Raw genomic sequence first — 57,671 nt, 5'->3', positions numbered from 1 at the left:
GGCCCAGTAGCTGAACTCCTCGGCGCGCTGCTCGCGGGGGTCGTCGAAGTCGGTCCGCTCGCACAACATGCTTTCGGCCCACGACGAAGGTGTGTGTGTAGCTGTGCTCTGCAGGAGCCGCATCACTTCCCGCAGTTCGACCGGATCGGGCTGGTCTCCGTTGACCATGTGGCCCCACTCGTGCGCGACTATGCGCCGCTTGAGGACGCCGGTCGCGAGAGGGTGGACCCAGACGACGTCCACTCCGACAGGGTCGCCCTTGACCCCTTTGGCCGTGACCCACATGCCGCTCGGTCCATTGGGAGAGGCCACCAGTGGATCCCGCTTCAGGATGAGGCGATTTCCGCGCTTCTGCGTGACGTACGCCTCCAGCACCAGCTCCAGCGTCAGGGGCCTGTTGGGGAGGACGAGGTCTTGGAGCGCCTTGCTCCACTTTCTCTCGGTACTCCACCCCAGGTCGAGTTTCACCGCGCCCCCTCATGTCCGAATCTGACCTTGTGCATGCAGCAGCCAGACTAGGTCACAGTACTGACAGGACGGTCAGGAGGGGAGAGATTCTCCGTCCCCTTCTCTGGCTCTCTCGATGGCTGCCAGATGCATATGCAGCATGCCGGTGGCCGTACGGGCGTCCAGTTGGCCCATGCCGCGCATCAGGGCGACGACAAGCTGCCCCGCGTCCCTCTGCCCTCCGGCCCTCATCTTCGAGGTCAGCTCGCGGGCCGCGACCCACATGTCGACCTCGTTCTCGACGGCGATGGTCTCCGGGGTGCGCTCGTCGCCCTCGAAGAAGTAGGCCGGGGAGACCTCGAAGAAGATCGCCAGGTACTGGAGGACATCCTTGGTTGGGTTGCGACGCTTGCCCTTGAGCAGCTCCCCCATGTACTGGCGGGTCAGCAGACCTGGCCTCCTGCCAGCGGTGGGCAATTCCTGTCGTGTGGCCGAAATGTTGTCCTTGGCGTACAACCTTGAGACGGCCTCGGCGATCTCACCAATGTCGTAGGGCTGTTTGTCCGGTCGCCGCTTGAGGTATCGCAGGTTGCGGAGCTTGTTGGCGAGCGGTCCTAGCTCCGGATCGGTCTTGGGCGTCTCCACGAGTCGCCTTCCCCTCAAAAGTTAAAAATGCGTGCCCGGTGGTTCGCAGAGTCTACTCACGAGGAAGCTCAAGTCGACACGGAGTCCACTACTTGAACTTTCTCGCGGCTGAAGTTGACACCAGTGGAGGTACGGGACGTACCATTCCGTTCACTGAAGGCAACATCTGAGCGGGGGTGGGGGCGGAGTGACCGTTGCGACGGGCGTGACCTCGCTTCCCGGGCTCCTGTCCGGCACCGCCTCCACAGAGGCAAGGGACGAGAAGACCTCTCGCCCGGCCCTAGGAGCCCCCGTGCCCTCTCCCGCTATCGTCCGCACGATCTCCCCGATGATCGCGGGCGTCGTGCTCGCGTTCCTCGCCAAGCACAACATCCACGTGAGCGCCGAGTACCAGGGCTACCTGGACGGCGCTCTTCCTGTGGTCCTCGGCGGTGCCTACTACCTCGTGGCCGCCGCCCTACAGTCTCGCTGGCCCCTTGCGGGCGCGCTTCTCGGTTCAACCGCCAGGCCGACATACGAAGGACGCCATCGCAAGGGTCAGCCCGGTCCGGCGACCGCCACGTCGGACATCACTCCGGAAGACCAGTCGTAGACCGCCAACTGCGGCGACGTGCACCGGAGGCAGGACCCCGGCCGACCACACTCCCTACCCAGGAAGGTCGACCGGGGTCCTCTCATTTTTCGGCGCACGGAGCATCCCTGTCAGAGAACGGCTCCGGTGGCAAAAGGTAGCGGCTCCGTCACAGTCAGTCTATTCGTCGACAAATGAATAGACGACTTCCGGATGAGCTTACGGATTACGGTAACACCAACCTTTAAAAAGGTTTGGCCAAGGGTTACCACCCTCCATCAGCCCTTCACAATCGTCTCCTGCCCGTAGTACGCAGCGGCACGCCTTCCTGTTCAACGACCCCCGGGACTCCTTCAAGGAGCGAGGGCGCTCACGCGCCACCGCCCGCCCAGGAGGACCCCGGTGCTGAAGTTCGCCACGGCCCAGATCATCGCCGCCAGCCTCGGCGACCAGCAGCACTTCACGAAGGCCGCCCACCGCGCCGTCTTCACCTACGACGCCCGGCCCGGATTCCTCTACGTCCGCTCGCGGGCCATCTCCTCGCGCTGCAACGACAACTGGGACGAGTTCCCCGCCGACGAGATCGCCAAGGGCTACCAGACCTTCATCGGCAAGCCGGTCTTCGTCAACCACAAGAATGACAACCATCGGCGGGCACGCGGAGTCATCATCGACGCCGCCCTTCACGAAGACAAGAACCCGGACGGCAGCCGGGACACATGGGCCGAAGTCCTCATGGAGATCGACGCCAAGCAGTTCCCGAAGCTGGCCAGGGCGATCCTCGCCGGACACATCGACCGGACGTCCATGGGCTGCGACGTCGAGCGCTCCGTGTGCTCCGCCTGCGGCAACGAGGCGACCACTCCGGCCGAATACTGCGCCCACATCCCCGGCCTCAAGGGCAAGAGGATCTTCCGGCACACCGCGTCCGGCCAGCGCGTCGGCGAGCTGGTCCGCGAGACCTGCTACGGCCTCTCCTTCTTCGAGAACAGCGTGCTCGTCGAGCCCCCGGCCGACCCGACCGCGCACTTCCTCGGCGTGGACGCCTCCGGCCTCGGCAAGGCCGCCTCGAAGAACGCGGCGATCGACTTCTCCGAGTTCGACCACGACGGCCTGGAGGACGAGGACGACGAGGAGGACAAGCCGTACACCCCGTCGGTGAACGCCCCTCACCCGCCGCCCGCAGCACCCCAGTCGCACGTCCCCGGCGAGGGCACCGCCCGCGACCCCCAGCGACGTCGTGACGTCATCACGCAGACGAGGCCGTACATCCCGCTGAAGCCGAGCCTCAACGGCCTCCAGGCGGCGGCCCGGCCCGCGAAGCCCCCGGCCCAGGAGCTGGACGAGTACGGCACGCCGAAGCCCAAGCGCGGCCAGCCGTACGAGCCCGCCGGTGAGCACCCCTGGTACAAGCAGGTCCCGCTGCACCACGACAACGTCGTGGCCCACTGGGACAAGGCGACGCCGGAGGAGAAGGACTCGGGCATGCGCTGGTACGGCGACGCGCACCACGTCGCCAAGGCCATCGCGAAGCTGCACCCGGGCATCACGTCCGACGAGGAGGCCGCGCACAAGGGCGCCGGTGTCCTGTCCGCGTACTCCCCCAGGACGAACTGGCCGCAGAACATGTTCAACGCGGCGCACAGCTTCGCCCGGGGGGCGGCCGTCCGGCCGCTCAAGGACGACCCGGACAAGCCCGAGCACGTCATCACCATGGGCATGCACGCCGACAAGGCGCAGCGGATCATGGACGGCGAGCACCACCAGCCGGTCCTCAACTCGCCCAAAACGCAGGACTTCGCGCACCTCATCGAGCACGGCGGCTACGAGCCGCAGACCGACGAGGAGAAGGCCTCCGGGGCCCCGCGCCGGATGAGCGGCCGGGTCGTCGTCGACCGGCACGCCCTGTCGGTGGCGGCCGGGCGCCGGATCACGGACGTCGAGAACGACGCCCACCAGGGCTTCCCGGGCGCACAGAGCGGCAAGCACGCGCGGCACTACTACGAGCACGCCGCCAACACCTACCGCAATGCCGCCGCCGCCATCTCCGAGAAGGAGGGCAAGCCGGTCGGCGCGCACCAGGTGCAGGCCGTGACGTGGCTGGTGCGCCAGCGGCTCAACGGCGAGGAGGACCGCGCGAACGCCAACGCCAAAGCGCGCAACCTCGGCAAGGGCCGCAGCAGCGGCGAGGAGAAGATCAAGGGCTACTGGAAGGACTTCGCGGGCGAGCACACGCCGCAGCTCAAGGACGACGGCAACTCGCACCTCGCCCGGCTGGTGGGCGCCGACGAGATCCTGGAGGACGGGACCATCCGCACCCTGGCGTACGGAGAGATCAAGGCGCCGCAGGACGTGGACACGCTCCGCGAGGAGAACTGCCCGGTCTGCGGCGACAAGGACACCTACGACGGCCAGGCCTGCCAGATCTGCGGGTTCATCAGCCCGCCGAACCAGTTCCGAGACCCGGACCTCGACATGGCCAAGCGCCTGGACCTGCGCAAGCAGGTCGTCGACCCGACGCTCGTGGACGACAACGGCGAGCTGCAGCGGGTCGACCAGGACGGCAACGCCATACCGAAGGACCCGAACGCCGACCCCGACGACCCTGACGCGCAGGGCGACCCGGACGACCCGAACGCGCAGATGATCGACCCCGACCAGGTCGACGAGAACGGTCTTCCCCAGTCCCCCTACGGCGACCAGGCCCTCGACGGCACCCAGCAGGGGCCCGCCGTCTCGGACCGTGACGGCGACGGCATGATCCAGCCCGACGAGATCGACATGGACGGCAACGCCAACCTCCAGCAGGACCAGGTCGAGCCCGGGATGGGCGGCCAGGCCGCACCGCGTGAACTCCCCTACTGGGGCCAGGACCACACCGGCGACTTCTTCACCCCGGGCCCCGACATGCCGATGCGCCCCAACGAGCCCGACAAGCCCCTGGGCCCCGAAGGACTCTCCGACGAGGACAAGAGCGGCATGCCCGTCCCCGGCAGCCCGGGAGTCCCCGGAACCCCCGGAGACGGCGTCCCGGACCTGATGTGCGGCAACTGCGGCTTCGCGGCCGACGCCACCCCGCCCCAGACCCAGAACATGGCCAACCCCATGGAGGCCACCGACGGCGTCGTCGACGGCGACGTCTGCCCGAGCTGCCAGCGAGGCCAGCTCCTCACCCCGGGCGAGATCAACTCGAACTACTCCAAGGCCCCGGCCGTGGAGCGCCCCGCCTACAGCTAGGAGAGCACGTGAGCGGCACCGACATCTCCGAAGACGTCATCGAAGTCATGATCGAAGACCCCAGCGTCGAGACGACGGACCTGACCTTCGGCGGGTGCCCGGTCATCCGCGTCGCGGGCTTCTTCTTCATCGGCGACATCGACATCCGGACCTCCGACCCGGAGCTGACCGGCTGGTCGTCGGAGCAGAAGATCATGTTCATCCACAAGGGCCGCTTCTACACCCGCATGGACCGGACCCGCGCCTTCATCGACTACTTCGAGCTGACACGACATGTCTGCGACGAGGTGCTGTCCAAGACCTGCTCCGCAACAGACAAGGGCTGAGAAGCCACTTCAGCCCACGGCGCCCGCCGTGAGCACCGTCTCAGAAGGAGTCCCAGTATGAGCCGACCGCTCATGGCCGCGCTGCAGGCGCAGCAGGCCGTCGTGGACGACCAGCGCCGCCAGCTCGCCATCCAGGGCCAGCAGATCGCGTTCATCGCCCGCATGGCCGGAGTCAGCGCCGAGGTCAACGCGATCGGCAGCAAGACCGCCGACATCGCCAACCCGGCCCAGCCGGTCCCGGACCCGGGCGAGCAGTCTGCGTCCGAGACCACGGAGCAGGCCGCGACCCCGGAGACGAACGACGACGTCCGCAGCCCGGGCCAGACCGGGAACTCCACCCAGGGCGTCCCGGCCGCGTCCACGGACACCGCCCTCACCCCCGGCGGCACACTCCCGGCCGAGCCCTACGGCAACCTCGTCGACGTCACCGCACCGGTCTCCGGCACGATGACCGGTGAGGTCGGCGGCGACCAGACCCGCATCGAGTCCGACGTGCGCGGCATGGACCCGATGCAGCCCGAGGTCGCGTTCCCGTGGACCATCAGCGACAACCAGTCCAACAGCGCGCCGCCGTCCTCGGGCGAGATGGCCGGAGGCTCCCCGAGCCGCACCCACGCCTGCCTGCGCCTGGCACGCCTGCAGATCCAGGCCGGTCTCGCCAAGGGTGACGACATCACCCTGGCTGCGGCCCTGGAGGCCGACGGCCGCCGCACCGACGAGCTGATCAACCACGAGATCGGCATCCTGTCCGGCATCGCCCGGGCGGCCACGGCCAAGGCACCGGCCGAGGGCACCGCGCCGCGCACCGTGCGCTCCGCCGCCCGCGTCGCACCGTCGCTGGCGTCCCAGTCGACCGCGACCAGCACCGCCCGGGAAGACCTGGTCGACAGCGACCTCTTCCTCTGATCGACCGGCAGTACGCAAGGGCCCGGCCTCACCGCCGGGCCCTTTGCCATACCCAGCGCAGAAATTCCTTGCCAACTCTCCCTGTCTCGTGGTGGTTGGCCGCCGCTAGGGGGTGAAGACGGCCTGCCGGTCCCCCTCGGCGGCCAGCCGAGAAACCTGGGAGGGCGGCACATGATCCGCGTTCGGGCAGCCAACGCCCACATCAAGAGGACCTTCCGACCGACGTACGCCTGGACTCAGGCCACTCCGAAGTCGGTCTTCCTCGACCCGGCCTGGGACCGCAGCTACCTGATCTACCCGGGCATGGTCCTCATGCGCACCACCGGCGAGCTGGTCACCCTCATCGGCGGCTCCGGTGTCCCCTACGGCTTCGCGGCCGACTACGTCGGCGGCGACGGCTTCGACCCGCTGCTCGACGTCGGCATGAACGCGACCGCCGTCTGGGTCCTGGGCGCCGACGGCGAGGCCGAGATCCTCGCGCCCGCCTTCGACAACACCCAGACCTGGACCGACCCCGGCGACGGCACCGAGAAGCTCGTCTACGCGATCACCGCTGGTACGGGCCGGGGCAAGCTCGCGCTCGCCACGAACGGAGCCGTGGCCACCGCCATCTCCACTCAGCCGGTCGGCCGCCTGCTCAAGGTCAACAGCACCAGCAAGATCACCATCGGCGGCCTGCGCTAAGCGCCCTTAGCCGAGCGAGAGGAACAGGACAAACACCATGACCGCAGCGCTCCACGCTGGGCACAAGGGCGGCGTCACCGCCAAGAAGTCCGACGACTACGTCAACGACATCCTCGCCCGCCGAGAGAGCCAGGGCCACGCCCCGCTCTCCACGCAGGCGAAGATGCAGCGCCTCCAGTCCGTCGTCTCGGACCAGACCAACGGCATCAAGCGCCTCGGCGTGGGCATGATCGGTCCGATCCAGCTCAAGCTCCGCTACCAGGGCATCACGCGCAACGTCCTCGTCGAAGACCCGTGCACCCCCGGCACGCCGGTCGAGTACGACGTCTGGGACGACCTCGGACAGGCGTACATGATGTCCGGCACCGAAGGCGAAGTCCGGATCACACCCTTCGAGGGCAAGCGCATCCAGGTCCGGTTCTTCCGCATCGCGAGCCGCCCGGCGATCCGCAAGGAAGACCTCCTCTACCTGCGCATCAACGCCGTCGAACAGGCCCAGGACGAGACGAAGCAGGCCATCCTCAAGCAGGAGGACAGCCGCCTCATCACCATCCTCCAGGCCGCCATCACGGACTACACCGGCCGCTCCGACCACACGGTCACCCCCAACCACGTCGTCACCGAGGCCTCGGGCTACCTGACCCCGGGCTCGCTGTACAGCGCGGTCTCCCTGACCGACATGCACGAACTGCAGTCCAGCCGGATCCTGATCAACCCCATGGACTACCGGGACATGTACCGGTGGGACATCAACCAGACCGGCTGGGCCTTCAAGGACCGCGTCGTCGCAGGTGAGACCATCACCAGCTTCGGCGAGTTCCAGCTCCAGCGCTCGATCGTCGTTCCGCAGGGCGAGACCTACCTGACCCCGGAGCCCCAGTTCCTGGGCGTCTTCCCGGTCCTGTACTCGCTCGACGTCGAGGAAAACCACCGCGTCGAGTCCTTCTGGAAGGGCTGGGTCTTCGACGAGATGATCAGCATGCTGATTTTGAACCCTCGTGGGCTCGCCAAGATCGTCAAGTCCTAGGTGGCTGGGTCGCTGTATAGCGACTAAAGCACCAGGCCAGAGGCCCGTCACTGAAAAGTGGCGGGCCTCTCCTGTGTTGAAGTCAAGTTCATCAAGACCATCTCGTCAAATACCCAACTCTTCCGGAACGGTTTGACTGCGCAGGTATCCTCATGCTTGACTCTCGCTACCCGCCAAGAAAGCAGGAGACGAGAGTGTCCGAGGACATCAAGAAGAGGGCCATCGAGCTGTACGTGAGCGGCGAGTCTGTCGCCCAAGTGGCTCGCGAGCTGGAGCTGAAGGATCACCTGGTCTGGAACTGGGTCGATCGCGCCGGAGTGCGCCGCCCCTCCAAGCGCTCCCAGCACATGGAGAAGGCCGTCCAGGCCTACCTCGACGGCACGCCCATCACGAAGGTCGCCGACGACGCCAAGGTCTCTGTCAGCACGGTCCAGGCGTGGATCTCCGCCCGAGGACTGACCGGCAAGGGTGGACGCGCCGCCAAGACGTCCTCCAATAAGCAGAGCGCGCTCCTCCTCTACAAGGAGGGCAAGCTGTACTCCGAGATCGCGAAGACGCTCAAGGTCGCTCCGAAGACCGTGTCGAAGTGGGTGGAGGACGCGGGGATCGTTGAGGAGGGCGGAGCGCACCTTCAGGCCCGCCGTGATGCCGAGACCGCCGTCCGTCTCTACACGGAGAAGGGCGCGACGGTCGAGGACATCGCTGCGCACCTGGGTCGTGGCGTGAACACCGTCTCCGGCTGGCTGCGCGAGGCTGAGGTCGAGGTGAAGTCGTCGATCGAGCGGCGCACGTCGGCCGAGCAGGCGATGTACTCCAAGCTGGGGGTCGCGGCCAACATCGCGAAGGCCCAGGCGAAGCCCGTACCGACCAGGCTCTGCGCGTACTGCGAAGAGACGTTCGAGCTGCCGCAGGGCCGCAGGCAGTCGCGTCAGCAGTACTGCTCGCTGAAGTGCTCGCAGCTCGGCCGCCGTAACCCGGACAAGCGCACCCAGCACGTCTGCGAGGTCTGCGAGAAGCCCTTCGAGCGGTTCGCCAGCACGCAGGGTCCAAACCGTTTCTGCTCCAACGCCTGCCGGATCAAGTCGTCGGGGAAGATCCAGTGGAAGTACGAGGACAACGTCCTCGACTCGGGCTACGAGGCGATGTTCGCTGGACTGTGCTCCGTCTATGGCGTGCCGTGCGAGCGCTTCGACCGCACCCAGGGGGTGAACTGGGAGGGTGAGCGCTGGTACGCACCTGACTTCCTGGTGAAGGTCGGCCCCCGGTCGGTCGCCGTGGAGATCAAGGGGCTGGTGCGGGAGGTCGACGAGCCGAAGTGGGCGGCGTTCCGTGAGAAGGCGGGTGTGCCGCTGGTCGTCTTGACTCAGGGGGAGCTGGTGCCGCCTCCCGCCACGCGTGATGACCTGCTGGGTCTTCTGGGTCTCGCGAAGATCGTCAAGTCGTAGTACTGGCAGTACTCTTCAAAGCGAAAGCCCCCTCGGGGTTCGGGCCCGAGGGGGCTTTCGCGTGCCTACCGCTATCAGGAGTGGGCGCCATTCCCCGGTTCCGGGTCTCTGACCGCCGCAGGCAGACGGTCAGACCTCGTGAACCCCTCACTCCCGAGAGAGTCAGGGGTCACTCGATGGCGCGTGATGTGCTGGTCATCTCGGCGGGTGACATGTTCTCACTCTGACACATTCGCAGCACGATGTGTAGTCGATCAGTCCGATCTCGTGCTGGGCGAAGGTTTTTGGCCACGTCTCCTGTCTCTCTGCCGGTCGCCCGCTATAGGGGGTGAGGGTTTGTGGTGGGCCCTCCCTGCGGCTCCGTTCTCCGGCCGCCATTCAGCCCCTGGACTCCCTTCCGGGGGCTGAGTGCTGTCTGGGGCGCTGTGGCCCCACCAAGGGGTGACGGATAGCTCTTCGCCCGTCCCCTATGCCAGGAGGCAGCCATGCAGGTGCAGCGAGTCCAGGTCAGCAACCCCTCTGCGGAGGTGGTCGTCCTCACGCCGGATGCGGACAAGCCCAAGACGTACCTGCGCTTCGAGGGTGCGGGCGACATCGAGGGCGGCGACGTCCAGTTCCTCCCGCGTGACACCGTGCTGCAGACCCCGTTCATCAAGGCGGTCAAGCGCGGCGTGCTGGTGGTCGACACCGACATCAGCGAGGACGACGAGCTGTCAACTCTGCTGCGCGTGCTGCCCGGTACGAAGACCGTGAGGGAGCCGGAGCCGCTCACGGCCACGCGGGTCGTCTACGTCTACGACGACGAGGCCGAGGTCTACAACCGCGTGGAGAAGGCCATCCCCGTCATCGTCGAACCTCTCGTGAAGGTGTGACCCATGTCCATGTCTGATGCTGAGCGGCGCCTGCTGCTCTCGGGAACCCTCGACACCTCGGGCATCCACCCCGGTGACCATGCGTTCCTGCCGGAGGTCGCTTCGGCCTGGCAGGACGTGACGGTCGCCGAGGAGGCGGAGGACCTGGTCTCGGCGCCGGAATCCGCCTCCGGTGATGTCGAGCTTCCCAACGGCCGTGTCGTTCCTGCCTCCGAGGTGCAGGAGGTGACGTTCACGAACCCGGACGGCAGCACTGTGCAGGGGCTGAGCATCACTCCCACGGAGGAGGAGCTGGCCGCAGCCAAGGCTGTCGAGACCGCCCCTGAGGTGCCGGTGGCCGCTCCGCCGAAGGCCCCTGTGAGGCGGACCGCCGTGAAGAAGACCCCCGCGCCCAAGAAGTAGGCGTCGGCCTGCTGAGATTCAAGAAGGAGGGCTGCCATGGCTGCGAGTGACCAGAGCAGCACGTACGAGACTGACGGTGCCATCGGCACCAAGGGTGCTCCGGTCCCGGCTCCGGTCCCGGTATCGCAGCCTGACACGTCCAATGTCGGCCTGGTGAACTCCAACGGCTGGGCCCCGGTGAACACGGGTATCTCGGCGACGCGGGAGACCACGGTCGGCACGGTGGTTCTGGTGGACCCGGGCTACAAGGCGGCGCCCGCTCCGGTGCCGGGGGCCATCAAGGACACGACCTGGACGGACAGCCCGGTCGGCAACGGTACGGCTCCGACCACGCTGAACGCGGCCCTGGCGATCTCGGGGACCTTGGAGACGGGATCGATCGGTGCTGTGGCGGCTGGCTCTTCGGCGATGCCGGTGGCTCCTGTTGCGCCGACGGCGGCTGCGGGCGACCGGTACGTGCTGGTCACCTTCACGCCGGTGGCCGACCCGCACGCGACGGCGCCGGTGACGCAGTACGTCATCGAGTCGGACACCGGGGGCCACGTCTACGCGCCCCGGGGGGCGACGACCGTCCGGTTCGAGAACCTGAAGGGCGGCCAGGCGTACAAGTTCCGTGTGGCGGCCGTGAACAAGAACGGTGACGGTCCGTTCGGTCCGTTCTCCTCGGTCGCCGTGGCGCCCGGGAACGAGGACGAGGTCCGGCCGGGCGGGCTCTCTGTGCGCAACACCGTGAACCCGATCTACCGGGCCGACGGCACGATCAAGCAGGGCTCGTACGGTGCGCCGACGCCGCCCGGCAAGCCGACCGTGGCGGCCGGTGCGACGACCACGGCCAACGTGACCTGGGCGGCGCCGTCGACCGGGCAGCCGTCCGGCGGCTACGACGTCAAGTCGTCGACGGGCCAGACGGTGCACGCCGCGCCGTCGGCGACCACGATCAACGTCCCCGGCCTGACGCTGACGAACGTCGTGACCTTCACGGTGACGGCGATCGGCCAGCTGCAGAACGCGGTGTCCCCGGCGTCGAACAACTACACCGTCGTCTGATCATCGGCCGGGCCCGGATGGCCCTGCCCGGCCCGGCGCGCCTGCGTGAAGCCGGATACAAGAGCGCTGGCAGCGAGAGCGGTCCCGTCCCGAGTCAGGGGCGGGGCCGCTTGCTGTTCACAGCCCTTCCGCTGGCTCAAGAGGTGGAAGGCGACCGCGAGGAGAGGGCATGTCGAATACGACACCCAGGCTCGGCCTGAAGACCTATGACACGTCCGACCCGTTCCTGCGGCAGGACTTCAACGACCAGTCGGCGAAGCTCGACGCCTACCCGGGGGCGTTCATCTGCACGTCCGCGTCTCGTCCGGCCTGGGGGCCGAGCCAGGCGGGCATGCGGATCTACGAGACCGACACCCGGCGCGAGCTGGTGTGGACGGGTACGGCGTGGCGCGCAAAGCTCGATGCGCCGCCGGTGTGGACGGGGTATGTGCAGCCCGTTGCCGCGATGGGCAAGGACACGCACGTCTACTACAAGCTGGGTACGTTCCAGGTGAACCGGCCGGGTGCGCTTCTGGTGCATCTGGAGGTCGAGTTCTCCTGCCAGTCGATCTACACGGCGAACGTCGCGGCCCGTGCGCAGGTGGACGGCAGTGACTCCCACATCGGCAGCACCGCGTCGTACATGCGCGTGGGGCAGACGAACACCTCGGGTGCGGGGTGGTCGCGGCACTTCATGATGGGCGCGGTGGGCCTGCGTGCGGTGGGGGTGGGCAGCCACAACTTCGGCATCCACTTCTACACGAGCCCGACGGCGACGACGTCGGCGGTGTCGGTGAGCCTGGAGTCGGTGCGCGGGTACGCGATGCTCGTGAACTCGCAGGACACCTGACATGGCCGTCGAGGAGTACACCGACCGCGCGTACGTGTCCCGGTACGGCGCTGCGGAGTTCGGGCTGCAGGTGATGCGCGGCGGCGTGCCCGGCGACGCCGACGGCGCGGTGACGGTGTCGCTGGAGTACGACACTCCTGCGGCCACGGTGGTCTTCTCGCGGGCTGCGGAGCACCCGGGGGTCGGCCAGTACACGGTGCGGCTGGGGTCCACGGAGACGGCCACTCCGGGCCCGTACGTGCTGGTGTGGCAGTACGAGGTCGACGCGGTGGCGCAGGAGTGGCGGGTCTGGCTGGAGGTCGGCAAGGCCGCGCCCGCGTACGACGTCCTGGCCGACCCGATGAAGATGCTCATCGAGACGACGTGGAACCGGTTCAGCGACCTGTTCGACTTCGCCAGCGAGGGCCCTCACCTGCAGACGTACGTCCAGTCGAACTTCGGCCGGAACCGGCTCGCGCAGATCCTCAAGATTGCTGTCGGCCGCCTGAACACGGTGGCCCAGCCGTTCCAGTCGTACACGATCGACGGGGACGGCGGGGCGTCGTTCCCCGTCGACCAGTGGGGCTCGCTGCTGGAGTCGGCGCTGTATGTGGAGTGCCTGCGGCATCTGATGCGCTCGTACGTCGAGCAGCCTGAGGTGCAGTCCGGGTCGGGGGTCTCGCGGCTGGACCGGCGGGACTACATGGACCGCTGGGGCACCGTGCTGCAGGGCGAGGAGGAGGTCCTCACCAAGCAGCTGGAGCACTTCAAGATCTCGAACATGGGGCTCGGCCGCGCCCGGGTCCTCGTGTCCGGCGGCGCCTGGGGGCGCTGGGGTCCGAACCGTCTGCCGCTGTCGCAGGCCGCGAGGCCCAACTGGATCACCCGGATGTACTGAGCGGCTGGAGTGGCCATGCCTGGTGGCGCAGCGAATGAGGGACCGGCGACCTCGGACGAGTTCGACCTCGGTCACATCGAGGTCCACCAGGTGGTCTGCACCCACCGGGTGTGCGGCTGCAGGGCGACGGTCGAGTCGCTCTACGACGCCGAGAAGTTCCGCATTCTGCACATCTGTCCTGGCAAGGACACTTGATCTGAAGGGAGTTCGCCATGTCCTACACCGTGGCGCTCAAGGCCGGGCTGGTGGACGTCGTTCTGCCCAACGGCAACCGGTACCAGGGCGGCGACGTGGTGGTCCTGACCGACGAGCAGTACGGACTGATCCCGGCGGCCACGCGCACGGCCGTCTTCTCGGTCGTGCCGCAGCCCACCTTCGCGGCCACGCAGGAGCTGTTCCGGGCGAGCGGGCTGACCCTCAGCTCCAGCTCGGACATCGTGACGGCGAACACCGTCAACCAGGTGACGGGCAAGACCGGCGTGATCGACGTGTCGAGCGTCCAGAACGGCCTCCTGGTCGTCGGCGTGGCCTCCGTGTCCGGCACCGGTCCGGGCCTGGCGGTGTTCTTCGAGTGCCAGGACGCCGCCGGGAACTGGGTGCAGACCTCCGCGCCCACGTCGATCGGAGGCGTCGTCCTCAGCTCCTCCGGCTACACCTACGGCGTCATCAACAACGGCTACCGCCTCACGCTCAAGGGCCGTATCCGCTGGGTCATCACGGGCACCGGCAGCCCGACGTTCACCGGCGTCTCCTTCAGCCTGTTCGGCAGCTGACATGAGCACGGTCAAAGGCACGTACGTACGGTCCCAGCAGAACTGGGCCGTCGAGCAGGAGCGCCAGCGGCACAATCAGGCGCTGTACATGATGGGCGAGAACACGCTCTTCTGTCTGATGTGGACGGCCCGGGACTACGACCAGGGCCTGGTCGGGCTGTGCACGGTGTGCGCCAGCGACCGGGTGTCGCAGGCGTACGGGCAGGCGTCGAGGAACAAGTGCCCCTCGTGCTTCGGTACGCGGTTCGAGGGCGGCTACCGGGCGCTGATCGTGCGTCCTGCGATCTTCACGGACGCGGACGACGGCCAGTCGTTCACGGCCCGGGGTGTCGTGGCGCCGCAGGAGGTGGCGCTGGAGACGACCAGCGACTTCCGGGTCCACGGCGGGGACTACGCCATGCGCGCCACAGGCGAGCGGCTCCAGCTGCGCTCACCTCAGCGCACCACGCTGCGCACGGGGTTCGGCACACCTCACCAGGCCGAGGACGCGACCGCCTACAACCTGGCCCGGGCGGGCGTCGAGGACTCGACGTCGGTGGCGTACACGATCCCTCCGGCCACCGCGCCACTGGTGACCATCTTGACCCGGTCTGGGGCGACTCCTGTCAGTTTCGACGACATCGAAGTAATTCGGGCTCCGCTGATCCCGCTGTATGAGCGAGACTGATCCGGTACCCGCCAAGTACCCGCCACACAAGGGGCCCACCATGCCTGATCCCGAGACCGAGTTGACCCTCCGCTCCGACGTCACCGTCCGGTTGGTCAAGTCCTCCGCCAACGACGCCGACGTCGTCTGGGCCGCCCGCGTTTCCACCGCCGGGGAGGACTCCCTGGACGAGCTGGAGAAGGACCCGGAGCGCTCCGGGGGTCTGATCAACTATCTGATGCGGGACCGCCACGGCAGCCCGTTCGAGCACAACTCGATGACCTTCTTCGTCCAGGCCCCGATCTTCGTGTTCCGCGAGTTCATGCGGCACAGGATCGGCTTCAGCTACAACGAGGAGAGCGGGCGCTACAAGGAGCTGGAGCCGGTCTTCTACGTCCCCGGTGGGGACCGAAAGCTCGTCCAGGAGGGGCGCCCGGGGAAGTACAAGATGGTCGAGGGCACGCCGGAGCAGCATTGGCTTGTCCTCGACACCATGGCGAAGGCGTACAGGGACGCGTATGAGGCGTATCAGGAGATGCTCGCCGAGGGTGTCGCCCGCGAGGTCGCGCGCTCCGTTCTGCCAGTGGGCCTGTTCTCGTCGATGTACGTCACCTGCAACGCGCGGTCGCTGATGCACTTCCTGGGCCTGCGCACGACGCACCCGGACGCGAAGGTGCCCTCGTTCCCCCAGCGGGAGATTGAGATGGTGGCCGAACAGATGGAAGCCGCCTGGGCCGAGAAGATGCCGATCACCTACGCCGCCTTCAACAAGAACGGCCGCGTCGCACCGTAGCGCTGTCCACGCCCTCCCAACTGCCCCAAGGGGTGAGGTTGGGAGGGCGTTGTCATGCCGCAGGCAGAGGTCGCCGAGGTCCACCTGGTCGAGCACCCCGACCGGATGATCATGATCGAGAAGGACCTGAGCCCGAACCGGGCGCGGGCTGCGGCCCGGGACGCCGTGCGGCTGGCCCGGCGGGCGATGCCGAAGATGAGCGGCGCGGCGGCGCGCGGTATGCAGCCGATCTACGGCCGGGGGTACTTCGGGATCCAGTGGGCCACCGAGGTCGTCTGGTACCAGGATCACGGCACGCGGCCGTTCACGATGAAGTCGCTGGCCGGAAAGACGATCCCGATGTGGATCGACGACCCCACGGGCCAGGAGCGCCGGGACAACCCGAAGGCGAAGACCAGGGTCACGGAGTCCGGCAAGGTCCAGGTGCTGATCTTCCGGCGGGCCGCGCTGATCGGGCAGCGGAAGAAGGTCTACCGGCGCGACCCGAAGACCGGCCTGAAGGTCCTCGTCTCGGACAAGCCGATGCACTACCCGGGCGCGCCGGGCCGGATCGCGTGGCGTGAGGCCGCAGCGCCGTGGACGCGGCCGGGCAAGCGGGGCGGCCAGATCCACCCCGGGAACATCGGCGTGTGGTGGCGGCACCCGGGGATCAAGCCGCGCTCCTTCCTGAACACCTCCATGACCACGGCCGCGCAGAAGGCGGGATTGCTGCCTGAGCGGGTCTACGTGGCCGACAAGGGGTGGCGGAACTACATCCGCCTGCATGGGGAGGAGTTCCGATGACCCTTGTCTGGGCGGAGATCGCGAAGCTCGGCCAGTGGCAGCCCCTCGACAGCGAGGAGCACATCCACCCGGGCGAGCTGACGGGGAGCACCACTTCAGATGAGAGGGACCAGGGCCACGTGGACCGGCTGACCCGGTCGATCCTCCATCACGGGTACAGCCCGGAGCGCCACGGCCAGCTCGGGCTCAACCTCACGGACCACGGCGAGAACATCTACCACCACGCCAGCGGCATCGAGACCTACCCCGAGGACCACCAGCCCCACGAGCACCTGCTGCAGGCGCTGCAGGACGCCGGTTACGGCGAGGTGCCGGTCCACATCCACGACCAGCAGTCCGATCCTGATGGCGAGCCCGCGCCGAGGTACTACCACGGCACCACGGAGTCCGACCTGGAGCACGTGCGGCCCAACCACAGCACTCGCGGCACGTTCGGCCCCGCCACCCACGCGCCCGGCTACGCCTACGCCACCGGCCTGGAGAGCGCCAAGGACTACGCGGAGCGGGCTGCCGACCAGCATGGTGGCCGCCCTCGCGTGTTCGAGGTGCACCCGCGCGGGCCGGTCGAGGACGACCCGAAGTTCGACGCCGCTGGCAACAACCGGGGCAACAACCTCGACGACAAGCGCTCGCGCCACGGCTTCTCCGTCGTCGGCGAAGTACCCCTCGGCCACGACGAGGAGTACTGATGTACGTCACCCGGGTCAAGACCCTGCCGATCGAGGCGCTGCACGCGACGTTCGACGACCAGTACCCCGTGGCGGAGTTCCGGGGGCTGCACGCGTCGCTGGAATACCCGGAGGAGGCGGTCAACCTCCCCGAGATCTGGGTGAGGTACACCGACTCGGCGCCGCTGCGGCAGTCCGGCATCGCGCACGTCGAGGATGCGCATCCTGTGACGGGCGCCAGGATCGAGCCGTTCACCCGCTGGCGGTTCGAGGGCTCCTGGGAGTTCGTGGTGATCGCGCTGTCGTCGGTCGAGCGCGACCGCGTCTACGACGAGCTGATCGCGACGATCGCCTGGTCCGGCTACGACACGCTGCGCGGCCGGTTCCGGCAGTACCTGAACACCAACGACCTGATCGACCTGACGATCCGTACGGATGAGATCGAGTCGACCGGCGAGAGCGCGGAGCCGGGCACGCCGTGGGGTACGGACGAGGTCCTGTACGAGCGGACGCTGAACATCGACCTGATCGGTGACTTCGTGCCGGACCCGGTGACCGGCGAGATTGTGCCCCTGTCGCGGATCGTGACCTCGCAGGTCATCGACCTCACGCTCGACAACCTCGCGCGGGGCGAGATCACCGACGGCTGGCACTAGGCACACGCCTGTAGACAAAAAGAATCCATGTCGGGCATATGGGGTACTCGCGTCTTGTTTAGAGGTGATTGCCACCTCGCAGAAGCGTAACCGAAGGTAAATAACCCCCTACACCTTGCAAAGGATGCCTTGTGAATACCGCAAAGTGCACCTACTTGATCAGCCGAGTGTTTGACCTTGAAAGCAGGATTCCCGTACGGGTGCACGGCTACCGCTGTGGGGAGCCAGAGGCCGCTCCAGGGCACGGAGCGTGCTCGTACCACCTCAACCGGGCCTGCGGGCTCGTGCCGCTGGAATGGCCCGCCGTGTAGGCCCCAGGCGTGGGAGAAGCCCCCCGGTTCATGAGGCCGGGGGGCTTCTCTGGGCGAGGGCCGCCAAGCACCTCGCCGGTGGCACGTAGGCCAGCACTCGCCAAAAGTAGCAGCGGTTCCTGTCCGTCGCATCCGCTTCGCCCCAAGGGGTGACAGCTGACCGAAGCGACTGGTGGGTGGCATGCCCGATATCTCTTCTGCGACGTATACGCCGCCCGGCGTCTACGTCAGCGACGAATCGACACCGGCGGTCACTCCTCGCTCGGTGTCGACCTCTACCGTGACCATCTTCGGCCCGGCTCTGGGGTACGAGACGTTTTCCGAGGTCCTGGCGGTCTACTCGGCCTCGGGGACGGCCCTGTCCCAGAAGGGCGTCTACGCCACGGCGGTCGCCGGGCCTCCGGCCATCGCCGCACCGGTCGTGAAGACGCTGGCCGGTGTCACCATGACCTACGGCGACGACTACACGTTCGAGGTGGTGGCCGGTAGCGGCGGCGCCTCGACGGCCGTCACGAAGATCAAGCGCCTGTCCGCGACCGAGGAGCCGACGGACCCCTCTCCGCACGGTCTGATCGAGGGCCAGCAGGTCCGCATCACGTACGGCTTCACCTCGGCCTCGTACTACGAGCCCACGCTGCACGAGGACTACGACAAGATCGTGGCCATGTACGGGCCGCCGCTGGTGTCGGTGGCCCCGGCCAGCCCGACGGACTCCCAGGTCGCCTCCGCGCTGACTCTGGCCGCGAAAATCGCGCTGGAGAACGGCGCGGCCGACGTGCTGTGCGTGCCGACGAACCCGGCGGCCGGGGACTTCCGTACGCAGCTGTCGGCCGCGTACGCGAAGGTCGAGGTCGACTACCGGGCGCAGATCCTGGTGCCGCTGTTCGTGGACGGTACGTACGACACCGGCTCGGCCACGAACCTGGCGAACCTGCTGGCGGACGTGAAGAACCACTGCGAGTCGGCAGCGGCCGACGGCTACGGCCGGATCGCGTTCACGGGCGCTCCTGCGACCTACGACAACACCTCCGGGCACGACGCGCTGGCGATCCAGCAGTCGTCCCGGCGTCTGGTGCTGGCGTACCCGAACCGGATCCTGACCTTCAACTCCGGGGTGAACGCCTCCACGGAGGTCGACGGGTTCTACCTGGCCGCCGCCATGGCCGGGCGGATCGCGCGGAACCCGGTCGCCCGGGGCCTGACGCGGCAGTCGCTGACCTCGTTCACGGGCCTGCCCGCCACGGTGGCGCAGGCGATGACGAAGTCGTTCCGGAACAACCTGTCGAAGTCGGGTGTCTGTGTCGCCGAGATCAACCAGGCGAACCAGCTGATCGTCCGGCACGGTCTGTCGACGCAGATGACGTCGGTCCTGACCCAGGAGATCTCGCTGACGCGCATCGGCGACACCCTCCTGCAGATGGTCCAGACGGGCATGGAGAACTCGGGGCTGATCGGTGAGCCGATCACGGCCGAGATGACCACGAACGTGAAGTCCGCGCTGCTGGGCCTGCTGGAGCAGGCGGTGGGCGACGGGATCGTCGTCTCGTACGCGAACGTCCTGGTGCGCCAGCAGTCGGCGGACCCCTCGATCATCGAGGCGACGTTCAGCTACAAGCCTCCGATCCCGATGAACTACATCACGGTGAAATTCTCTGTGGACCTGACGACCGGCGACACGACGGCGCAGGAGCAGAACAGCACGGCGGCCGTGTAGACCCGGCGCGGCGGGCGCTGACGGGCCGTCTGCCGCGCTTTCGAGAGGACCCCGGGGTGAGGGCCCCGGGGTCCTCTGCTGTCTACCTCCGTGCCGACTGCTCAAGGGGTGAGGAGCGGCAGGAATCGCCGCCAGAAGACTGGAGGTGATCTGACGTGCCGTCAGGCAAGGCAAGGGTCACAGGATCCGGCTACTCGTCCTTCGTGTTCTCGGGCAAGCCGATCGCGTACCTGATCAGCGTCGAGGACTCGGGACAGCGGGCCTGGTCCGACAAGGGGCAGGCGTACAGCTTCATCCACCCCATGGGCAGCCGGACGCCTACCGAGATCGCGACGTCGCGCGTGCTGGCGGGCGGGACCTTGCAGCTCACGATCCAGGAGCTGTGGGACCAGGCCCACTGGGAGCAGATGGCGGGCATGGCCGGGACGAACAACATCGTCGAGATCTTCGACAGGTTGTCGAGGACGGCGAACTACGTCACGGCGCAGACGCTGATCAAGCCCCCGGGCACGGAGTCCAACCCGTCCAAGTGGCGCGGCAAGATCTACCACAACGTCACGATCGTCGACATCGCCGACGGCGACACCCTGACGGTCGGCGGCCTGGACGTCGCCAAGCCGGTGGTCTGCGCCTACACCCACTCCACCCGACTGCGCTGACCAGGAGAAACACGTGACCGACACCTACGGCACCTACGACCCCGCCGACCGGCCGGGTCGCAAGGCCGCCACGCCGGAGGATTCGACGCTGAAGGCGGAGGACGGCACGGCTCTGCCGTCCTTCGACCGGCGCCACGAGGAGCCCTTCAAGGGCCTGCTCTACCTCGGCTCGCTGACCGACCAGTTCTCCTGGCTGGGCCACGACTTCGTGATCCGCACGCTGGGGGTCGACGAGCAGCTGGCCATCGCCCAGGTGATCAAGCCGTACGTCGGCACCGGCGGCGGGGAGCAGCTGGCGTACGCCACGGCGCTGGTCGCGCTGTCCGTGGTCTCCGTGGACGGCGAGGAGCTGCCCACGCCGATCGCGGAGGACGCCAAGCTCGCCGAGTGGGCGCAGATGCGCTTCGCCTACGTCAAGGCGAACTGGTACCAGTACACGATCAATGAGGTTTTCCAGCGGTACCTGAAGCTGGAGGACACGGCTCAGCAGGTGGTGGGTGCCATGGGAAAAGCCTTCGCCCCGACGGCCTCGACCCCTGGCTAGAGCGACAGCTCAGGCTGGCCGACCGCCGGGGCGTTTTCCAGCGCCAGCATCTGTCCGGGGTGCAGAGCTTCGGGCTTGAGCTGCTGGTGCTGCTGGACGGCTGGGCGGAGAACGACGCGAAGACCGAGCAGCGCAACGAGCAGCTGCGGATCGCCCTCGTGGCGGCCGGAGTGCCCGTTGAGGACGTCTTCGACAGGCCCGAGCCGGAGCCGGAGAACTACGACGACTTCGACCCGGCCGAGGACGACGACCGCGACCTGGACTACTCGGCCGTGGACTGGGCCGAGAGCGCGTCGCCCGACGACTGGAGCCTGCTCCAGGAGCAGCTCGACAGCACGCGGGTCATGGTGCAGGGCGAGAGCGATGAAGAGGGGCCGGACGGGCCGGGTCTGCCGGACGTGGACTTCGACCGGGAGTGGCAGTAATGACGACGCCTCCGCCGAACGGCAACAGCCCGCAGAGCCTGACAGGCGCGCTGGCGCGGCTGACGATGCAGCTCCAGGCGATGCTGCACCAGAACCAGACGCTCAACAACCTGCCCTCCAGCGCCCGGCAGTACCTGACGCAGGCGCGCCAGCAGATCCTCGATCCTGCCGCGCTCCTGGGCGGTCAGGTACCGGCGCCGACCGTGCCGACGGCCCAGTGGCTGAACCAGACGGCCGCGTCGTTCCTGAGCCAGGTCGTACTCAACCAGCCGAACCGGGGCACCGGCCGGACGACGTCGGCTCCCCCCGGGCCGACGCCGCCGACGGTTCCGGCGACGCCTCAGCAGCCGGGCCCGGGCCAGATGCCCTTCAACCCGTACATGATGTGGGGCATGCCCGGCCACATGGGCATGGGCGGCAGCGGCGGCTACAACGGCCCCTACCCGGGCCTGTACCCGGGCCCGCTGGTGGCCCCGCAGCAGTCCGGCGGGGTGGGCGGCGGCAACGGCGGTGCGTCGACGGGCTTCGGATCCTGGGCCCGTCAGAGCGCGCCCACGCTCGGCGCGTACCTGGGTGGCCCCTGGGGCGCGGTCGCGGGCGCGGCTGTCGCTGCGGCCACGCAGATCCCGGCCGAGGTCCGCTCGCAGCGTGACAAGAACGCGTACTACCAGTCCATCGAGGGCGGCTCGAACTTCGACGGGTTCGCCGAGCGCGCCCACGAGGAGGCGTACCGCTGGACGACGTTCGGGGTGCTCTCCTCGGACGAGGCGCGCAAGGCGTTCAAGGGCGTCACGAAGCTGGGCTACAACTCCAAGGTCGAGGGCGGCATCGGCCGCCAGGACGCGCTGAACTTCATCTACCACGGCAAGACCCGGCGCGGCGCCACGGTGGACGAGTCCCTTCAGACGCTGCAGGTCAACAGCAAGAACGCGCTGGGCAGCCTCAACGACCTCAACGACGCCCTGAACGCGGTGAGCGACAGCGCGGGCAAGGCCGGGATCAACGCCCAGTCGGCGCGCGCGGAGTTCACCCAGCTCATGGACACGGCGATCAAGAGCGGGTACGGGTCGGCGTCCACGGAGGCCGCGCGCCAGGAGCAGGACCTCAAGAACTCCTACGGCCGGTCGTTCCAGGACGTCGACGCCTCGGGCCGTCTGTCGCAGACGCACGCCTACATGGCCGCGTCCATGAGCGGCATCTCCGTCTCGCAGTACCTCACCGGGGGCCAGCAGACGAAGGCAGGCGCCGACCAGGTCGTGGACCGGGCCGCCGCGAAGGCCGCGCTCAAGCCGGGTGTCGAGGACTGGATCAAGGCGCGGGTCAAGGCCTTCGGGGGCAAGCTCGACGAGGAGCAGGCCACCCAGGTCGCCCAGGAGATGCTCCAGCAGTTCTACCCCAACGACCCCTACGCCCTGTCGGCCGTCGTGGGGTCGCTGTCGGGGTACTCGAACCTGGCCCAGGACCCGGTCAAGGCCGCCACCTGGCTCGTGCAGCAGTACAACGGCAAGGGAGCCCTGGCCACCGCCAAGGCAGACCAGAAGACCACCAGCAAGAACAACTCGGTCCGGGGCGGGAAGACCACCGTCGACACCCCGGACCAGGAGCAGCACGGCGGCTTCCTCGGGTTCGGCAGCAGCAACTCCAAGGCGTGGGACGTCTACTACGACTGGATGCGCGAGAAGGGTCACGGCAAGCTCCAGGAAGACCCGGTGATCACCAGCCTGCTGAACAAGATCCACGGCGACGACAAGACGAAGGTCGAGGTCACGACCAAGGGCGGCAAGCGGGTGGTGTCGCTGGCCGACGCGATCAAGAACCACCGCAACGAGCTGGCGTCCGGCAAGGCCGTCATCGTCGAGGGCGACCAGGCGGGCAAGTCCGTCGCCGACGTCCTGGGCCGAGGCGGCGTCGACCCGCTGCGGGACTTCTCCAAGGAGGCCAAGAAGGCCGACACGTCCGGGGAGTCGTTCTCGAAGTGGGAGAAGGGCGGCAACGCCAAGGAGCACAGGGCCCGGCAGAACTTCCAGCTCACGCTGACGCCGGACGCCCGGCGCCTCCTGGCGGTCATGGACTCCACGGGGGTGGCCGGATCCTCGGCGACCTCCACGCCGCCGCTGAGCCCGTTCGCCTCCAACCCGAGCTACCAGGAGTAGACCGTGGCCCTCGCGTCCCTGGGCTTCGACGGCGGCCCGCAGCTCTTCTTCCGGATCAACCCCAGCAGCATCAGCTGGGGCTTCGACATCCACAGCAGCGTCACCCACACCGTCGGCGGCCGGGTCGTGCAGATCACCGGCTCGACCCTGCGGGACCTGACCGTCATCGGCTACCTCGGCGAGGACCGGTCCGCCGGGCCGTCGCCCGACGACCTGCCGGACCACGCCGGTGTGAGCTGGCGCATGCACGAGGCGTTCCTGGCCCAGTGCAGGAAGATCATGCTCCAGCAGTCCAGCGACGCGGGCGAGACCGGGAAGATGCACGCGCCCGCGATCTTCAACTACCCGCTGCGGGACTGGCGGTGGCAGGTCTACCTCAAGAGCGTCGAGGACATCGACGGCGACGCCAGCATCGAGCACCGCACCGGCAAGTACAGCCACGGCTACCGGCTGACCCTGTTCATCGTGCAGTCCGGGTCGGCCAGCCTCGTCTCGGCCGGGTCGTCGAAGAACGAGATCGACGCCGCGCAGGCCAAGGCCATCTCCTCGTACATCGAGCGGATCAGCGAGGGCATCGGCTGGAGGCAGAGCCAGTACAACGGCGGTCTGTCCGACGCCGACTCCAGCACGAAGGACAGCGACAAGGGCCAGAAGGACGAGGACAAGAACGATGGCTGATCAGTGGGGGGCCGACGTCCCCGTCTCGATGCCGCAGCCGCTCCCGGCGAAGCTCGGCAACACCGTCCCCATGGGCGGCTTCGTCATGACCGAGAACGGCCTCTTCCACGACCTGTCGGCCGCCGACCACGCGCGGCTGTCCCGGCCGTCGTTCGCCCCGTTCGACCCGGCCAGCGAGCAGATCCGCCCGGTCCCGGACCCGGCCGATGACCGGGAGCACCTGTGACTGACACCCGCAAGGGGCTGAACTGCGTCCTGTTCTACCCGGTCGGCAAGAACGTCCGGTCCTTCACCGTCAGGGTCGACGCCATCGGCCACGGCCTGACGATGATCGCCGACGAGTCGAGCGCCCGGAACGCGCGCGCCTACTACCCGCACCGGGTGGCCCCCTCCCGGTTCTACATCCGGGTGCTGCTGAAGGGCTTCGGTGAGCGCAAGGCGTTCTCGGACTGGCTCCAGGGCTACGCCGACCACGTCATGAACCCGGGGCTGGCCGTCGGCAAGAAGTTCCCCGACATGCGTGTCCTGGTGCCCGCGCGGAACTTCGACCGCAACGGCGTGCCGCTGACGGGCTTCGAGTGGGGCGACGTGATCGGCGGGATGCTGTGGACGCCGACGATCGTCTTCGAGACGACGGGCGAGCCCCAGGACACCGACAGCTGGACGACGAGCAAGTTCGTGGCGGCCCAGGACCCGGACCTGAAGTACTTCTGGCCCATGGGCACCCAGCTCGGCGGGAACGCGGTGCCGTCCGGCAACTACAACAACATCATCGACGGCTCGGACGGCGGCTCCGACTCCGGGCAGGAGCCCGTACCGGCCCCGCACGACTCCGGCAGCTCTCCCTCGTCCGACATGGTCAACCGGGACGACTACGGGGGATGAATGGCGCAGCGCCAGGCCCCCGGTCTGCCCCGGGACTCCTGGCGCCACTTGCAGCCACCCACGGCAGCTGCCTGCCGCCCTCGTAGGGGTTTTGCGCGGCTCGTGGTCTCAGAGTAGGCGGCCGACGGGCCAGGGCCAAGAAAACGGCCCGCCCTAAGATCTTCGGCACGGGCGGGCCGCTCAGCCCGGATGTAAGGCCGACACCGACGAAAGGGTGCTCGCCCACCGTAGCGGTGCTCGTGTCTCGGTGTCCGCCATTCGCCCCAAGGGGCGGAGGTGGTCGTCTTGCCGAGCCTGGTCATTGCTCCAGGGATCAAGGTCTACATCGCGACCGAGAACCACGGCATCATCGACGTCTCTGACGATGTCGTCGACGGCGAAATGGTCCGGCGCTCGGACGGGGTCAGCTCGTTCCGTTTCTCGCTGCAGAACGTGCGGCGCAAGTACGACGGCGTGCTGTCGCCGAACGACCGGATCGCCGTGCAGATGAAGCGGCTGAAGTGGGTGCAGGTCTACACCGGCTACCTGAACAAGGTGCCGCTGGTGACCGCGTGGCCCCGGGTGGTCCAGGTGACGTCCTCGTGCTCACTCAAGCGCCTCCAGTACTGGTACTGGGACTCCCACGCCGAGGCCTCGCAGACGATGGTCAGGCAGGCGCTGACGGACGCGGGCAAGGAGTCCGGAGTCTCGGACGGCGGCATGACCAACGTGGTCCTGACGATCCTGAAGAAGGTCGTCGGCTGGCCTGCGTCGAAGGCCCACATCGCGCGGATCCCCGACGGCTGGTTCAAGGTCGTCGAGACACTGGCGAAGCAGATCAACGCCGAACTCGACGACGCCGACAAGATCGCGCGGACTCTCCTCGACTCGCTGGGTACGGCCTCGGTCGGCGTGGGCGGCGCCGACGCCTCCTCGCTCACGGGCAAGTACGGCGGCTTCAACAGCAGCGAGCAGAAGAAGAACGGCGCGACGATCTACTCGGTCGGCAAGCAGAAGGGCGGCAGCAGCCGGGACTGCGTCATTGCGATCATGACGGCGATGCAGGAGTCCGGCCTGGTCAACCTGGACAAGGGCGACCGGGACTCCCTCGGCCTGTTCCAGCAGCGGCCGTCGCAGGGCTGGGGCACCAGAGAGGAGATCCTGAACCCGGAGTACGCGGCCGGGAAGTTCTTCGAGGCCCTCTTCAAGGTGAAGAACCGCAACACCATGGAGCTGTGGGAGGCCTGCCAGGCCGTCCAGCGCTCCGGCCTGCCGCGCGCGTACGCGGCGCACGAGAAGCCCGCCACGGAGATGGTCCGCGACCTGGAGAAGGGCAAGACCGGCGACAAGAGCACGGACGACCTGAAGTCGAAGCCGCAGGGCACCATCTCCGGCCTCACGCTGGCCCAGGACGCCGTGAACTTCTGCCAGAAGTACCCGAACATCCCGTACACGCAGCAGTACGGCGGGACGCAGATGGACGTCCTGACGGCGAACCCGCCGCCCGGCCTGGACTGCTCCAGCTTCGTCCAGGCGATGTACCTGCGGTCGATGGGCAGCCTCTACGGCCTGCCGCGCACCGCCGCGCCCCAGTACTCCTTCTGCAAGTCGGTGTCGGTCGAGAAGGCCCTCAAGACGCCCGGGGCGCTCCTCTTCAAGGGCGGCTCGCCCGGCGGCATCTACCACGTCGAGATGTCCCTGGGCGACGGCCAGAACACGGTCGGCGCGCACCGGCACGGCGCCAAGCCGCACGACGTCGGCGTCAACGAGCCCGCCTCCGCCTCGTACTGGGACTACGGCGGCTTCCTGCCCCGGGTCGCGTACACGACCGGCGCGGGCAGCGTCATCTTCGACGGCACGAGCGGGATCGAGGGCGCGGCCTCCTCCACGGAGCCGGTCGTCGAGCTGGTCACGGGCGCGGACGCGCCGGGCTACAACCCGGACGATCCCTTCGACAAGATGTTCGGCGACAACGCCTGGGTGCCGATCTCGACGGCCGACAACGACCCGAACTACGCCATGGCGCAGATGCTGGCGGGCCCGCGCGCGCTGCTGAACGACCAGCCGCTGCTGCCGTACCTGAAGAACATCTTCAACTCGACGATGCGGAGCTTCTCCAGCGCGCCGAACGGGGACCTGATCGCCTGGTACCCGGACTACTACGGCATGTGGGGCGCCGCCGCGAAGATGGTCATCGAGCCGATCGAGGTCCAGGACTTCGAGGTGTCCTGGTCGGACGATTACATGGTCACGCACCAGTTCGTGGTGACGAGCCCGAAGGGGTCGAACAACACCTTCGACCCGGCCACCGGCACGGTCACGGCGATCACCCAGGATTACGTGGCCCAGTCGGCCATCTTCACGACCGGCGTGGTCTCGGTGGACTTCCCCGGCGTGTGGAAGGCGCTCTTCGGCATGGATATGACGGAGAAGCAGGCCAAGGCGTACGCGGACAAGATCAAGAAGCGGTTCGGTGCCCGGCCGGACTACCAGCAGCTCCCGGGCCTCGTCGGGCCGAAGGCGCAGCTCTTCAGCGCCATCTTCCTCTTCATGCGGCAGTTCGCGTACCAGTACCAGGCGTCGGTGCCGCTGACGTTCATGCCGGAGCTGTACCCCGGCATGCTCATCCAGATCCCGGCGTTCAACTTCCAGGCCTACGTCACGACCGTGACGCACTCCTTCAAGCTGGGCAAGGACGGCTACTTCAACACGTCGGTCAACATCGCGGCCCCGGCCCGCCTGACCGGCGACAAGAAGCTGCTCGGACTCCCGATGGCAGGTGGCAACTGATGCGCAGCGCCTCGACGTACGGGCTCGCCTGGTCGCTGAAGCAGGTGACCTTGCGGGAGGTGAATCTCGCGAAGGGGCTGGCGCTCGGGATCGACACCGAGGGGCAGTACGTCGAGATCCGGCTGACCATAGTCCGCACGGGGATCGCCCCGAAGGTCGGCCAGAGGTGGCTGGTCGACCGCGACTTCGGGGACTGGCACCTCACCGCGCTGCTGCAGAGCACGCAGCCGGACCTGACCGGCGGGGAGTGGCTGCCCCTCACCCTGTCGAACGGCTGGGTCGCCTCCGCGACCGCCGGGGACCCGCCACCCCGGGCCCGGCTGAGCGACGGGTGGATCGAGCTGTCCGGCATCATCAGCGGAGGTACTGTCCCGGCCGTGGGGTCCGACCTTGTCATCGGATCGATCCCTGTCACGCTCCCCGCCCGCTACAAGGGCAACGCGGTCCTGGCCAGCAACCTGCCGGGCACCAACGGCTTCATCCGGGGCGGCCTGTTCCCGAACGGGGACATCACCATCCGCGTGTCCGCGACGTTCACTCCGAGCTGGATCGACCTGACCGGCCTGAAGGCCCGGGTGACATGAAAAAAGTGAGACCCATGGGTCTCACTTTTTTCGGTCCCAGACTGAGACCCATGGGTCTCAGTTTTGGGCTATCCGGCGATCTCGGCCGCAGCCTCCCAGGCCCGCCTCAGCTCATCGACGTACTGCTTCACGGCCTCGGGGTCCTTCTCCTTCGCGTCCCTGAGTACCTCCAGGGGCAGGATGCGGTTCGTGCGCCGGGCCTTGGAGAGCTGGTCCACGACGCTCGGGCCCGTCTCCGAGCCGGTCTCGATCTCGATGATCTCGGTGTCCTTGCCCAGCATGAGGACCCTGCGGGCTGCGACGGCTCCGGCCGAGGTGACCTTGCCCATCCGCTTCATCTCGGCGAACTGCTCCCGGAGGAGCTGCTGGCGGGCCGGGGAGACGTCCGGCTCACCGTCCGGCGTGACCGGGATCTCGCCCTTCTCGTCCACGATCGTGGAGTACAGCTCGCGGATGGTGCGCTCGTTCAGCGCACCATCGAGCATGTCTCCGAGAATCCTGTAGATGGGGACCGCACGGCGGAGGCGGTAGATGTCCTGCGCGGAGAGCCCGAGCGGCTCACCGAACTTCGCGACGGACTTGAACCCCGCGTCCCTGAGCCGGGTGCCCTGAGTGACCCACCACAGGTACTCACCGGCCGATCCGATGTACCCCTGCTGCAGTTGTCCCAGACCGTTCTCTAGCCCCCTGTTGGCCCGCGCGATGCCGCGCCGGGCGGCGCCGATCTGCTCCAGGGGGTCGGCGTCCGGCGAGGGCCGGATGAACTCGAAGGGGTTCTCCTCCTCGGAGGCCTTCGTGATGGCCTCCAACGCGGGCACGTGGACGGCCTCGTCCGCCTGGTGTGGAACCTCGACCTCGGCCGGGGCGCTCGCGGCGGCCGTGGCGGCCTCGGTGAGCGCGTCGTCAGGCTCCCCTCGGCGGGCGGGTGCTACTTCACTGGCCGTCACGCCTGCGGTGGCCTGCTGAACACGCCTCTCGCGCGTGGTCAGCTTCGGGGCCGTCTTCTTGGTGGCGGGAGCCTCTACGCGGGGCATCAGCTGATCACTGCCTTCATGCCGTGGCGGAACAGGTGGCCCGCCTCTTCAAGGTCGGTGCGCCTTGGGGTCTCATCCCAGGAGCGCGGATATTCCGGGGCGTCGCTGATCTCGAACTCCTCGCCCACGAAGCCGATGTCGATCTTCTCGCGGATGTCGCCGTCGATCTTTGCGGCCATGATGGCCTCGACCACGGGCCGGGCGTCAGCGGCCAGCGTGTTCCTGCGGGTGCACTTCACCATGCACACGAAGACCTTCAGACGAGCCTCGTTGGCCTTGCCTCCACGCGCAGCGGTCTTGGCTGTCGGCGCAATGCGGTTCCACTCGTAGCCGGACGGAGCGAACGGGAGGAAGACCATGTGCGCGGACTTGCACAGCTCCCAGTACTCCTCCTTTCCGGCGCCGCCGGAGTCCACGAGGATGACGTCGTAGGTGTCACGGAAGCTGTCGATGACGTCGTCAAGGTCGGGATCGTCCTCGGCCTTGGTCTTGCAGTCGTAGGTGACCAGGTCGAACGGGACCTTCTCCGGCTCCGGGTTCCCCTCGTCATCGACTCGGGCCTCGCGGACCTTGTACCAGTTGTCGATGCTCTGGCTGTTGTTGTCCGTGTCGATGACCAGGACCTTGAGGCCGAGGATCACCGCCAGGTAGAGGGCGAAGAAGATGGTCATCGTCGTCTTGCCGGTGCCGCCCTTGAGCATGCCGACGCCGATGACGAGACAGCCGTTGTCCTTGACCCAGGCCTTGATCTCATTCTGTGATGCGAGGAGCTTCTTCATTTGCTGCCGGGGCAGCGTGGAAGTTCTCACGAGTTTCCTTCCCTGGCGGGCTGTGGTGTGCGGTACATCCTGCCGCAAGATCAGGCCTCTCCGATGCATCTGGTCATGTCTCGGCCCGTCACTGCGCCTCTCAAGGGGCGAGGAGGTGGCGGGTGAAGACTTTGGCGCTCGTGGGCGGCGACCTGGCCCCTGGTGACGGCGGATACCGGTTCCTGACGGGGGCGGCGCGGCTGCGGCAGGACCTGGCGCTCGCGCTGGCGGAGCCGTACGGCCACGACCCGTACCACCCCGAGTACGGGTCGGTGCTCAGCTCGTACATCGGTGAGCCGCTGACGGCCGAGCTGCAGATGCTCGTGCGGTCCGAGGTGATCCGTGTGCTGCAGCAGTACGTCGCCGGTCAGCAGGCGAGCATCGCGGCCGACTCGCTGTCGGGCTCGCGGTCCCGGTACAGCTTCCAGGACGTCGTGAAGTCGATTACCTCGGTCACGACCGAGATCAAGTACGACACGCTCAAGGTCGCGGTCTCGCTGACCACCCAGTCCGGAGCGACGGTCAAGATTCTGCGGACGGTGGACGTGTAATGGGAGTCTCTCGCGATGACATCGTCACGCAGATGTGTGACGCGCTGCGGATCTCCGATCCGGAGGTCGACACCTCGGTCGGTACGCCGCTGCGGAAGATCCTGGACGCGGTCGGCAACAGCCTGGCCGACGCGTACGTCGAGAACCACCTGCTGTCGTACGTCTACGACATCGACAGCAAGGTCGACGCCGACCTCGACTCGTTCACGTCACTGTTCGGCATCTCCCGGATCCCGGCCCGACGTGCGATCGGCACAGTGACGTTCTCCCGGACCGGGGACCTGACACCGACGGTCTTCATCCCGGTCGGCACGGAGGTTGCGGCCTCCAGCGATCCGGCCCTGATCGTCCAGCTGGTCACCGGTGCCACGCTGATGCCGGGCTCGACGTCGGTCACCGTGCCGGTCCAGGCGGTCGCGGCCGGGCCGGAGGGGAACCTGGGCGCCGGTATCGCCACGGTCATCACCTCGCCGATCCAGGGGGTCAACGCGGTGGTCAACACGGCCGCGCTGACCGGCGGCACCTCCCGGGAGACGGACACGGAGCTGCGGGCCCGCTGGAAGGCGACCGTGTTCCGGTCGCTGGCGGGGACCGAGCAGATGTACCTGGGCGTGGCGCTCGACGACACGGACTGCTACGCGGCGCAGGTGGTCGGCTCGTCGAAGACCCGGTCGGAGATCCTGCAGGTGCCGGTGTCGGGCAACACGGTCACGCAGATCAGCGACGCGAAGTACATCTACTCCTCGCCGGTCCAGGTGCAGAAGAGCGACGGCACGCTGCTGGTGAAGGACTTCGACTACACGTGGATCCCGAGCAACCCGCCCGCGCTGGCGTCCCTGTCGTCGTCGTTCCCTGCGGCCGGTGAGCTGCTGACGGTCAACTACCAGTACCTGCCGGTGGTGAGCCGGAACGACCCGGCCACGAACATCACGAACCGGGTGGACGTCTTCACCGGCGGGACCCGGGCGCAGACGGCCCAGGCCAGCCTGGTCTTCAAGAACACCAAGAAGTGGCAGACGGTCTCCACCCTGGATCTGTACACGGGGGTGTGGCTGCGGGCGGACCAGACGCGGCCGGAGGCGAACAACGTCTTCATCCCGCTGCCGTTCGGGCCGATCCTGAGCCTGCCCTCGACCCTCACGGTGGCGGGGACGACGTACGGGCTGGCGACGGCGGCGAACCCGATGGGGACGGTCGCGAGCGGGGTCACGTACGCGTACACGATCGTCCACGAGGACACGGTGGACGGCTGGACGCCGACGAGCCGGTTCGGGCTGGAGTGGCACCGCAACTACCTGCCCGCGAACGGCTCCACGTTCGTCGTCGGCGGCGCCGGGGATTACACCTACAACGAGGTGCCCGCGAGCGTGCAGGACGCGGTGAGCCGCTGGCGGCTGGCGGGCATCGACGCCAAGGTGCACCAGGCGAAGCAGCGCTGGCTGCGGTTCGCGCTGGGTGTGATGTACACGGCCTCGTCGACGGGGTCGGCGACGTCGGTCCAGGAGGCGATCCGCACGGCCCTGAGCGACTTCCTGAACCGGATGGGATTCAACTCCAACGTCCAGATCTCCGACGTCCTGGCGGTCGTCCACCAGGTCCCGGGCGTGGACAACTGCCGTCTGCTGCACGGCGGGGATGTGACCGGGTACAGCTCGGCCAACCCGAACGCGTCGATCGTGGGCATGCAGCAGATCGCCCCGGGGGCGGCGCCGACGTCGGCCGCGCTGGCGTCGTACGTCGAGGCGTCCTCGGGCCGGGCTGTCGACTTCTACTTCAGGGACGACGAGCTGCCGGTGCTCGGCGGCATCGTCTTCAAGACGCTGGCCCGCAACAGCTTCGGGGTGCTGTGATGACGACTCCTCTCCACCAGGGCGACGGCCTGTACGGTCAGGCGGTCATCGCGGGCGGTCTGATGCCGCTGCAGGCGGACGTCACGGTCCCGCAGTCGACGTCGCTGTCCAGCGGGACCGGCATGCTCGTGGCCGACACCGCGATCACCGAGCAGCTGCGGCACTTCCCTGAGGACATCTACGACCTCCGGTCCACCTCGCACCTGATGCGGCTGATGCAGGTCCTCCTCGGGGACTCCGGCGTCGGCCAGCTCCGTAAGCGGCTGCTGCTCTCGCAGCTGCAGGCGCTGTCCTCGTCCGGCGCGAGGTATTTCGATCTCGACCGGTTCTACGGAGCCTTGTTCGGGGCGACCCGCTCGGACGCCGAGCAGCTGACGATCAACCCCATGGAGACGTCGACCGCGACGGCCTCGGAGTGGGAGTCAATTGAGTCGGCCGACGCGTCATTCCGGGACCGGATGACCGCACTTGCCCAGTCAATTGCCATGGGCGGCACCATGCCCGGGCTCACGGCGGCGGCCGAGGCGGTCACCGGCGTGGAGTGTGACCTCTTCGAGTCCTGGGCTCTCCTGGAGGCCGCCTCGGACACCGGGGAGGCCGGTCACGACTGGGAGTGGATGGAGGGCGCGGCGAACTGGGGTGAGTACGAGGGGCAGATCTGGGGGTCTCTGGAGGGCGTGCCGTTCTACGGCCGGTCGGGGGTGCTGACCCGCAGCGAGGTCCTGGTGCGGGTCAACCGGGACTACGAGGCGACGCCGGAGGGCCGCTCGCAGCGCACGGCCGACGAGTGGGCGCTGGTCAGGGTGCTTGAGCGGATCAAGCCCGCGCACATCCTTCTCACGGTTGACACGCAGGGGACGTCGGCGCTGCTGCCCCGGGGCATCTCGGCGATCCGGTCCGACAGCGAGCACTGGGAGATCGCGACCCGGGTCACGCCGGGGCAGGTTCCCCTCGGGTCAACTCCGTACCCGCTGTCACCGCAGCAGGAGGCCGACGGGGTTGACCCGGGGTCGAGCCGGGTGTTGCCCCGTCCGCCTCTGGTCACGAAGGTCGGTGACGAGTGGGCGTACGGGTCACAGATCCCGACGTGCCGGACGTACTCGGTCACGCCGACGGACGACGTCGACTTCACCGAGCCCGGGCCGGTACCTGACTCGGGAGTTGCCTCGATTGACCAGTCAATTGTCTGGCGTGACGGGACAAGCACGGTCTACGGGGCGACGCTCGGGTCAATGGACCCGCTGTTGAGCCAGAGCGCCCGCGCGGGCTCCGACGGGGTCCTGGTGGCGAACCCCTACAGCGGCGACCGCCGGACGGTCCTGACCACGGACTGACCGGGCCCCGTCCTGTTCACGGCTCTCCTCGCGCCTCCAAGGGGCGCAAGGAGACGACCGTGAGGGAGCCCCATGGCAGACCTGTACGCCAACTACGCCGCGCTGGCCGCCGCCCGCCAGATCGGCGTGGACTACCGGCTGCTGGTCCGTACCCCGCCGGGCTCCCGGCTGGCCCACGTCGCGGTCCACGGCGGCGGCATCGAGCCGGGCACCACGGAGGTCGCGGACTACCTGGCGGGGTCGGCGAGCCGCTTCTACTCCTTCGACGGGATGCTCTCGGGGGACAACTCCGACCTGCACATCACCAGCACGAACTTCGACGAGCCGCAGGCCTTGGCGCTGGTCGCCGCCAGCGACTACGTCATCTCCTGGCACGGCTCGGCCGGTACGGACCCGGTCACGTACATCGGCGGCCTGGACACCGACACGGGCACCCGGATCAAGGAGGCCCTGGAGGCCGCCGGGTTCACGGTCGGCCTGACGCCGACGGAACTCGACGGCTCCAGCACCTCGAACATCACCAACCGGGGCTTCCGGGCCATGGGCGTCCAGGTCGAGATGACCAACGCGCTGAGGCAGTCGTTCTTCGAGGACTTCACCCGCAGCGGACGTGACAGCGGGCCGCGCACGGCGGACTTCTACGCGTACATGACGGCGGTCCGGACCGCGCTCAACGGCCTGGACGTGCCCGGTAAAGCGCTCGGGTCAATCTGGCGTGACCGGGTCGCCCGGCCGGTCAACAGCGCAGGTGGGGCGTCAGGTGACTTCGGGATCCCGGCACTTGCCCCGTTGACCGTGGACGGCATGCCGCTTGACGCGGTCAAGGACGCCCTGCGGCTCAAGACGAACGGCCGCCAGGTGAGCAGCAACGGCGGCGAGCGGTTCTGGTCGAGTGCTCCCCGGTCCAACGGTGACCCGCTGAGGGAGGTCTTCGAGTTCTCGCTGTCCTCGGACCGGCCGGTCAACCGGGTGGCGTTCTCCCTGGCCCGCTTCCCCCAGCGGGCCTGGGTGCAGTGGCGTGACCGGGACGGGGTGTGGCACCCCCTGACGCACTCCCGGAGCCAGGCGCCGGTGCAGATCAGCGTCATGGACTCGTTGCCCGCGATCATCCCGACGGGCGTGCCCGACGCCACGAAACTGCACCCGCAGCACTTCGGGGCCGGGCACTGGATGCCCCAGATGATCGACGTGACTCCGGTCAATGCCTCCCGGTTCCGGGTCATCATGACCCGGTTGCCCTCCTCGGCGGCGCCGGTTGCCTCGGACGGGCGGCCGGTTGCCTACTCGCTCGGGGTCAAGGACGCGCAGGTGTCCTACCGTGCCTCGTCCACGGAGGACCTGCCCTGGCTGGCCCAGGAGGATGCCGAGTACACCGCCGCGTTCGCCGGGTCAACTGACCTGCTGGGGTCGCAGATCGAGTACTCCGTGCGCCGGAACCGGGCGGCGAACCTGCTGCCTCCGGCCCAGGGGATCTGGCGCTGTGCCCCGCAGCCGGTGCCGAACGCCGTGGTCAGTCTGCACCTTGACCTGCGGGATTCCTTCGGTAAACCGCAGGTGATTGACCGGCTGTACATGGAGCCGCTGACCTCGGGCCCTGCTGTCAATGTCTACTACACGGACCAGACGGCGGTGCCGGAGCAGTTCAGCCCGGCGACGACCCCGCTCACGTTGCCTCTGGTGCGGCCGTCGGCCGAGTTGCCCACGGCTGACTCCAGCGGTGTCCTGTTCGACAGCCCCCTGTCGTACCTGGACGTGGACAACCGGTCGTGCCAGTTCGTGCCGTCCGGGCCGTTCCTCCTGGCCATGGTGGTCAACCCCCAGTTCACCTCGGACGACCTGGGTCAATGGACCGTACTTGACTGCGGTCAACTGACCGTGGGCTTCGACGACGGCTGCCTGATTGCCCGGCTCGGTGACCGCACGGTCGAGCTTGACCGGGTCACGTTCGGGGTCAACTCGTCGTTCCCGGTGGCAGTTGCCTACGACGGTCAGGTGTTGACCGTCCGCACGCCGTGGGACCGGAGGGAGCAGCACGACCTCCACATCCCCTCGGACCCGCCCTCCACTATCCGGCTCGGGGGCCCGCTGTCGGGCGGGGGCGGCGCCATGCGGATCCAGAACCTGCTCCTGGCCCAGGGGCGGGCGGCGGACATCGAGACGATCGAGGCGTACTGGCTCGACCCGGCCGGGTACGCGCTGCCGCCGGGGCTGGACGCCGACCCGGCCGCGCACACGAGCGGCAACGCGATCCTGCGGATGGACCCCAGTCTGATCACGGCGGGCGCGGAGTCGGTGTGCCCGTGGGGGCTCATCGGCGGCCCGGCCGTCGGCCACGACACGCAGGTGTGGACCCCGGTGCCGGGCGACTTCACCCTGCGCAAGGGGCTCCTGAAGTTCCGGCCGATCAAGGCCGCCCACGTGAAGCTGGAGTTCACCAACCTCGCCCCGCTCGTGCTCACGCCCTCCCAGTCCTCGCCAATCGTGAAGACCCAGCTGTTCCCGTCCGACTCCGGCCAGGGAAGCAGCCCGGGGGCGAGCCCGGGCAACAGCCAGAGCGGGGCGGCGCCGACCGGCGCGAGGGTCGCCACGGACCAGAGCTTCGTGTACCGGTACGTCGACTCCCGCAGCCTCGTGACGGCCGACTCCTCGGCCGCGTACCTGCCGACGGAGGCCCTGTACGCGCCGGACCCACTGGACGCGCAGGTGCTGCGCCGGTCGGGGCAGCAGTTCCCGTACCAGCCGCTGCCGGGGACCCGGGCGCCCCGGTTCACGACCACGGGCGTGCACCAGTACCGGGTGGCCGAGATCGCCATGGACACCAAGGTCGGCTACACCGTGGCGCTGAGCCAGGTGCTGGCGTACCTGTCCGACCCGGTGGCGCAGCGGGACACGGAGCAGTACGTGGAACTGTTCCACGACACGGCCTACCTGTCCGGGTACACCGAGGATGACCCGACCGGCTGGAAGCACAGCGGGTCGGCGATGGTGACCGGGGTGCAGCCGCCGTGGCTCGGGTCGAAGGTCACCTCGAAGACGTTCATCAGCAAGCGCCGGGTGCTGGGGGTGCAGTTCGCGGCCCAGGCCTCGGACCCCAAGCAGCTGGTCAAGGACCCCGACTTCGACGACGAGAGCCTGCACTTCTGGCGGCCGGTGGGCGACGCGGTGATCGAGTCGTCGTCGCAGTACGCGGCCTCGATCGGCCGGATGGCCAAGGTGACCCGGGGGCACGCGACGTCGTCGTGGGGTGCGCTGGAGGTGGCGTTCCCGACCTGGGGCGACTTCGAGGACTCCAACCCGCTGCCCAACCGGCCGCTGTGGTGGGAGATCGAGAACGCCACCTCGGAGGCCGACAACGGCGGCATCGAGTCGCTGCGGCCGGTGACTCCGGCCCCGGGCGGGCGGCTGTACGCGGCGGCCCGGGTCTACACGGAGGGCCCGTTGGAACAGCCGCTGCTGCTGCAGCTGGTCAACGGTGACGGCCGGATCCTGGCCGAGGCCGAGCAGGCGATCGACGCCGCGCAGGTCGTGGAGTGGTACGTCGGCGCGACGGTCCGTACGACGTCGCCGACCGGGCTGCCCACCTGGGACTCGGTCAGTGCCTCCGGTACCCGGTCCTGGGACCAGATGGAGGGCATCGGGTCGTGGGGGGACGTCTCCCAGGACTGGAGCATCGACGACGTCTTCGACGTCCGAGTCCGGGTCGTCCAGGAGGGGTCGTCCGGGACCGGGCAGTGGCTGGTGGACTCGCTGACCATCTTCAACGACCCGCTGGTGTGGGAGGTCTCGCGGGACGGCGGCGTGACCTGGCACGAGATGGTCGGGATCCGGAACAACCCGCGCGGGGTTTTTATCTTCCCGGACCTGCCGCCCGAGGACCGCACCGGCGGCACCCAGCTGCGCTGGCGCGTCACCGGCTACTCGGCCGGGCTGTCGGTGTCCTCCATGGTCCTGCGGCCCTGGTACGCGACGCTGTCGGGCGCGGTGCCGTACCTGGACACGCTGCAGGCGGCCGGGGCCGCGACGTCGCTGGCGGACTACTACCCGCCGGTGGAGTCGGACCCCCTGTTCCAGGGCTGGCAGCAGCCGATCCCGCAGGAGTGGTGGCTGGCGGCCCGTCAGTGGGCTCTGCAGAACTACGGCAGCACCGGTCCGCTCCCGGACATCACGCTCCCGGACGTCGTCGCGGTGGGCACCGACGAGGGCAACCCGCCTGCGCCCTCGCATCACGCCCTGCCCAACGCGTTCGTCCTCAACCGCTAAGGAGCCCCTGTGCGCGCGCACTTCAACCGCCCGCTGATCGACCAGACAGGCGATCAGGTCAACACTGCCGTGGTGCGCCTCCTGGTCGCGGGCAGCACCACGGATCTGATCTCGGAGATCGTCTACTCCCAGGCGACCGGCGGCGCGACCCGCACGAACCCGTGGACCATCACCGACGGCGAGGTCGACTTCTTCCTCGACGCCCCGGCCCGGGTGCAGATCGGGGTCAAGGTCGGCACCGACCCGGAGGAGTTCTGGGACAACGTCGACGTGCTGGCCGTGTCGACGGAGTCGACGCACCCGGGCACCGGGACGAACTCCACGGCGATCGGCACCGGGGCCACGGCGACCGGCGACGGGGCGATTGCCCTGGGCGTGGGGACGACGGCCGGGGCCGACTCCACCACCGTGCTGGGCTACGAGGCCTCGGCCGCCCAGGTGGGCGCTGTGGCCGTCGGGGCGCAGGCGACGGCCACGGAGCCCGGGGCGGTGGCGGTAGGCCAGTCAGCGGTCGCCCAGGGCACTCAGGCGACCGCTGTGGGGGACGGCGCGCAGTCGACCTGGGACCAGTCCACGGCGGTCGGCACCGGCGCCCAGACGACCCGCCCGGGCCAGGTCGCGGTCGGCCGGGCGGCGGACCTCGTCGACATCCCCGGCAAGGCGGTCCTGCACAGCCCGGACGGCACGCCGTACATCCTGGCCGTCACCAACGACGGCCGCCTCTACACCCAGGCGCTGGCACCGTACGTCGTCGAAGAGTGAGACCCATGGGTCTCACTTTTCGGTAGGGTCGTCCTGTCGGGCGACGCGCGTCCGTTTCAGCTCAAGACCTCACCGCTCCAAACCGGTTGCCGCCGGGGAGCACCGGGTCAGCGCGGTCTCCGGCTGGTAACTGGGGGCAGAAGGCGGATCCCTGCCAAGGGTCCGCCTTCACTTTTGCTGTGCACCTCCCTCCCTTCGGCCCAAGGGGTGACGAGAGGGAGGCACAGTGGCCCGAGCGCACATCATGCGGCCGATCATCGGCGAGAACGGCGACCTGCTGTACGGCGCGCAGGTCACCGTGCGCGAGGCCGGGCTCTCGGTTCCGCTCGCCCAGACCCTGTACGCGGGCCCGACCGGGACCCAGCATCTGCCGAACCCGTACATCGCCACGAACGGCGTCATCGACTTCTGGCTGGACGAGCCGCAGCGGACGTCCGTCCTCGTCCAGCGTGACGGGTCCTCCGACATCCTGGTCTACCTCGACGCGGCGCCGCCGCCGGAGGAGACCGCGCGTACGGACACGCCTCTCCTGATCGTCGGCAGCCAGGTGCCGGGCAACGTGCTGATGGCCGGTGACACCCCGGGCCAGGCGGTGTGGGGGGCGGTCCCGGCCAGTTCCGGCGTCACCCCGCAGGTCACCGTGATCCGGGAGGACTTCGGCCTGGCCCGGGACCCGGCGGGCTGGTCGTTCACCCAGGCGGCGACCAGCACCCGGGATTACCCGACGGAGATCCCGGCCGACTGGGGGTTCTCCCACTCCCTGCACGGCAAGCACACCGGCAACGCGGGCAGCCTCGCCATCGCGACGCCGGGCTTCACCCTGGCCGAGGCGGGCTTCGTCTCCCTGTGGGTGCGGCCGAGCCTGGCCGCCGGGGAGAGCGTCGCCATCGCGGCCACCACGATCGGCGGCACAAAGACGGTCCTGGAGACCCTCACCGCGACCCGGCCGTGGGGGCTGTACCGCTACCCGCTGGCCGCTGGCACCTACCAGTCGGTGTCCGTCGAGTTCACGGGCGCGGGCACCTTCGTGGCGGGCGCCGGGCACGAGGTGTGGACGACCGGCCTGAAAATCCTCTACGGCGGCACGGTGCCCGCCCACAGCCACTCCGGCTCCGGCACCAGCTCGGTCCTGCTGGGCACCTCCGCCGTCGCGTCCGGCATCGCCTCGGTCGCCGTCGGCACGGCCGCCCAGGCCACCGCGTCCAACGCCACCGCGTACGGCGCCCGGGCCCAGGCCACCGCAACGGACTCCCTGGCCGTCGGCCCCGACGCCAAGGCCGCCTCCCAGAACGCGGTCGCCGTCGGCCCCCGCGCGACCGGCTCCCTGGCCTCCACCGGCTGGACCGCCGTCGGCGCGGACGCCTACGTGGACTCCACGGACGGCACCGCGATCGGCCGCCAGGCCAAGGCCTACGGGTCGGCCGGGACCGCCATCGGCAACACCGCCTACGTCGGCCCCAGCGCAACGAACGCGGTGGCGATCGGGAAGAACGCCCAGGCCCTGGCTCCGGCCGGTCTCGCCCTGGGGGCCAACACCGTCGTCGCGGCCACCCACAACGGCTCCTCGGCCATCGGGGACGCCTCCAAGACCAGCGCGGCCCAGCAGACGACGTTCGGCAACCCCGACTACCCGTTCAACGCGGTCGTCGTGGTGAACAAGCTGTACGCCCTCGCGGCGGCCAACTTCGGCACGGACGCCACCAGTCGGCTCGGCTTCTTCGGCACGGAGGGCACCGTCAAGCCGACCGTGACCGGCTCCGTCGGCGGCAACACCGCGCTGAGCAACCTCATCGCCTCGCTGGCCGGACTGGGCCTGCTGACCAACAACACCACGGCCTGAGGGAGACATGGCAGCCAACTCCGTACCCGGGCAGGTCGCCGCCGGAAACATCGACGGCTACCTCCGCGACGACAAGGGCGACGGCACCCTCGGGCTGCCGGACTACTCCCTCACGCCCTACACGTACTCGCAGATGCTCGGCGAGGAGACGTCCACCCCGCAGTGGTTCATCGACCAGTACCGCAACGCCCGCTTCGCCGGGTTCAAGGGCAGCCCGGACGGCTACGGCGCCCTGCGGGACACCGGCGGCGTACGAGGCTCGGCCAGCATCTCCGTCATCCCTCAGTCCACCGGCAGCATCATGGCCAGCCCGGACGGCTCCCGGGGCCCGGACTACACCTGGGGGCCGCGCGACGTCGCCTTCGTCGTCCGCCACCCGGGCACCGTCTGGGTCCACTCCAGCGCCCCGCGCACCTACGTGGCGCTCACCCAGGGCAACAACACCATCGGCATCCGGCAGACGATCGGTGCGAACGCGCTCGGCCCGTGGGACGCGGAGAAGGCCGACTCGGCCGCCATCACACTGCCCGCCGCGATCAATCCGTGGGACGGCAACCCGCACACGTACACGCTGTCCACGTTCGGGCAGAACGTCCACTGCCTGATCGACAACTGCTTCGGGGTGCCGTTCAGGGCGCCGCGCTCCTACAAGCGCAACGCCGACGGCTCGACGAACACCGCCGTGTTCTCGGACATGACGACCACCGGCACCTTCACGGGCGTCGACTTCCGGGGCGCCAGTACCGCGCTGTACCAGTGGGACGCGCTGCAGCAGGCCTCCGGGGACTTCTTCCTGCACGACATGGGCGCCACGGCCGTGCAGACCGCGCCGTCGACGACGTACACGCCGACCACCACGCCGTCCGGGGAGACCTGGTCGCTGTCGGGCACCGTCACCGGCAGCAAGGACGGCATCCTCCTCGCCGCGAACGCCACGGCCAGCTTCAACCTCGACTGGCAGTACGGGGTGCTGACGACCCGCTGGGGCACCGCGACGACCGAGGGCGGCCTGGTGTGGCGAAAGGTCGACGCCAACAACTACTACCAGGTGACCTCGACCGGCCTGTGGTCGTGCATCGGCGGGACCCTGACGAAATTTTTCAACTTCACCACCCCCCTCGTCGCCGGTGACCACGTCGCGGTCCGTAACTGGCCCGGCCAGATCCGGGTGTACGTCAACGGCGTCTCCCGGACCTTCCTCCTGGTCACCACGTTGGCCAGCGGCAAGGGCGTCGGATTCCGCAGCCCGTCCACCGGCTCCTCGCAGTGGCGCTACCTCCACTTCCAGCCGCTGGTCTCCGACCCCGTCATGCCGACTTCCTGAGGAGCCCTCGTGGACCGCTGCCACCTGTATCTGCCACTGGTCGACTCCTCCGGCGCCCCCTACCCGTACGCCGAGATCACCCTCCTCGACCTGGACGACGGCACCCCCATCTCCGAGCCCGTCTACCTGGACCCCCACGGCGGCGCGCCGCAGGAGTGGCCCATCCTGGTCGACCCGGCCGTCATCGACCTGTGGACGGACAACCCGCTGCGGGTGACGGTGCAGGCCCTGCTGCCGGGCGGCGCCTCCTTCACCCGCTCGGGCGTCGACATCACCCCGGCTCCGGCCGCCGTGGTCCTCAGCGCCGACCCGGTGCACATCGGCTCGGCCGAGGGCCTGTCCGGCGAGGCCATGCTGGCCATCTCCCCGGACGGCTCGGCCGTCTGGCAGGTCCTGGACGTCCTGCGCTTCCACGAGCACGAGGGCGACGCACCCCAGTCCACCGTGCTGGGCAGCCCCGACCTCACCGACATCTACCCGGGCCAGACCTGGGTCGGCCGCACCCCCACCGGCACGCAGGGGACGGACGCGGCCGTGCTCGGGGGCGACGCCCACCCGGGCGGCGACGACGCCGTGGCCCTGGGACGGGCGACCGCCGGGCCCAACGCGGTCGCCGCCGGTGCCACGGCCAGCGCCACCGACTCCAGCGTCACCCTCGGCGCGGCCACCGGCACGGGCCAGCCGAACCAGGTGGTCCTCGGCCGCGCCGCGACGGCTGCAGCGGCCCCGGACGGCGCCGTGGTGGTCGGGTCCGGGGTGACCGCTCCGTCCGGCAACAGCGTCACCGTCCGCTCCGGCGCGCAGATCACCTCCGACGGCAAGGTCATCGTCGGCCAGGGAACGCTGCCCGACCTGAGCTGGGTGGACTGGAGCGTCGCCATCCTCGGCAACGCCGTGATGTCCCGCTTCTTCGCCGCCCGCCGGGACGCGGTCATCGGCGGGGTGGTCAGCCCCGTCGGCGTGTTCGGGGCGGCCGGGTCCACCCAGCCGCTGGTGAGCACGGCCGGAGTGACGACGTCCACGCCCGGCCGGGCCGCGCTGCTGTCGCTGATGGCCGCCCTCGACCAGATGGGGCTCGTCTACCTGACCGACGGGGCGACCGACGACGAACTCGCCGACTGGACCAAGGCGAACGCACACAGCTCCAACATGATCCTGGAGACCGGCGACTCCGACGGCTCCAAGGCGGGAGACCTGAACCGGGCCCGGCGCAATGCCACCGGCCCGGGCACGGTCACCTACCTGGTGGGCACCGGCATCCGCGACTTCCGTGTCCACGTGTTCGCCTCGCAGCCCAGCGGCCCCGACGCGGCCACGTTGGCGACGGAGCTGGTGGCCCACATCTCTGCGGACAACGTCACCTGGCAGCCGATCACCCTCGCCTGGCAGGCGCTGACCGCAACGACCGGCACCTGGTTCCAGACCTGGGCCGCGAACGCCCGCCCCGTGCCGTCCGGCTTCAAGTACCTGCGCCTGACCGCAGACATCAACGCGTCCGCCGCAACCCCCCAGATAGGGCGCGTAGTCGTGCGCCCGGCCAACGCCGTCGTCAGCGGCTTCGGCGGAGGCACCTACGGCTCAGGAACCTACGGAGGCTAGGAATGGTCGGCAGCATCCCCACGGGCACCGCGAACTGGGACGTGCCGCTCAACGCGGCCCTCGTCGATCTGCAGACGCAGGCCACGACCCTCGCGCGCGTCTCCGTCATCGTCAAGGACCCCGCCTACGGGGCCACCGGCAACGGCACGACCGACGACACGGCGGCGATCCAGGCCGCGATCAGCGCGGTCGGCGCGGCCGGTGGCGGCGTCGTCTACTTCCCTCCGGGCAACTACCTGCTGAACGGGTCCAGCCCGCTCACCGTCTCCTCCAACTCCGTGGTCCTGCGGGGATCGGGCGCGGAGGCGACCAAGATCCTCGTCGGGTCCGGGTTCAGCGGGTCGTCGGCGATCAGCGTGACGGGCACCAACGTCCAGATCACCGACCTGAGCGTCAACGGCAACAGCGCCACGACCACCACCAACCCGACCTCCCACGGCATCACCGTGAGCGGGGCCCGGCGGCTGCGCGTCTACGGCTGCCAGTTCTGGTACCTCAACGGCTACGCGATCAGAGCGCTGGCCACGTCCTCCAGCAGCACCACGAACCCGCACGGCACCCAGATCTCGAACATCCGGGTCAATCAGTGCGCGGGCGGCATCCACTTCCTGGGGCACACCGCGCAGGGCTTCGCCGTCAACAGCTTCGTCAGCGACGTGCACATCCAGCAGGGAGGCGTGACCACCGGTGCCAACGCCAACTTGGACGGCGTCCGGATCGAGGACGCCTGGGACGTGCTCACGGAGAACGTGATCAGCTGGCTCCAGGCGGGCACCGGCAGCGCCTTCCACGTGTACGGCACCTGTGCGGCCAGCTTCAACAAGAACCTCGACGCCCTGGGCCCCACCACGGCGCCCAACATCCTGGTCGAGGACGGCCCGAACGGCAGCCCGCAGAACGTCCAGTTCAACGGCGGAGTCATCCAGCAGGGCTCCGTCGGCATCAAGGTGTCCGGCGGGTCGCAGCACGTCCACTTCGACACCGTCCGGGTCATCAACAACCAGGGCCACGGCGCCCAGGTCGACGGGACCGGCCTCGGGATCAACTTCCACAAGTGCTTCTTCAGCCAGTCCGGCCAGGCCGCCACCGGCACGAACTACGACATCAACTGGTCCGGGGCCGCCACCGGCCAGATCATCCACTGCCGCTTCAGCTCGCCGATCGTGTCGACCGGCACCGCAGGCGTGCAGCAGACGGTCAACGTGGCGACCGTCGGGCAGAACGTCCGCATCTTCAACGCCGACTTCCAGGGCACCGGCAGCGCGACCACGAACTGGGTCACCAACCTCCCGTCGATCCTGACCGAGATCTCCAGCAGCAAGAACAACTTCGCCACCACGGCCACCTTCAGCAACGGCACCCGGCCCGCAGAGTTCCAGCCGTCCGCCTCGACCAACACCGCACTGTCGGGCAACGTCAACGGCACGGACGCCTTCGACCGCTGGCGCATCAACGGCAAGGGCGACATAAACCTCGGGTCCGGGTCGGCCAACCGCGACACCACGTGGGGGCGCATCGGCACCGCCCAGATCGGCTCGTCGGACTCCGACATCATCGTCGGCCTGGCGGGCAAGGGCCTTCGGGTCAAGGAGGGCAGCAACGCCAAGATGGGCACGGCCACGCTGGTCGCGGGAACCGTGACCGTGGCCAACACGTCCGTCACCTCGACCAGCCGGATCATCGCCTTCAGCCAGGCCGACGGCGGCACCCCCGGCTGGCTGCGCTGCTCCACCCGCGTCGTCGGCACGTCGTTCACGATCACCAGCTCGTCGGGATCCGACACCTCGACGATCATGTGGATCATCTACGAGCCCGCGCCGTAGCAGGAGGGGCAGATGCGCACCTTCCACAGCCCTCACGGCCTCTTCCCGTGCCAGCAGGAGGGGGTCGCCTTCGCGTTCCTCAAGCGCTCCGGCCTCATGGTCGCGGACACCGGGATCGGGAAGTCGGTCATGGCGCTCGCGCTGGCGGCGCTGCTGGCCGACGAGGGCGCCGAGGACCTGGTGCTGCTGGTCTGCAAGACGAACAAGGTCGCCGAGTGGGCCGAGGACTTCGAGGCCTTCACCACGCTGGAGCACCGCGTCCACCACGGCCCGGGCCGCCACCGGGCGCTGGCCAAGCGGGGCCTGCCGCACGTCCTGATCTCCACCTTCGAGACGCTGCGCACCGACCTGGTGACCTTCGCGGTGCGTCCGGGCGGCCGGGCCACGACGCCCTCGGACGGTGCCCTGCTGGCCGCGCTCCTGCAGGCGCAGGCCGAGGGCCGCCGGATCCTCGTGGTCTACGACGAGATCTCGGACAAGCTGCGCAACCGCTCCAGCCGGATGTACAAGGCGCACTGGTACGCGCTGAACCGGCTGCGGAAGGCGCAGCGGGACCTGCGCGCGATCGGGCTCACCGCGACGCCGATGGCCAAGAGCTACGAGGACGGCTTCAACCTGCTGCGGCTGCTGGTGCCGGATGCGATGCCGCCGGTGAAGCAGTTCGAGACGGTGGTGATCAAGAGCCGGGACGAGTACGGGCGCCCGCGCTACGACCAGCTCGGGGTCGAGTGGTTCGTCGGCCTGGCGCAGCAGCACATGTGGCGGAAGCGGAAGACGGACCCGGATGTGCGGGGCCTTTTCCCGGCCAGGATCGAAGAATTTCGCAAGTTGGCCATGAACCGGGACCAGCAGCAGCTCTACGACGTCGTGACGTCACTGCAGGGCGACTCCGATACGCCGGTGCCGGGTCTGTGGACCGCGTTGCGGCAGATCGCGGCCCATCCGGCGGCCCTGATCCACTCGGCCACGCACGGCGAGTCCCAGATGGCCCGGGAGCTGGTGGCGGCGTTCGGGGAGGAGTTCCTGCGGTCGGTGTCGTCGCGGAAGACCGAGGAACTTGTCGAGTACCTGTCATCCATCGTGCACGGGCAGGGCGACAAGGCCGTCGTCTTCTCCCAGTTCGGGCCGTCCGTCCTGCCGCTGCTCGCCCAGGCCCTGCTCAAGGAGGGCGTCCGCAGCTACCTCTACGTCGGCGCGATGAACACCGCCGAGCGCGAGGAGGCTCGCCGCTCGTTTCGCGCCGACACCGGCGCCTGCGTCTTCCTGACCTCCGACGCGGGCAAGGACGGCATCAACCTGCCCGAGGCGACCTACCTGGTCGAGTACGAGTCCGCGCTCACCTACGAGACCCGCACACAGCGCCTCGGCCGGATCGACCGCGTCACCTCCACGGCGGCCTCGATCACCTGCACCACCTTCGTCCTGCAGGGCACGGTCGAGGACGGCATCGTGGACACCATGCTGGACCGCAACGAGATGGCCGACCGGTTCCTCGGCGACCGGGGCGCAGAGGGCCACGTGGGGGCCGCACAGCGCCGCGCCAGCCTCATCTTCGCCTGACACGCAAAGGACCCCAGGAACCTATGGGGCTCCTGGGGTCCTCGCTCGGGCGTCGGATTTGGCTACCCCGGAACCCCGGGACCAGCACCGCGTGACGACCGTATCACCCAGAGTGCGTAGAGCGCGCGGCTTTCCCGACAATGCCAGGGGGCCCCGGGCGATGAGTCCCGGGGCCCCGCACCAGCCCTCCACGCTCCCGATCAGCGTCAACTGGATCCCCCAGGATCCAGGTAAACAGCTTGCCGTCGGTCGCACCACGATGACAGCACGTAGCCAGCTCCCGTGACAAGACTGCACAGTTGAGAAAATGTCACTACGGGCAGATTGGCTGATTCTCAGCAACGACACATCCCCAGAGGGGCGCAGCCTGGGGGGTCACATCGAATGTGTCAAAGCTGAGAACTCGCTGGTCACACGCTCTTGGAAGCCTTCCGGAAGGGCATTGAGGTCCACGAAGTCCTGGAAGCCAACGAAGACGGCCGAGCCGATGCCGTACTTCATGACGGTGGCGCACATGGGGAAGGGATCCCTGGTCAGACCTCGGTACTTCAGGTTCCGGCGTATGCCATCGAGGGCTGCCCTGGCTTCTTCGCGGGGCAGACAGCGCGTGGCGGGAATTGGTCGCTGCATGAGCGGGACACTAGGTGAGCGGAAACAGCCTGGCAAGACCATGTACGTGCTCTGATCTGGGGGAACTGGCTTACCTGGAGAGCAACTGGAACGTCGGGCACTTCCCGTTGAGCCAGTGGAGCCGGACCAGCTCGTCGTAGCTGGGCTCCTCGTCAACCAGAATCAGTCTGCCGTCCGAGGCGATGGCGAAGTCCTCCATGATCTCGCCGGTGACCGGGTCGATCAGCTCGTCACCCCACCTCCAGCTTGCCTCGACCTCGTCCCCGCGGATCGGCGTCACGTCGGCGGCACGGCGCTGGCGCAGGCGAGGGAGGGTGATCTCGTGCCAGATCAGCCTCTGGGCCTTGTGAAGCTCTGCACGCCTCTGTGAGACCCCCTCGGTGCCCACGTGGGCCGCCACGGCCTCCCAGCCGTCCCAGGCGCCAGAGAGGGCCTCCAGGGCCGTCTGGGTGAGCGTCCAGAGGGTCTCCTCGCGGGCGACCAGGCCGTGCTCGGCAAGGCGGTTCAGGTGGCGGTAGGCGGTGGGGAGACTGACCATCGCGGACTCGGTCAGCTCACCAGCAGATTGACGATCCTGCCTGCTCAGTGCGGCCAGCAGCTTCAGGGAGGACGCTCCGAGGCCCCGGTGGGCGAAGGCGTCCAGGGACATCAGCCGGGTGATTACAGCCCCGTCCAGGTCACCGTTTCTCACGTTCGACACACTCGAATGAGCCCCCCCAGGCTGCGCCCCCTTGGGGGTGTGTCGTCGCTGAGAACGGCCGTCGAGCAGCATCCATTCGGAACCCTTCTCACCCGAGCCGGACTCCATCAGCCGCAGCCAGCCCTGCAGACGCTTCGTGGAGGCCTTGTAGGCGGTCCCTGCGGTGCACCCTGCGATCTCGGCGGCCTCGCGGTGGGAGAGCGTGTAGACGCGGCCCCCGGCGCGGTAGGCGGCCTTCCAGTGGGCCAGCAGGACTCGCAGGTCGGTGGAGCCGGAGGTGCCGCGCCAGGAGGAGCTGGTGATCTTGTCGCGCAGGGCGATCAGGTCGATGATCGAGTCCTGGCGGTTGCCGATGATCACGCCGCCGCCGACGCACTCGACCGCGCGTTCCCAGACCCTGTCGATGTACTTGTGGGCCGAGGGCATGCTCATGTTGCGGACGTGCCTGCCGCCTGCCGAGGTCCAGTCGATGAACGCCTCGGTGAGCTGGTCGCGGGTCCAGCCGTAGCGGACGGCGGCGGCGGCGAGGGCGGCGGTGGTCGCGTGCCCGTGCTTGGACTTCGCGGATTGCAGGCTGGAAGCATCGGTGGAGCCGTAGCGGTTCTCGGTGTCGCCGTAGATCATCACCCGGGACATGCGGGGCGAGAGAGGCGGGAACCGGCGGGACCAGTGGTTTTGGTGCAGGTCACGCCCGGAGGCGTCGGCCAGGGTAACGGTTGCAGCAGCAACATCGAGATTCTGGTCACGTTGGGCGTGCAGCATTGCCCTGGAGACACTAAAATGAGCAAGCACGAGTGCTCGGCCCTTCATTCGTCAACTGGTGAGGGCCTGAACACCGTGAGGGCGATGGTCAGACCGAATAGGTCGCATTGCCTGGTTGGAGCCCGGATCTTGGCGGAATTGGGTTCCAGTCCTGGCCGGTGGTTAGTCGGCTGGATGAGGCCCCAGGCGGGGGCCGAGCTGTACGTGAGGGGCGCGGACCTGTGGTGGGTCTAGCGCCCCTCCAGCTTTTACGAGGTGTCCACGGTCGAAGCTCCCTTTGGCGGACGCCGGAAACAGCAGGGCTGACCGGCAGGCATGGTGGTGGGGGCCCGGAGTGGCGGGTAGGGCCCGGAGGCCATTGAACATCATTCGGAGCCCTCATGGGGACCCCGGGGAAAAATGCAAGTCCTGCGGGCGTGTCGCCCCCACAGATCCAACGGACGAGTTTCGTGAGTTCCCGGCGGCGCTTCTGTAACGTGCGAAATCCGCCAAGATAACCCGCCACGTGCTGTCTAGGGGCCATCCACCATGCCTTCAGCCCTGCCTGGAACCTTCCTCTCCACCCAAGCCGTCCTCGCCAAGGCGCTGCCGAACTACCGCGAGCGACCTCAGCAGTTGAACCTCGCCCTCTACATCGAGCACACCTTCATGGACCGCCTGGAGGAGGAGATCGAAGCCGAGGGGGCGCCCCGCGTCCTCATGGCCGAGGCCGGGACCGGCACCGGCAAGTCGCTGGCCGCGATGATCCCCCTCGTCCACGCCAGCCGCCGGGGCGGCCGGTACGTCGTCGCCACCTCCACGATCGCCCTGATGAACCAGTACGTCCGAACTGACCTCCCGATGCTGGAGCGCGAACTGGGCAAGGAGGGCATCGACTTCACCTGGGCACCGCTCAAGGGCATCAGCAACTTCGCCTGCTTCGGCCCCGACGTCGAGGTCGTCACCTACGAGGGCCACAAGTGCATCGGTGACCTCGACGGCCAGACGGCCACTCTCCTCGACGGCAACGGAGAGTGGGTCGACTGCAAGGTCTCCGAGTTCGGCGAGCAGGAGATCGTCGAGATGACCCTGACTCGCAACGGCGAGCGCAAGGTCATCGAGACCACCGCCGACCACCGCTGGTTCACCCAGCGCAACGCCAACGACATCTCATCCGTCACCGAGGTCGTCACCCGCGACCTGCACGTCGGAGACAAGCTGCGCTACGTCGGCCCCAAGAACCGCGTCCTCGGCAATATGAGGCCCAGCGCCTTCGGTATCGCCCACGGCATCGTCTTCGGTGATGGCAGCCGCTTCCGCAGCACCGACGGCGGACGCCACCCCGGCGCGTGCCACATCCAGTTGCACGGCGAGAAGAACTGGCCTCTCGCTCGGTACTTCAACGGCGCTCCGCAGACCTGGGACGAGGAGCCCCGAGAGGGCTACGCAGAGAAGGTCCTGCATATCCGAGGGCTGCCCTCCTACTTCAAGGACCTGCCCAGCCTTGAGGTGAACACCAGCTACCTCTACGGCTGGCTTGCTGGGTATTTCGCGGCCGACGGCAGCGTGGACAAGCGCGGGGTTTCCTCGATCTCCAGTGCCACCCGAGAGCACCTGGAGTTCGTGATGCAGGTGTGCTCGCACCTCGGCATCGACCACGGATCGATCAGCACGAACATGCGCGTCGGCAAGAACCTCGACGGCCAGCCCAGCGCGCTCTACACGCTGACCCTCAGCGCTGCTTCCGTCCAGGCCGACTTCTTCCTCATCGAGGAGCACCGTCGCCGCTGGGAGGCGACGAACGAGACTGTGAAGCGCCAGCGCACCCGCCGCCGCTGGACCGTGGAGGAGCTTCGCCTCACTGGTGTGACGAAGAAGGTCTACTGCGCCACGGTGCCGACCACAGAGTCCTTCGTCCTCGCGGGGAACATTCTGACCGGCAACTGCCAAGTCAAGCTCGCCGAGGGCCCCAAGATCGCCCAGCTCAAGGACCTCCTCGACGAGCTGAACGCCACCGACGATGAGGGCAACCTGACGCACACCGGCGACAAGGACGACATCCAGACCCCCCTCGACCACCGCACCGAGTGGTCGCTGCTGTCGGCCTCCCAGGACGAGTGCCCGGGCCGCTCGAAGTGCGCGATGGCCGCGACCTGCTTCGGCATGGCACACAAGGACCGCGCCATGGAGGCGGGCATCGTCGTCACGAACACGGCCGTGCTCATGCTCGACACCAAGCTCTACCGCGAGACCCGCCGCTCCAGCGCCACCGGCGAGGGCATGCACATCCTGCTGGGCGACTACGACGGCCTGGTCGTCGACGAGGCGCACGAGCTGGAGGCGACCGCGACCTCCCACCTGGGCTTCGACGTGAAGCAGGGCGGCCTGATCCGCTACACCGACCAGGTCGTGAACTTCATCAACGTCCACAGCGGCTCCGAGGCCGGGGCCCAGATGCAGCAGGACAAGGTGCTGCGCCACCTCGACGAGGTCGGCGCGGCCATCGTGGACGCCCTGGGCAAGGAGGAGCGGGCCACCCTCGGCACCGACTTCATCACCGAGCACTTCACCGCGTTCGAGTCCCTCTTCGTCGAGCTGATGGAGCTGCTCAGCATGCTCCGCAAGGCGAAGATCGAGCGCGGCGCCGCCGAGCGCTACGAGGACGTCAAGGCCCGCCTGAGCACCCAGGGCGGCAACTACCTTGCTCACATCAAGGAGATCCTCCTCGCCGAGCCGGACAAGGTCGTGCGCTGGGCTGAGACGTACGGCGACCGCCGCCGCGAGGGCGGCCCGCGCTGGGCGATCAAGACTGCCCCGATCGAGGTCGGCGACTACCTCCGCAAGGAGTTGTGGAGCCGCGTCCCCTCGGTCCTGATGTCCGCCACCCTCAGCGCCGGAGTCGGCAAGTCCCGCTTCGACTACGTCCAGCGCTCGCTCGGGCTGGAGGGCGCCGAGATCCTCGACGTCGGCACGCCCTTCGACTACCCGACCCAGGCCATGCTCTACGTCCCGGAGTCCGGCGTGCCGTCCCCGGCCGCCGCCAGCCGCGACGCCTGGGAGACCTGGGCCCGCGAGGCCTCCTTCGAGCTGGTCCGCATGGCCGGGGGAGGGGCGATGCTGCTCTACACCTCCCGCAAGGCCATGAACGACGCCTACGAGACGCTGTGGCCGCGCCTGCAGGACATCGGCTGCCAGTCCTTCCTGCAGGGTGCTGACCTGACGAACAAGGAGATCGCGGCCCGCTTCCGCGACGACGAGGACTCCGTCCTGTTCGGCCTGCGCAGCTTCATGACCGGCATGGACTTCCCCGGCAGGACCAACCGGCTCGTCGTCGTCGACAAGCTCCCCTTCGCCGTGCCGACGGACCCGATCCACATGGCCCGCGAGGAGGCCATCCGCAACCGGGGCGGCAACCCGTTCGTCGACCTGGCCATCCCCACCATGACGCTCACCCTGGAGCAGGCCTTCGGCCGCCTGATCCGCACCACCGACGACCGGGGCGTCGTCGCGATCCTCGACTCGCGCCTGTCCTCCTCCTGGTGGGGCCAGAAGATCCAGGCCGCCCTGCCGCCCGCGCGCCGCACCACGGCCTTCGCCGACGTCCAGGCCTTCTACGCCCAGGACATGCAGCCCGCTTTCTGAGCCGGTTGATCCCTACCCCAAATTTGGGGTAGAGTTCATCTCACGCCAAGATAGACCGCACAAAGCACGAGGAGCATCACCATGGGCACTGCCGTCCAGCTCGTCCCCACCTACGACTTCGAGGCCGTCACCAAGTCCCTCCAGGCCGACCCGGGCGCCGACCTCGCCACGCTCCTCAACAAGCTCGCGCAGATCCCGGCCCCGGCGGCCACCGACAAGCCGGTCGTCAAGAAGAAGGTCGACCCGGTCGCCGAGGAGAACTTCAAGACGGAGATCCTGCGCGTCACCGCGATCCTCCCCGAGGTCGTCGGCAAGGTCACTCTCCCGGCCACCCCCCGGGTGCTGCGCAACACCGAGCTGGCCGCGCTCATCGACGAGTCGGAGCAGATCGGCCTCGCGCTCAAGGCCCTCAAGGCGCGCGAAGACAAGATCAAGAACGCGGTCTCCGGCCACTTCGATGTCACCGCCGAGAAGAGCGGCAAGGCCAAGCCCGGCGAGACGCCCGTCGACGACAAGGGGCACTACCTGATCGGCGGCAGCAGCGCCGAGCAGCGCCTGGAGGCCCCGGTCCCCGGCAAGGAGAAGCGCTTCGTCCGCGAGAAGAGCAAGGGCTCCAGCCGCCTGAGCTTCGAGCGCCTGCTGGCCGCGTACGAAGAGAAGCAGATCACCAAGGCCGAGTTCCTCGCCTTCACCCGCGAGGTCACGTACCGCGAACTCGACCCGGCCCAGTTCACCAAGGGCCTCCTGTCCAGGGCGCGCCGCGAGCGCACCCAGGAGATCATGACGCTGATCTCCGAGGCCTCGCACGGCACCAACAGCGTCAGGCTCCGGTAGTAGCCACAACGCCCTCCACGAGGGAATATGCATGACCGCACCTCCGGCCGGACCTCCCGGCCGGAGGTAGTGGCGTATGAAAGGCCGTCATGGAAAACGAATCTGACCACCCCGCCATCATCGAACCCTATGAGGACACCAGGCAGGCTGACCCGGCACTTAACGTCTTCGTCCTCTACGACGAGGACTTCGCGGAAGAGACCGATCTCCGGTACAAGCTCACGGACCCGGAGCAGAAGCTGTACAAGCCGCACTTCTCCATCGGTGGGATTGCCCCCTGGGTGTTCGGGCGCAACGACAACTGGTTGCGCAATACGATCAAGAACCACCCTCCTCACCTGAGGGGCGCGCCTCTTCGATTCCGCTTCATCACTGGCCGCGCGAACCGGCCCGAGAGGCGCCTTACGCTCCCCGACATAGAGCGCTTGGCCTGGGCTCTCTACGGACAGGGGGCCATCGACGGCTACACCCTCCAGTCCGCCTCGCGGATCTTGACTGCCGTGGCCCACCAGTACGGCGGCCTCACCGACGCGAACGGAAAGAAGATCACGTGACCCGGCCCACCCTGCTGGTCGACGGCAACAACCTGCTCTACCGCGCCGTCGAGGCCACCCGCAGGTCCGCCATGCACAGCTCTGACGGCACGGACACCGGCGCGCTCGTCGTCTTCGTCTCCACCCTCTCCCGCTACGTCCGCGAGGAGAAGCCCTACCGGATCATGGTCTGCTGGGACGGCGGCTACGGCTGGCGCACCGAACTGCACCCCGGCTACAAGGCCGACCGCCCGCAGCACACCGACGCCTACCGCAGCACCTCCCGGGACCTGGTCACCGGCTTCCTCGCGCGCTGCCGGATCCCGCAGGCCCGCCTCGATGGCTTCGAGGCCGACGACCTGATCGCCGCGTACTGGCGCACCCTGAACGAGCCCATCACCATCCTGTCCAACGACAAGGACCTCCTGCAGCTCACCGGCGCCAACCCGGCCGGACACCCCTGCGAGCAGATCCGCATCTCCTCCGCCGACACCCCCACCGACCGCTGGGACGAGGCCAAGGTCCTCGACCACTTCGGCTGCACCCCGGCCCAGATACCCCTCGCCATGTCGCTGGCCGGGGATCCGGGCGACGGCATCCCCGGAGTGCCCGGCATCGGCATGAAGTGGGCGGTCAAGCACCTCTCGAAGGCCTCCTGGGACGTCGGTCTCATCGATCACCCCGCCATCGCCACCGCCCGCGACGAAGGCGAGGTCGCCACCTGGCGCCAGCTCGTCGACCTGCGCGACGTGCCGTACACGATGATCCCCACCGGCGTGCCCCCGTTCATCCCTGTCACGCCCGGCCAGGACGGCGCCTGGAAGGCCCTCTACGCCTTCCTCGACCACTACGGCATGACCCAGACCATCCGCCGCCTGATCAGCGGAGAACTCTGGTAGGGCAGTTTCTTGCCCCCGGCACGCAGCCGAGATAGCTTCAAGATGCCTCCCCGCCAAGAGGCAACACCCACGGCATGCACCGCTGATTTGCCGTGCCCAGCCGCCCGCCAGGTTGGAGCTATCAACTTGATCAACTTCGCCCCCGCTGCGCCGTACGGCAAGGCCTCCACGGCCGCCGAAGCGCCCCCCGTGACCGCCCGCCCCCTCGGAGCCCGAGGCCCCGTCTCCATGGCGGCCAGCGACAGGCTCTCCGCCCCGATGGACTGGGACTGGCAGCAGCTCCGCGACTACGTCCTGCGGTCCATCGCCGAACGCCACGGCCCCCAGCCCCACTACGAGACCGTGAAGATCACCGCAATCTTCAAGAGCTTCGCTGCCCGCTGGGGCAACCAGGCCGGACCCATCGCCTGCTTTGCTTTCGAGCAGCAGGACGGCTTCTGGCTGAACGCGCCGGTCACCATCACCCGTTTCGCCAAGGGCAACGACGGCTACTTCGCGGGCCCGATCAGCGAGCGGCTGGCCAGTGTCTGAGTCCGTCGCCATGGGGTACGTCGCGTACCCGGCGCCCGAGCCGACCTGCTGCCCCGACGCCTACCTGTGCGACGGCGAGATCGAGTGCGCCCGCCACGGCGGCTTCGACGTCTGCTGCAGCCACCCCGAGAAGCACGTTCCCCAGGACCGCGAGGCCTGGCACCGGATGATGGATCTCTGGGAGCAGGGGCTGCTCAACAAGCACATCCAGCGCCACAAGATCTTCCAGGCCTACGGGCTGCAGGACAGCCCCATGGCAGCCCGGGACCTGAGCGCCCTCATCTGATCCACCGGCCCGCCCGCCACGGGCCCTCATCAAGGACCGCCAACCTTGAAACCGCCACCCAAGCCCGACGCCTGCATGCCGTTGTCCAACCCGGACTTCGAGCGCCTGAAGGCCACCTACCCCAAGCTGTGGGTCGACCCGAAGCGCGAGTGCAAGACCTGCCTGAAGCAGAACGGCAACACCTACCGCTGGTGGGCCGACTCCTCGCGCACCGAGATCGCCACCTACGAGTGCGACTGCACCGCGCAGTGGCTCATGCACCTGTGGTTCCTCAACGCGGGCATCGGGCTCAACTACCAGCGGCTCACCTGGGACGACGTCACCAGCGTGGACCCGGCCATCGTCGCGCAGCTCGGTGACTACGCCCTGAACGCGGCCCGCCGCGTCTCCGACGGCCGCAACCTCGTCCTGTGGTCCAGCAGCCCGGGCACCGGCAAGACGCTCCTGCTCACGCTGCTGCTCAAGACCCTCATGGTCCAGGGCTACCAGGTTCATTTTTCCCAGTTCAACGAGATCATCGATCTGTTCACCAGCTCCTGGCGCGACAAGGCCGAGCGCGAGCAGTGGACCCGCCGCGTACGCAACGTCGACGCCCTCGGCATGGACGACATGGGCAAGGAGCACAAGGGCCGCCTGGAGATGGTCGAGGCGATGGTCGACCAGATCGTCCGGGCCCGCGTCTCCGACTCCCGGCCCATGGCCATCACCTCCAACTTCACCCCCCAGCAGATGCAGGAGGGGTACGGCGGCTACGTCATGAGCCTGCTCAGCGAGTCGGCCGACTTCATCGAGGTCACCGGCACCGACTTCCGGCCCCGCCGCCGCGAACTGACCGCCCAGGAGGCCGCCCTCGGCCTCGCCCGACCGATTGCAGCGGTGTGACCATGACCTACGCCGAGAACGACATCTTCAACGACATCTTCTTCGCCCCGAACCCCGAGGCCCGCGAGCGCCGGATCGCCCAGATCGCTGCGGGAGTGCCGCGCATTCTGACGAATCCCGAGCACTCGGAGCAGACGCGCCGTGCCGCCTACTCCGCCGCAGGCGTGAACCAGGCGATCACCGGGGTCGACGTCAGCCTCACCGCGCTGCGCAAGAGCCTGCGGGAGGTCACGGCCCAAGTCGCGGGCCTCGACCTCGCCGTCGGCCGGATGACCAACGGCCTCCACGCACCCGGCAACGAACTCGCCGACGCCAAGGCGAAGATTGAGGAGCAGAAGAAGCGGATCGCGGGCCTGATCAAGGAGGCCCGCCGCCAGTCGGCGCGGGCCGACCGCGCGGAAGAGCGCGCCAAGATCACCCCGGCCGAGATCGAGGCGAGCAAGCCCGGCGACGTCGCCTTCCTCCGGCGCACCCCGGGCGACGCCATCCGCTACCTCGCCAGCGTGGTCATGGTGCAGGCCGAGGCCGACGTCAACGCCGAGCTGATGGGCGCCGTCATGGGCCTGCGGATGGTCGCCGACGACGTCGACCGGCTGCCCCAGGGATGAGCGGTACCCATGCCGAGGCGACCCTGTACGCCTCGCTCACCGACGTCGACGCGCTGGAGCAGCTCGCCGACACCGGCCTGGCGCCCGAGTGCATCCCGATGGAGGGCATGCGCGACGTCGTCGCCTACGCCGTCGAGTACTTCCACCGCTCCGGCCGTACCAAGGCCCCCTCGCGCGAGCTGCTCATGGAGCAGTGGGGCAAGCGGCTGGAGCAGTGCCAGGTCACCCTCCCCGAGGCGGACGTACAGGTCGACGAGGTCTGGGCAGCGATCGAGTACCTCCG

54 protein-coding genes (2 of these 54 only partly in view) are annotated in these 57,671 nt (G+C 68.5%); 48 read left to right on the top strand and 6 right to left on the bottom strand.

The window, feature by feature from the left end; genetic code table 11:
• Both ACH4S8_RS37755 and ACH4S8_RS37750 read right to left on the bottom strand, forming a co-directional pair.
• Positions 1-468: the 5' portion of a hypothetical protein gene (locus ACH4S8_RS37755; RefSeq protein WP_398402491.1), read on the bottom strand. 90 nt of this gene lie to the left of the window's left edge; the window shows 468 of its 558 coding nt (coding positions 1-468); the start codon lies at positions 466-468; the stop codon falls past the left edge of the window.
• Between the two features lie 72 nt (positions 469-540).
• Positions 541-1,092, bottom strand: coding sequence for a hypothetical protein (locus ACH4S8_RS37750; RefSeq protein ID WP_398402489.1), 552 nt, complete (start codon positions 1,090-1,092; stop codon positions 541-543).
• Between the two features lie 292 nt (positions 1,093-1,384).
• Between ACH4S8_RS37750 and ACH4S8_RS37745 the strand changes: the two genes are divergently transcribed.
• The 29 genes from ACH4S8_RS37745 to ACH4S8_RS37605 all read left to right on the top strand — a co-directional run bounded on the left by ACH4S8_RS37745 (position 1,385) and on the right by ACH4S8_RS37605 (position 28,356).
• Positions 1,385-1,684, top strand: coding sequence for a hypothetical protein (locus tag ACH4S8_RS37745; protein WP_398402487.1), 300 nt, complete (start codon positions 1,385-1,387; stop codon positions 1,682-1,684).
• 381 nt (positions 1,685-2,065) lie between these two features.
• A complete protein-coding gene (locus ACH4S8_RS37740) occupies positions 2,066-4,900 on the top strand; it encodes a hypothetical protein (protein ID WP_398402485.1) in 2,835 nt (944 codons plus the stop codon).
• Between the two features lie 8 nt (positions 4,901-4,908).
• Positions 4,909-5,226: a hypothetical protein gene (locus tag ACH4S8_RS37735; protein ID WP_398402483.1), complete on the top strand. Its 318-nt coding sequence runs from the start codon at positions 4,909-4,911 to the stop codon at positions 5,224-5,226.
• Between the two features lie 57 nt (positions 5,227-5,283).
• Positions 5,284-6,132: a hypothetical protein gene (locus ACH4S8_RS37730; protein ID WP_398402481.1), complete on the top strand. Its 849-nt coding sequence runs from the start codon at positions 5,284-5,286 to the stop codon at positions 6,130-6,132.
• Between the two features lie 171 nt (positions 6,133-6,303).
• Complete coding sequence (locus ACH4S8_RS37725) at positions 6,304-6,816, top strand: hypothetical protein (protein WP_398402479.1); 513 nt, start codon at positions 6,304-6,306, stop codon at positions 6,814-6,816.
• A gap of 37 nt (positions 6,817-6,853) precedes the next feature.
• On the top strand, positions 6,854-7,843 hold the full coding sequence (locus ACH4S8_RS37720) for an HK97-fold major capsid protein (RefSeq protein ID WP_398402477.1): 990 nt from the start codon (positions 6,854-6,856) through the stop codon (positions 7,841-7,843).
• Positions 7,844-8,037: 194 nt separating this feature from the next.
• Positions 8,038-9,288 carry a hypothetical protein gene (locus ACH4S8_RS37715; protein WP_398402475.1) on the top strand — a complete coding sequence of 417 codons (1,251 nt, stop codon included), beginning with the start codon at positions 8,038-8,040 and terminating at the stop codon, positions 9,286-9,288.
• 485 nt (positions 9,289-9,773) lie between these two features.
• Positions 9,774-10,160, top strand: coding sequence for a hypothetical protein (locus ACH4S8_RS37710; RefSeq protein WP_398402473.1), 387 nt, complete (start codon positions 9,774-9,776; stop codon positions 10,158-10,160).
• 9 nt (positions 10,161-10,169) lie between these two features.
• On the top strand, positions 10,170-10,562 hold the full coding sequence (locus tag ACH4S8_RS37705; RefSeq protein WP_398402471.1) for a hypothetical protein: 393 nt from the start codon (positions 10,170-10,172) through the stop codon (positions 10,560-10,562).
• A gap of 36 nt (positions 10,563-10,598) precedes the next feature.
• Entirely contained in the window at positions 10,599-11,609 is a 1,011-nt protein-coding gene (locus ACH4S8_RS37700) for a fibronectin type III domain-containing protein (RefSeq protein WP_398402469.1), read from the top strand.
• A 169-nt stretch (positions 11,610-11,778) separates the two neighbouring features.
• A complete protein-coding gene (locus ACH4S8_RS37695) occupies positions 11,779-12,438 on the top strand; it encodes a hypothetical protein (RefSeq protein ID WP_398402467.1) in 660 nt (219 codons plus the stop codon).
• Position 12,439: 1 nt separating this feature from the next.
• The gene (locus tag ACH4S8_RS37690) at positions 12,440-13,315 is read left to right on the top strand and encodes a hypothetical protein (protein WP_398402465.1); all 876 of its coding nucleotides are present in this window, start codon (positions 12,440-12,442) and stop codon (positions 13,313-13,315) included.
• Between the two features lie 15 nt (positions 13,316-13,330).
• Positions 13,331-13,510 (top strand): hypothetical protein, encoded by a 180-nt coding sequence (locus ACH4S8_RS37685; RefSeq protein WP_398402463.1) that lies wholly within the window; start codon positions 13,331-13,333, stop codon positions 13,508-13,510.
• 17 nt (positions 13,511-13,527) lie between these two features.
• Positions 13,528-14,088, top strand: coding sequence for a hypothetical protein (locus tag ACH4S8_RS37680; protein ID WP_398402461.1), 561 nt, complete (start codon positions 13,528-13,530; stop codon positions 14,086-14,088).
• Position 14,089: 1 nt separating this feature from the next.
• A complete protein-coding gene (locus tag ACH4S8_RS37675) occupies positions 14,090-14,755 on the top strand; it encodes a hypothetical protein (RefSeq protein ID WP_398402459.1) in 666 nt (221 codons plus the stop codon).
• 40 nt (positions 14,756-14,795) lie between these two features.
• Positions 14,796-15,527, top strand: coding sequence for an FAD-dependent thymidylate synthase (thyX, locus tag ACH4S8_RS37670; RefSeq protein ID WP_398402457.1), 732 nt, complete (start codon positions 14,796-14,798; stop codon positions 15,525-15,527).
• Between the two features lie 54 nt (positions 15,528-15,581).
• A complete protein-coding gene (locus tag ACH4S8_RS37665) occupies positions 15,582-16,310 on the top strand; it encodes a hypothetical protein (RefSeq protein ID WP_398402455.1) in 729 nt (242 codons plus the stop codon).
• On the top strand, positions 16,307-16,999 hold the full coding sequence (locus tag ACH4S8_RS37660) for an NAD(+)--rifampin ADP-ribosyltransferase (protein WP_398402453.1): 693 nt from the start codon (positions 16,307-16,309) through the stop codon (positions 16,997-16,999). Before ACH4S8_RS37665 ends, ACH4S8_RS37660 begins: the two co-directional genes overlap by 4 nt.
• Positions 16,999-17,634: a hypothetical protein gene (locus ACH4S8_RS37655; protein WP_398402451.1), complete on the top strand. Its 636-nt coding sequence runs from the start codon at positions 16,999-17,001 to the stop codon at positions 17,632-17,634. Before ACH4S8_RS37660 ends, ACH4S8_RS37655 begins: the two co-directional genes overlap by 1 nt.
• 576 nt (positions 17,635-18,210) lie before the next feature.
• On the top strand, positions 18,211-19,659 hold the full coding sequence (locus ACH4S8_RS37650; protein ID WP_398402449.1) for a hypothetical protein: 1,449 nt from the start codon (positions 18,211-18,213) through the stop codon (positions 19,657-19,659).
• Between the two features lie 155 nt (positions 19,660-19,814).
• The gene (locus ACH4S8_RS37645) at positions 19,815-20,318 is read left to right on the top strand and encodes a hypothetical protein (protein ID WP_398402447.1); all 504 of its coding nucleotides are present in this window, start codon (positions 19,815-19,817) and stop codon (positions 20,316-20,318) included.
• Between the two features lie 13 nt (positions 20,319-20,331).
• Positions 20,332-20,862, top strand: a complete 531-nt coding sequence (locus tag ACH4S8_RS37640; protein ID WP_398402445.1) for a hypothetical protein — start codon at positions 20,332-20,334, stop codon at positions 20,860-20,862.
• Between the two features lie 59 nt (positions 20,863-20,921).
• Positions 20,922-21,287 (top strand): hypothetical protein, encoded by a 366-nt coding sequence (locus tag ACH4S8_RS37635; RefSeq protein ID WP_398402443.1) that lies wholly within the window; start codon positions 20,922-20,924, stop codon positions 21,285-21,287.
• Entirely contained in the window at positions 21,287-23,440 is a 2,154-nt protein-coding gene (locus ACH4S8_RS37630; RefSeq protein ID WP_398402441.1) for a hypothetical protein, read from the top strand. The genes ACH4S8_RS37635 and ACH4S8_RS37630 overlap by 1 nt, the downstream gene beginning before the upstream one ends.
• Positions 23,441-23,443: 3 nt before the next feature.
• Positions 23,444-24,118: a hypothetical protein gene (locus tag ACH4S8_RS37625; protein ID WP_398402439.1), complete on the top strand. Its 675-nt coding sequence runs from the start codon at positions 23,444-23,446 to the stop codon at positions 24,116-24,118.
• On the top strand, positions 24,111-24,344 hold the full coding sequence (locus ACH4S8_RS37620) for a hypothetical protein (protein WP_398402437.1): 234 nt from the start codon (positions 24,111-24,113) through the stop codon (positions 24,342-24,344). Before ACH4S8_RS37625 ends, ACH4S8_RS37620 begins: the two co-directional genes overlap by 8 nt.
• Positions 24,341-25,003: a hypothetical protein gene (locus ACH4S8_RS37615; protein ID WP_398402435.1), complete on the top strand. Its 663-nt coding sequence runs from the start codon at positions 24,341-24,343 to the stop codon at positions 25,001-25,003. Before ACH4S8_RS37620 ends, ACH4S8_RS37615 begins: the two co-directional genes overlap by 4 nt.
• 285 nt (positions 25,004-25,288) lie before the next feature.
• Positions 25,289-27,772, top strand: a complete 2,484-nt coding sequence (locus tag ACH4S8_RS37610) for a C40 family peptidase (protein WP_398402433.1) — start codon at positions 25,289-25,291, stop codon at positions 27,770-27,772.
• Positions 27,772-28,356, top strand: a complete 585-nt coding sequence (locus ACH4S8_RS37605; RefSeq protein WP_398402431.1) for a hypothetical protein — start codon at positions 27,772-27,774, stop codon at positions 28,354-28,356. Before ACH4S8_RS37610 ends, ACH4S8_RS37605 begins: the two co-directional genes overlap by 1 nt.
• A gap of 68 nt (positions 28,357-28,424) precedes the next feature.
• On the opposite strand, the gene ACH4S8_RS37600 is transcribed toward ACH4S8_RS37605, so the two are convergent.
• Both ACH4S8_RS37600 and ACH4S8_RS37595 read right to left on the bottom strand, forming a co-directional pair.
• The gene (locus tag ACH4S8_RS37600) at positions 28,425-29,390 is read right to left on the bottom strand and encodes a hypothetical protein (RefSeq protein ID WP_398402429.1); all 966 of its coding nucleotides are present in this window, start codon (positions 29,388-29,390) and stop codon (positions 28,425-28,427) included.
• Positions 29,390-30,199: a ParA family protein gene (locus tag ACH4S8_RS37595; protein ID WP_398402427.1), complete on the bottom strand. Its 810-nt coding sequence runs from the start codon at positions 30,197-30,199 to the stop codon at positions 29,390-29,392. Before ACH4S8_RS37595 ends, ACH4S8_RS37600 begins: the two co-directional genes overlap by 1 nt.
• Positions 30,200-30,321: 122 nt before the next feature.
• Here ACH4S8_RS37595 and ACH4S8_RS37590 point away from each other — a divergent pair, with 122 nt between their 5' ends.
• The 10 genes from ACH4S8_RS37590 to ACH4S8_RS37545 all read left to right on the top strand — a co-directional run bounded on the left by ACH4S8_RS37590 (position 30,322) and on the right by ACH4S8_RS37545 (position 47,102).
• Positions 30,322-30,750, top strand: a complete 429-nt coding sequence (locus ACH4S8_RS37590) for a hypothetical protein (RefSeq protein ID WP_398402425.1) — start codon at positions 30,322-30,324, stop codon at positions 30,748-30,750.
• 32 nt (positions 30,751-30,782) lie between these two features.
• Positions 30,783-32,600: a baseplate J/gp47 family protein gene (locus ACH4S8_RS37585; protein WP_398402423.1), complete on the top strand. Its 1,818-nt coding sequence runs from the start codon at positions 30,783-30,785 to the stop codon at positions 32,598-32,600.
• Positions 32,600-33,934: a hypothetical protein gene (locus ACH4S8_RS37580; RefSeq protein WP_398402421.1), complete on the top strand. Its 1,335-nt coding sequence runs from the start codon at positions 32,600-32,602 to the stop codon at positions 33,932-33,934. Before ACH4S8_RS37585 ends, ACH4S8_RS37580 begins: the two co-directional genes overlap by 1 nt.
• 72 nt (positions 33,935-34,006) lie before the next feature.
• On the top strand, positions 34,007-38,194 hold the full coding sequence (locus ACH4S8_RS37575) for a poly-gamma-glutamate hydrolase family protein (protein ID WP_398402419.1): 4,188 nt from the start codon (positions 34,007-34,009) through the stop codon (positions 38,192-38,194).
• A gap of 9 nt (positions 38,195-38,203) precedes the next feature.
• A complete protein-coding gene (locus ACH4S8_RS37570) occupies positions 38,204-38,956 on the top strand; it encodes a hypothetical protein (protein ID WP_398402417.1) in 753 nt (250 codons plus the stop codon).
• A 226-nt stretch (positions 38,957-39,182) separates the two neighbouring features.
• Positions 39,183-40,796, top strand: coding sequence for a hypothetical protein (locus ACH4S8_RS37565; RefSeq protein ID WP_398402415.1), 1,614 nt, complete (start codon positions 39,183-39,185; stop codon positions 40,794-40,796).
• A gap of 7 nt (positions 40,797-40,803) precedes the next feature.
• Positions 40,804-42,120 carry a hypothetical protein gene (locus tag ACH4S8_RS37560; RefSeq protein WP_398402413.1) on the top strand — a complete coding sequence of 439 codons (1,317 nt, stop codon included), beginning with the start codon at positions 40,804-40,806 and terminating at the stop codon, positions 42,118-42,120.
• A gap of 9 nt (positions 42,121-42,129) precedes the next feature.
• Complete coding sequence (locus tag ACH4S8_RS37555) at positions 42,130-43,719, top strand: hypothetical protein (protein WP_398402411.1); 1,590 nt, start codon at positions 42,130-42,132, stop codon at positions 43,717-43,719.
• A gap of 2 nt (positions 43,720-43,721) precedes the next feature.
• Positions 43,722-45,542 carry a glycosyl hydrolase family 28-related protein gene (locus ACH4S8_RS37550; RefSeq protein ID WP_398402409.1) on the top strand — a complete coding sequence of 607 codons (1,821 nt, stop codon included), beginning with the start codon at positions 43,722-43,724 and terminating at the stop codon, positions 45,540-45,542.
• A gap of 12 nt (positions 45,543-45,554) precedes the next feature.
• Positions 45,555-47,102, top strand: coding sequence for an SNF2-related protein (locus ACH4S8_RS37545; RefSeq protein WP_398402407.1), 1,548 nt, complete (start codon positions 45,555-45,557; stop codon positions 47,100-47,102).
• 375 nt (positions 47,103-47,477) lie between these two features.
• Here ACH4S8_RS37545 and ACH4S8_RS37540 read toward each other — a convergent pair whose 3' ends face one another.
• Together ACH4S8_RS37540 and ACH4S8_RS37535 are read right to left on the bottom strand one after the other, a co-directional pair.
• Positions 47,478-47,618, bottom strand: coding sequence for a hypothetical protein (locus tag ACH4S8_RS37540; protein WP_398402405.1), 141 nt, complete (start codon positions 47,616-47,618; stop codon positions 47,478-47,480).
• Positions 47,619-47,802: 184 nt separating this feature from the next.
• Positions 47,803-49,068 (bottom strand): MarR family winged helix-turn-helix transcriptional regulator, encoded by a 1,266-nt coding sequence (locus tag ACH4S8_RS37535; RefSeq protein WP_398402403.1) that lies wholly within the window; start codon positions 49,066-49,068, stop codon positions 47,803-47,805.
• A 654-nt stretch (positions 49,069-49,722) separates the two neighbouring features.
• Between ACH4S8_RS37535 and ACH4S8_RS37530 the strand changes: the two genes are divergently transcribed.
• The 9 genes from ACH4S8_RS37530 to ACH4S8_RS37490 form a co-directional block, all read left to right on the top strand.
• Positions 49,723-52,815 carry a helicase C-terminal domain-containing protein gene (locus tag ACH4S8_RS37530; RefSeq protein WP_398402401.1) on the top strand — a complete coding sequence of 1,031 codons (3,093 nt, stop codon included), beginning with the start codon at positions 49,723-49,725 and terminating at the stop codon, positions 52,813-52,815.
• A gap of 81 nt (positions 52,816-52,896) precedes the next feature.
• On the top strand, positions 52,897-53,649 hold the full coding sequence (locus tag ACH4S8_RS37525) for a hypothetical protein (protein ID WP_398402399.1): 753 nt from the start codon (positions 52,897-52,899) through the stop codon (positions 53,647-53,649).
• Between the two features lie 89 nt (positions 53,650-53,738).
• On the top strand, positions 53,739-54,203 hold the full coding sequence (locus ACH4S8_RS37520; protein ID WP_398402397.1) for a hypothetical protein: 465 nt from the start codon (positions 53,739-53,741) through the stop codon (positions 54,201-54,203).
• Positions 54,200-55,081 carry a hypothetical protein gene (locus tag ACH4S8_RS37515; RefSeq protein ID WP_398402395.1) on the top strand — a complete coding sequence of 294 codons (882 nt, stop codon included), beginning with the start codon at positions 54,200-54,202 and terminating at the stop codon, positions 55,079-55,081. Before ACH4S8_RS37520 ends, ACH4S8_RS37515 begins: the two co-directional genes overlap by 4 nt.
• Positions 55,082-55,207: 126 nt before the next feature.
• Positions 55,208-55,612, top strand: a complete 405-nt coding sequence (locus ACH4S8_RS37510) for a hypothetical protein (RefSeq protein ID WP_398402393.1) — start codon at positions 55,208-55,210, stop codon at positions 55,610-55,612.
• Entirely contained in the window at positions 55,605-55,898 is a 294-nt protein-coding gene (locus ACH4S8_RS37505; RefSeq protein ID WP_398402391.1) for a hypothetical protein, read from the top strand. The genes ACH4S8_RS37510 and ACH4S8_RS37505 overlap by 8 nt, the downstream gene beginning before the upstream one ends.
• A gap of 45 nt (positions 55,899-55,943) precedes the next feature.
• A complete protein-coding gene (locus ACH4S8_RS37500; RefSeq protein ID WP_398402389.1) occupies positions 55,944-56,780 on the top strand; it encodes an ATP-binding protein in 837 nt (278 codons plus the stop codon).
• A 2-nt stretch (positions 56,781-56,782) separates the two neighbouring features.
• Positions 56,783-57,388, top strand: a complete 606-nt coding sequence (locus ACH4S8_RS37495) for a hypothetical protein (RefSeq protein ID WP_398402387.1) — start codon at positions 56,783-56,785, stop codon at positions 57,386-57,388.
• Positions 57,385-57,671 carry the 5' end (the start) of a DnaB-like helicase C-terminal domain-containing protein gene (locus tag ACH4S8_RS37490; RefSeq protein ID WP_398402385.1) on the top strand. 1,021 nt of this gene lie beyond the right edge of the window, so the window shows 287 of its 1,308 coding nt (coding positions 1-287); the start codon lies at positions 57,385-57,387; its stop codon lies off the right edge, out of view. Before ACH4S8_RS37495 ends, ACH4S8_RS37490 begins: the two co-directional genes overlap by 4 nt.

Origin of the sequence: Streptomyces sp. NPDC021080, from assembly GCF_044333225.1 — a bacterium.
Taxonomy (GTDB): domain Bacteria; phylum Actinomycetota; class Actinomycetes; order Streptomycetales; family Streptomycetaceae; genus Streptomyces.
This window is presented reverse-complemented; position numbering and strand designations above follow the sequence as displayed.

What these genes read in the sequence shown, in the direction of transcription:
- ACH4S8_RS37730 (WP_398402481.1), top strand. Translation starts at nt 5,284, where the DNA reads ATGAGCCGACCGCTCATGGCCGCGCTGCAGGCGCAGCAGGCCGTCGTG.
- ACH4S8_RS37725 (WP_398402479.1), top strand. Translation starts at nt 6,304, where the DNA reads ATGATCCGCGTTCGGGCAGCCAACGCCCACATCAAGAGGACCTTCCGA.
- ACH4S8_RS37720 (WP_398402477.1), top strand. Translation starts at nt 6,854, where the DNA reads ATGACCGCAGCGCTCCACGCTGGGCACAAGGGCGGCGTCACCGCCAAG.
- ACH4S8_RS37710 (WP_398402473.1), top strand. Translation starts at nt 9,774, where the DNA reads ATGCAGGTGCAGCGAGTCCAGGTCAGCAACCCCTCTGCGGAGGTGGTC.
- ACH4S8_RS37705 (WP_398402471.1), top strand. Translation starts at nt 10,170, where the DNA reads ATGTCTGATGCTGAGCGGCGCCTGCTGCTCTCGGGAACCCTCGACACC.
- ACH4S8_RS37700 (WP_398402469.1), top strand. Translation starts at nt 10,599, where the DNA reads ATGGCTGCGAGTGACCAGAGCAGCACGTACGAGACTGACGGTGCCATC.
- ACH4S8_RS37695 (WP_398402467.1), top strand. Translation starts at nt 11,779, where the DNA reads ATGTCGAATACGACACCCAGGCTCGGCCTGAAGACCTATGACACGTCC.
- ACH4S8_RS37690 (WP_398402465.1), top strand. Translation starts at nt 12,440, where the DNA reads ATGGCCGTCGAGGAGTACACCGACCGCGCGTACGTGTCCCGGTACGGC.
- ACH4S8_RS37685 (WP_398402463.1), top strand. Translation starts at nt 13,331, where the DNA reads ATGCCTGGTGGCGCAGCGAATGAGGGACCGGCGACCTCGGACGAGTTC.
- ACH4S8_RS37680 (WP_398402461.1), top strand. Translation starts at nt 13,528, where the DNA reads ATGTCCTACACCGTGGCGCTCAAGGCCGGGCTGGTGGACGTCGTTCTG.
- ACH4S8_RS37675 (WP_398402459.1), top strand. Translation starts at nt 14,090, where the DNA reads ATGAGCACGGTCAAAGGCACGTACGTACGGTCCCAGCAGAACTGGGCC.
- thyX (WP_398402457.1), top strand. Translation starts at nt 14,796, where the DNA reads ATGCCTGATCCCGAGACCGAGTTGACCCTCCGCTCCGACGTCACCGTC.
- ACH4S8_RS37665 (WP_398402455.1), top strand. Translation starts at nt 15,582, where the DNA reads ATGCCGCAGGCAGAGGTCGCCGAGGTCCACCTGGTCGAGCACCCCGAC.
- ACH4S8_RS37660 (WP_398402453.1), top strand. Translation starts at nt 16,307, where the DNA reads ATGACCCTTGTCTGGGCGGAGATCGCGAAGCTCGGCCAGTGGCAGCCC.
- ACH4S8_RS37655 (WP_398402451.1), top strand. Translation starts at nt 16,999, where the DNA reads ATGTACGTCACCCGGGTCAAGACCCTGCCGATCGAGGCGCTGCACGCG.
- ACH4S8_RS37630 (WP_398402441.1), top strand. Translation starts at nt 21,287, where the DNA reads ATGACGACGCCTCCGCCGAACGGCAACAGCCCGCAGAGCCTGACAGGC.
- ACH4S8_RS37620 (WP_398402437.1), top strand. Translation starts at nt 24,111, where the DNA reads ATGGCTGATCAGTGGGGGGCCGACGTCCCCGTCTCGATGCCGCAGCCG.
- ACH4S8_RS37605 (WP_398402431.1), top strand. Translation starts at nt 27,772, where the DNA reads ATGCGCAGCGCCTCGACGTACGGGCTCGCCTGGTCGCTGAAGCAGGTG.
- ACH4S8_RS37600 (WP_398402429.1), bottom strand. Translation starts at nt 29,390, where the DNA reads ATGCCCCGCGTAGAGGCTCCCGCCACCAAGAAGACGGCCCCGAAGCTG.
- ACH4S8_RS37585 (WP_398402423.1), top strand. Translation starts at nt 30,783, where the DNA reads ATGTGTGACGCGCTGCGGATCTCCGATCCGGAGGTCGACACCTCGGTC.
- ACH4S8_RS37580 (WP_398402421.1), top strand. Translation starts at nt 32,600, where the DNA reads ATGACGACTCCTCTCCACCAGGGCGACGGCCTGTACGGTCAGGCGGTC.
- ACH4S8_RS37575 (WP_398402419.1), top strand. Translation starts at nt 34,007, where the DNA reads ATGGCAGACCTGTACGCCAACTACGCCGCGCTGGCCGCCGCCCGCCAG.
- ACH4S8_RS37560 (WP_398402413.1), top strand. Translation starts at nt 40,804, where the DNA reads ATGGCAGCCAACTCCGTACCCGGGCAGGTCGCCGCCGGAAACATCGAC.
- ACH4S8_RS37550 (WP_398402409.1), top strand. Translation starts at nt 43,722, where the DNA reads ATGGTCGGCAGCATCCCCACGGGCACCGCGAACTGGGACGTGCCGCTC.
- ACH4S8_RS37545 (WP_398402407.1), top strand. Translation starts at nt 45,555, where the DNA reads ATGCGCACCTTCCACAGCCCTCACGGCCTCTTCCCGTGCCAGCAGGAG.
- ACH4S8_RS37540 (WP_398402405.1), bottom strand. Translation starts at nt 47,618, where the DNA reads ATGTGCGCCACCGTCATGAAGTACGGCATCGGCTCGGCCGTCTTCGTT.
- ACH4S8_RS37535 (WP_398402403.1), bottom strand. Translation starts at nt 49,068, where the DNA reads ATGTCCCGGGTGATGATCTACGGCGACACCGAGAACCGCTACGGCTCC.
- ACH4S8_RS37530 (WP_398402401.1), top strand. Translation starts at nt 49,723, where the DNA reads ATGCCTTCAGCCCTGCCTGGAACCTTCCTCTCCACCCAAGCCGTCCTC.
- ACH4S8_RS37525 (WP_398402399.1), top strand. Translation starts at nt 52,897, where the DNA reads ATGGGCACTGCCGTCCAGCTCGTCCCCACCTACGACTTCGAGGCCGTC.
- ACH4S8_RS37520 (WP_398402397.1), top strand. Translation starts at nt 53,739, where the DNA reads ATGGAAAACGAATCTGACCACCCCGCCATCATCGAACCCTATGAGGAC.
- ACH4S8_RS37495 (WP_398402387.1), top strand. Translation starts at nt 56,783, where the DNA reads ATGACCTACGCCGAGAACGACATCTTCAACGACATCTTCTTCGCCCCG.